The following is a 57,671-nucleotide window of genomic DNA, read 5'->3' on the forward strand; positions in this document are numbered from 1 at the left end:
CGTTGTCGTCCGTCGAGTAGATGTGCACGCCGTCACGCACCAGACGAACCACCGGAGTCGTCGCACGCTGCACCAGCAGATCCTGGGCGGCCTGCAGCTCCTTGAGGAGCGTGGCGGCCTCGTCGGAGGTCAGCTGGCCGTCGGAGCCACCCAGCTGCGCCTTGTGTGCGCCGTACGCCTTCAGGGCGGCGTTCGCCTTGGTCACGGAGTCCGCGGTCCACAGGGACGTGTCCTTCACCTCGTACGCGTCGGTCGTCGGGACGACGGACTCCTGCGGAGCGAGGGAATCGCTGTCGGCGACCTCCCAAGCCGCGTAGAACGTGTCGGTGACGTCCTCCCACGTTGCCGTGGTCTCGTACTTGCCCGGCGCCGTCTCGGTCACGGTCTTCTTCTGGTACTGCAGAAGTCCGGCCGGGGTGATGCGCAGGAGCGTGTCCTCCGGGAGCTTGTCGCCGTCATAGGCGGACACGGCGTGGGTCTTGGCGGCCGTGTAGTAGGTGGCCGTGCTCTCGCTGGCGGCGGGGTACTTCGCGGCGGTGGCCGCGTAGGTCTTGTCGACCTTCACCCACACGGTCTTGTCCTGCTTGAAGGCGTCGTGCTGGTTGAGGACGGAGTTGTCGTACACCTTGAGCCACTCGAAATCGGTCGGGACGGTGTTCTTCGTGTACCAGCCGACGAGCTTGAAGCCGTCGCGGGACACGTCGGTCGGCAGGCCGAACGTCTCGCCGGCGGCGTAGGACTTGGTGGTCTTCTTGCCGGCGTAGCGGTAGTCGAACGTGACCTTCGCCTTGTCGGTCTTCCACACGGCGTACAGATCGGTGTTCTTGTTGATCTTCAGCGAACCGAGGTCCACGACGTCCTGGGTGAACTCGTCAGAGGAGGTCGACCAGCCGGCGAACGTGTAGTCGCCATCACGAGACGGCGTGTACGCGCCCTTCGCGGTCTCGCCCGCCGCGACGTACTCCGTGGCCACGGTCTTGGCCACGCCGTTCACGTACACGTGGTACGTGACGGTGAAGGAGGACGTGGAGCCACCCGTGGCGAGCAGCTCGAGCGTGCCGCCGTACTGCTCGTTCGCGGTCGCGCCGTCAGCCAGCGGGGCCGGGAAACCGGTCTTGGAATCCACGTAGTACCACTTGCCGGCCAGCGTGCTGCCGTCACCCAGATCGATGTCCGTCGGGATCTTCTCGCCGTACTTCACATCAACCGTCTTCTTCGGAGCCGAGCTCTTGACGGTGTAGTACTTAACGGTGGTCGCGTTGGCGCCCGGGTCCTGCGCCTCGAGGGACACGTTGAACGGGCCGTTGCCGGCGAACTTCAGCTTGCCGTCGAAACCGGTCGTCAGATCCTCCAGCGTGACCGGGTCGGTCGCGCCCACCGGGTTGGACACGTTCGCCGCGCTCGGATCGGCCTTCCACTGCTCCACGACCCTCTGGTCGTCCGCCTTGTCCACCGGCAGCTCCCAGGCGGCGATCTTGCCGTCCTGCTTCGCCACCGTCAGACGGTACTGGTTACCGTCCTCGTTCTCGAACGGGGTCTTCGCCGCGTCGCCACCGGCGTACGGGGACGCCGGCGAGGCGAACAGGTCACCCGTCCTCTTCTGGAAGCGCAGGTTCACCTGATTGTCCGGATCCGCCCAATGCGCATACAGGTCGATGTGCTTGGTGACGACCGTGTTCTTGAAATCGAACTTCGCCGAACCATACTCGGCGCCCGTGTACCAGCCCGTGAACACCCAGTCCGCGGCGGTCAGGTTCGCGTCGTTGAGGATGTAGGAGGACGTGGAGTACAGCTCGTCGAGCTTGCTGTCGTTGTCGGTGTCGATGCTATTGAACTCAACGTCGGCGGTGGCGGCGAAGCCACCGGTCGTCCCCTTCACGTTGGCCGCGGGGGCGTCCTTCGGGGAATTCGCGTGCAACGTGATGCTGAAGTCGTACTTCGGCACCGACGCCGTGGCAGCGCTGGCCGTGCCGGCCGCCACGCCCATCGTGGCCAGCATGGCCACGGAGGCGAGGCCCGCGAGCGGCGCGCGCCAGACCTTAGTGTTTCCTGTCATGATTCAGGAACCTTTCTTCTAGGGACATCGGGTTTTTGTATGGAGACCTTCTCCATCCCGACTAAGTCACTTTCTACCCCTACCCCCCGGACATTGTCAACTTGGCTCTCGCAGAACGTCCCACGATCGTCCCAAGAACCGTATCAGCCTGCGTCATGCAAATTCTCAGGAAACGCTGTGTGTAGTAGGTGGACCGCATATGGGTTCAGCCCGCACCCTCCTACGTCTTTCCCTTGGAATCATGCGCGTCTACGTAGCTCTCTCATATCCTATGAACAGTCGCCACTCACCGGATTGACCTCGCCGACGTTTCCTATTTGTTACAGCCGCATATAAGCGAAAGGAATAACCCCGGCGTGTCGTGGCGATCCCCTGCATCCACCACTCACTCCTCGTATGGCGACACGCTGAACGCCCCCCCCCCGCTTAATTGACCCCTTCATGTCCATGAATAGCTTTATCGTTCGGAACTAGGCGCAGGATTTGTGTGCGAGCACGGGTTTTGTACCTGCAGTTGTAATGCGTGACGCAAACGCATTGCGCTTTTCGGGACATCGCGGTGTCGTCAGCCTCCACAGGCTTCGGTCTGTGGAGGCTGACGACATTCTGGAGGCTATTTGATCTCTCAGCAAAGTCTCACAGCTTTGAGAGGAATCCATCCTCTCGTTTGCGCAACACCACCATGACCACCAGCATGATGGCCCCAACTCCCGTGGCGGCAATGAACCAGCCTAATGAACTCGGCTGATACATGAAGCGGACAGTATGATCGCCCGCGGGCACTGTTACGGCGCGAAGAATTCCATTGCCTTTGTATACAGCTGTTCGCTGGCCGTCGATCGTTGCAACCCATCCGTCGGCCGCATATTCGTTGACCAACAGATACCTTGCCTTGTCGCCGGACACCGTAATCGTCATGTTTCCGTTGTCCGTCTCCTCCACGCTGCGAATTCCAGCCGTCGTATCGACGTTTTCGGCCTGAACAGCGGCACTGGTCTTTACACCTTCAGGAGCGCCGTATTCCCTGCTGAAGAACACGGTGTTCTCTTGGTATCGCTTGCTCATCGCGGCCAGCACCTCGTCGTTTGTCTCGAAGACCCGAACGTTATCCACCAGCTGAACTTCGGGAGCGGGATTGTCGAGCTCCTTGACGAGCAGACCGTCATCACCCACGGTCTTCATGCCCTCACCGCTGGAGTATTCAGGATCGTTCTCCTGGGTCTCACTGCTCACGATGAACTTGACGCCCAGATAGCGCAGCAGGTTCTCGTTGCTCACATTCTTGAACACCGTGTTCGTGGGACTCGCCTCATACGCGCTCTTGTCGATCGCCGTGTAGTACGCCTTGATGTCCGGATTGGTCATGCTCAGGCCATGACCACGAATGTCACGAAGACCGTAGAACATAGCTGAATCAACCGGCAGATCCACGTTCTTACCGACGATCTTCTCGCCGTTCCTCGTGTTGTCCTGCAGGTACTTGATCGTGGAGGTCACCTGAGGGACCGCCGAGGAGCCTTTCTGAGTGAGTGGCAGATACTCTATGGCGAAATAGCCCGTGTCGACCATCACAACACCGCACAGCGCCACCGTACACAATACGGACATCACCTTGGACGTCAACGTGACAGCGGCATCCCTTTCACGGTTTCGAACGGCAACGAAACGGAATAGTGCAGGCAGGCACGTACGACATAGCACAACCACTCCGAACACGGCCACTGTAATATACGCGATGCGTCGCTGAAGCGGACCGAATTCGACGTTATTCTCCGATACCAAAGGCGTGCCACGGGTCTTGAACGCGGCATACAGGTACACGACGAATGCCAACGCGCTGACACCCCACACCACGAGCCGCTCACGCATCGTGTCGATCACACGGGTGAGCAAATCATCCATGTTGATGCCGAGCAGCACCGCAAGCGAGAAATTCAGCAGAATGATAATGCGGAACTTAGGCGAAGTGTCGATCATCGGCAGATGCGTAAATACGATGTCAAAGGCCGGCGAGAAAAGCAGAACGGCCACAATCACGGCGGAGCAGGCGAAAAAGCCCGCGCGAGGCTTACTACGGAAACGCACGACGGTGAATGCCACGGTGATGATGGCCAGCACACCTGTATAGAGCATGCTTTCCAGATTGTTTATCGTGTTCTGGGTGGTCATGAACGGGAAGAACATGGTCTTGATCTGTTCCACAGACAGTCCGACAGAGCTCAAAGTTGAGCGCGAGTCGGAATATCCGTTCGATCCGACCGACGTAAGCAGCTCGCCGGTATACGGCAGAGACATGATCGCGCCAAACCCGACCGCACCGATACCAGCGGCCAATGTAGCAGCGAAACGACGCCAACGCCCCCAGTACATGCGGCATGTGTAGAACAGCGCATAGGCAAAGCCGAGGTAGAAGAAGTAGGCGGCGAACGTCGGCATGCCGGCCATCAGCATAAGGAAGGTGAGGATCGCCGTCCATACGATGTACTTGACGCGCAGCTCCTTGACGAGCTTGTCGAGCACGAGGAACAGCAATGGCGCCCACGCACCGACCTCGGTGTGAGGCCAGCCCCGCCATGCGACCATCGCGGCGGAGAGCGCGTACGTGGTGCCGGCGATGAATCCGCCTCGGGATGTGTATCCCAGCTGACGCAGGAAGAAATACATGCCAAGGAACGCAATGATGATCTTGGCGATAGCGATCAGCGGCATTGCGATGCCGAACGGCAAGAGGTACAGGTAGTTGAACGGCGAGAAGTAGAGGTTCACGGTCATCGGCGCGCCGATGCTGAACGTCGGCACCCACGCGGTGATCAGCCCCTGATGCAACGTGGTGTAGGCGATCGGCAGCACGTTGTCCGTGATGTCCGTATAACAGAAGCCCTTCGTGGCCACGTTCTCGGAGGCGAACGGCTTCCAACGGTACAGGCAGTTGGTGTACGAGTAGTTCCAGTTGCCGAAAATAACCGGGCTGTAGACGTACAGCAGAAGGATGATCAATCCGGCCGTGACTGCGAGCGCGGCAATCCTCGCGTTTCGATCTATTGGCAGGAAACAGAAACGGCGAGATCTCGATCGTTCTGATCGCGTTGGTTGAGCCGTGTTACATGCAGACATCTTCTCTACCCATTCTTGGACCTTGAATACCGTTAAGAATCGAGACCGATGGTACATGCGCGACTTAACAACTCGGAACCGGCTATTTAGCGGGGCGTTCATAAGCATTCAATGGGTGCTCCGCAAGTTCAACTCTGCAAGTTCAACCAGTTGAGTACGATGTGGCACTGTTGAGCCTGAACCGCCCTTACGCCTAAGAAGGAAGCCCATGCGCGTCTTCATACAGATACCCTGCCTGAACGAGGAACAGACCCTGCCGCTGGTGCTGGAGAAGATGCCGAAGACCATCCCCGGCGTCGACGAGGTGGAACTGCTCATCATCGACGACGGATGCTCGGATAACACCGTGGAGGTGGCCCGCTCGCTGGGGGTCCGTCACTTCGTCCATCACGCGAAGCCGATGGGCCTGGCGCGTGCGTTCCGCGACGGTGTGGACTACGCACTCAAACACGGCGCCGACATCGTGGTGAACACGGACGGCGACAACCAGTACCCGAGCGAGACGATCGGCGATCTCGTGCAGCCGATCATCCGGCACGAGGCGGATATCGTGGTCGGCGACCGCCAGACCGCGACCATCAAGGAGTTCAGCTGGTTCAAGCGCCGCATGCAAGCATTCGGCTCATGGGTGGTGAACCTCGCGGCCGGCACGCACATCCCGGACGCGGCCAGCGGCTTCCGCGCGTACTCGAAGAACTCCCTGCTGAAGCTCAACATCGTCACCGAGTTCAGCTACTGCATGGAGACGATCATCCAGGCAGGCAACAAGCGCATCGCGATCACCTCGTACGCGATCAAGACGAACCCGAAGACGCGCGAATCGCGACTGTTTTCGAACATCTTCGAGCACATGGCGAAGTCGGGCGGCGCGATCATCCGCAGCTTCCTCATGTTCAAGGCGAACGTGATCTTCAAGTGGGCGGCGATCGTCTTCGGCGTGCTCGGACTGATCCCGTTCGTGCGGTATCTCGTGTATTTCTTCTCTGGCTCCTCTGCGGGTCACCTGCAGTCGATGCTCGCGGGTGTGGCCCTGATCATGTTGTCCGCGTTCTGTGTGGCACTGCAGATCATCTCCGAGGTGCTGCGCATCCAGCGCAAGCTCGTCGAGGACGAGCTGGAGCGGACCAAGGAGCTCATGTACTGCCGCGAGAGCCAGCGCGTATGGGCGCAGCAGGACGAGTGGGGCGGCTACAGCGGGATCTCGATGGGGCTGACGGATTATGTGTCACAGCTGGGAGTGAAGAAGGCCTCCGATACCGCGGACGCCGCGGAAGTCGGAGCCATCGAAGACACTGAGTCCAACAATTCCGTGAATGAAGAAGGTGAGGGCGCCAAGGAGTGACGCAGCAGTCTGTTCGTAAGCCGCGTGTACTGGCGTTCGGCACGTACAACGTGCGCCGGCATCCCCGTGTGGGCATTTTGATCGATGGCCTGCGCGCCAACGGGTGCAAGGTGACCGAGATCAACCATCCGCTGGCTCTGTCGACCGCGCAACGGGTCGATATTCTGCGCAAGCCGTGGAAGCTGTTCGGCTTTGGGTGGGACCTGCTCGTTCTGTGGCATTCCTTGCGGCGTGACGCGCGCGCGTGGATGAGGCGACACGAACGCCCGGACGCAGTGCTCGTGGGCTATATGGGGCACTTCGACGTGCTCTTGGCGCATCACCTGTTCCGCGGGGTGCCGATCATCCTCGACCACATGATCTTCGCGGGCGATACGGCCAAGGATCGCGGTGCGCACGGGCTTAGGGTATGGCTGCTCAACCGGCTCGATCGCATGGCGATCAACGCGGCGACTCTGACCTTGCTGGACACGCAGGAGCATCAGCTCATGTGCCGGCCGAGCGACAGGACGATGGTCATTCCGGTGGGGGCGCCGGCGGAGTGGTATAAGGCCGGGGATGCCGAGGTGACGAGAGTCGCTTCGGGAGCTGTGAAACGGACCAACGACATCGTGTTCTACGGGCTGTACACGCCGTTGCAGGGCGTACCGGTCATCGCAAAGGCCGCTCGTGAGCTCGCTTCGCGCGGGCTGTTCCCGCATTTCACGCTTATCGGCAAGGGACAGGACTACGTCAAGGTCCGCGCGATCGCGAACGGACTGGATAACGTGGAGTTCCGCGAGTGGGTGGAGCCGGAGGATCTGCCCGCGCTGGTCGCCTCACACGCGATCTCGCTGGGCATCTTCTCAACGACGTCCAAGGGGCTGCATGTAGTGCCGAACAAGGTGTACCAGTCGATGGCGGCCGGGTGTGCGGTGATCACCTCGGATACGGCACCGCAGAGGCGTGTGCTCGGAGATGGAGTGGTTTATGTGAAGCCGGGAGATCCCACCGCACTTGCCGATGCCATTGAGGGGTTGCTTGGTGAGCCGGGATTGCTGGCGGAGGCTCAGCGTAGGGCACGTCGAGCTTCCGAGCGGTTTACGGCGGGAATTGTTACTCTGCCTCTGTATCAGTGGATTTTTGGTGTGATGCGGTGAGTATGGTATCGGCTTTGCCGATGCTGTATTTTTTGCAGCCTTTAGCTACTCGGTCTCTCCCCCAGTCAGCCTGCGGCTGACAGCCCCCTCTTCAGAGGGGGCCATAGCGCGCGCTCAACAGTGGTGCTTGTTTCGAGATAGGAGGCAGGAGAGGGACAAGGGCGTCACGTAGATCATGGGAATCAGGTATCGCATGCCTTCGATCGTGGCGCTTGTCGGGGAAACCCAGAGGAACAAGAAGGTGGCAAGCATCGGCAGGAGCCATGCGAAGCGGTCTTTGCGGCGGCGCAGACACTCGTAAACAAGGAATACTGGAAGCCATGTGGCCCAGAGTGCCCTAGAGAAGGGGAGCTGAGCGATGAATGAGCTGACGAACCAGTCCATGGTTTGCTGAACGAACTGGATAGCGGTCGTTCTCGTGACGGATACTCCTAATTGGCCCGCTTCCGCGAACGAGTGGGATGCACCTAACGCATACACATTGGAGACGTTCCGAACCTTCCCGTCCTTCATTGTCTCAGGAGCGCCGAGCCAGCCTTGTTCCAATGCGAGGTACGTCTCGATATACGAACCCGGATGTTCGACCAAACCCTTGACCCACACCCTCATGTAGTCGCCAAGGTACTGGTTCTTCTCGTCGTCCCAGTTGTAACCCTTGACGCTGTCCGTGGCCCACCACTCGTAGCGCTTGTCAACGTCGCGGCCGAGGACGTGGTAAATCACCTCCTTGTCCTGCGGGCTGACCTTGTCCGGATGATCGCGTAGAAGTCTCGCGGACTGCTGGAAGGCGATGCCGAGGACCTCCTGCTTGCCGCCCTCCTGAATGCCGGCGACCGGGAAGACGACCTTGGGGAGGGCGACCATCATCACCAGAGCGGTAATGAGGGCGGGAAGGAAGGCTCGAAGACGGATTCCCCTGCCTGTGCCGGATGCGGCATCGCCCTTCGTGCGGGTATCGCCGTCATTCGCGGCCTTCGTGGTTTTCATGCCCTTCGCCAGGAAGAACAGCAATCCCACGCACGCGACGATCACCACATACAGTCCCGTTTTCTTCGTCAGGGCCATAAGCACAGCGAACACGATGAACGCGGTCAGCGCCCACGGCTTGCGCAGGAAATCACCCTTCGTACGCGCGGTCTCGACGAAGCAGAGCGAGAACAGCAGGAAGTACGGGAGGAACACGGCGTCCTTGACCATCGCACTGGAATACATCGGGAAGATCGGGAACAGCGCGAAGAACAGCATCGCGGCCTTGCACAGCTGACGAGGCACGCCGATCCGCCGAAGATACAGCACGGTGAAGGCGAGCGTGGACGCGGTAATCAGCGACTGGACGATCGCGTACAGGAACACGCCCACGTTGCCGGAGCCGATCAGATTGCCGAACTTGACGAACGAACCGAAGATCAGGGTGTCGAACACCGGGTGGTGGTCGGACAGGTGACTGCCGTCGCCGAACACGTTCGGGATGCCGAAGAACTGCTGGAGCTGCTGCTGGGTGTCGTACCAGATCACGCCAGGGTAGGTGAGAATCAGATACGGGAGCCAGCACAGGTAGATGACGCCCAGGGAACCAAGGAAGCCACGGCGGGTGAAAGGGAACTCGAAGTGGTGCTGGCCTTTGAGTTCGATTCTGCTTTGTGTACTCTGTGCGTAAGGTGCGCGGGATGCGCGGGATGAGGTGTCACGGGAGTCGCGCTCGAAATGGCGGTTCATCCAGCCGACCAGCCAGTCGCCCGCCATGAACAGTGCGAACAGGAACAGGGAGTAGATCACGAATCGGAACGCGTACTGGAACGAGAATCGCAGGTGATCCGTGAGCAGCAGCATGTCGCAGGCGGCGGCGAGGAGGCCCAGGATCGCGGAGATGAGCATCAGGGGCCAGCGGTCGCGCAGGAAGGCGGCGAGGCCGCTTCCGGTGGCATTGTCGCGTCCGACGTGATCGCGCAGTTCAGTCTGTTCCATTGTTCCTTCTCGGGTCGTTTCCTCTACGAATCTATACCGTGAACAGGGTACGCACGCCGGGGATCCTCCTCAAGACCACCGAGACGGCGAGGCAAGCGGCAAAGAGGATCAGTACGCATGCGATGTTGAGGAGGGTGGTGATCGCGCCACTGTTCAGATGCGCTTCGAACACGGCGGCGAGCGCGGGATGCGCCTGTGACTTGGCGAACAGGACGATCGCGATCATGTGCAGCATGTAGATGCCGAACGTGTTCCTGCCGACGGTCTCGACGATCGCGCGGATCGGAGCGGCTTTGTCTCCTGTGCCCTTGACCGTCAGGCACAGCATCAGCGCGAGGAGAGTCGCGGCGAACGTGGGCAGCAGCCAGTAGCCGTAGTCGATGGTCAGGTTCGTTCCCTTCGTCGCGTGCTGGAAGCGCTGGATGCCGAACGAGACCGCGTAGCAGAGGACGACCAGCAGCGCGGCGACTGGACGGCTGATCGAACGCAACGGCCATCGGATGCCGTCGACGCCGCCCTTCAGTCCTTCGGGCATCATCGCGCGGGCGACGAGACCGCCGACCATGAAGTACAGGAGCACATAGCCGTAGGAGCCGAAGATGTAGAACTGGTCGAGAGCGCCGAGGATCGACGTGAACTCGTGGTGTGTGGCGGCGCCGAGCATGTCGAGCAGCACGACGAGCGTGTCCTTGCCGACCGTGAACGCGAACAGTACGGCGAGCACCGTGCGCAGGGCGATGCGGCCGGGATCATCGAACACCAGTTTGACGAGCGGATACACCAGATACACAGCGAGCAGCGCGTTCATGAACCAGAAATAGCCCACCGGATACTCGCCGAAGCCGCCGCCAAGCTGGAATCGGAGGAAATCCTTGACGAGGGTGCCGATCGGGGCGGGGTGCGAGCGGTCGACGAACACGCAGAACAGCGCGACGATCGTCTTCCACACGGCGAGCACGGCGACGATCGTCAGGGTCTTCTTGAAGTGCTTGCGGACGTCGAGCGGGCGGGGCAGGAGCAACGCGCCGTTCACCGCGAAGAACAGCGGCACGCACGCGACGCACAGGGTCGTCAGCAGCGTGCCCGCGACGCCGGACGAGTAGTAGCGCGTGTAGAACGAGTAGTGGAGGATCACCACGAACAGCATCGCAAGGCTTTTGGCGATGTCGTAGCCGATGATGCGCGGTTTCTTCCTGACATGGCTGGCGTGTGCGGGTGTCTGTTCTGGCATGCGATTCCCTTCCTGACTCCGGGATATGACCTTAGCAAGGTGGGCGAACGCTTTCCCCCGCGGCGGCTATAGTGGGGCTCATGCCTCAGCCTGAAGAACCGAAGAATCCGACCGTCGCCGTGTTGCTGCCCTGCTACAACGAGGAAGTGACGATCGGGAAGGTGGTGCGCGACTTCCGCGCCGCACTCCCCCACGCGGACATCTACGTGTACGACAACAACTCCACCGATAAGACCGCGTCGATCGCGGCCGCGGAGGGGGCGATCGTGCGGCGCGAGCCACGTCAGGGCAAGGGCAACGTGATTCGCGCGATGTTCGAGGACATCGACGCCGACGTGTACGTGATGGCCGACGGCGACGACACGTACCCGGCCGATGCCGCGCCGGACATGGTCGCCAAGGTCCTCGAGGGCTACGACATGGTGATCGGCGACCGCCTCTCCTCCACATATTTCCAGGAGAACAAGCGCCCCTTCCACAACTTCGGCAACCGGCTCGTGCGCGGCTCGATCAACGGACTGTTCGGCGCGCACGTCACCGACATCATGACCGGCTACCGCGCGTTCTCGTTCACGTTCGTCAAAACGTACCCCGTGCTCTCGCGCGGCTTCGAGGTCGAGACCGAGATGACGATCCACTCGCTCAACAACAACCTGCGCCTGTTCGAGATGCCGATCCAGTACCGCGATCGCCCGGCCGGCTCGGTGTCCAAGCTCAACACGGTGGGCGACGGCATCAAGGTGCTGTCGACGATCTTCCGCATGATCCGCGAGTACAAGCCGCTGCCGTTCTTCGGCGGGCTGGGCGTGATCCTCGGGCTGATCGGGGTCGCGCTGTGCGGCACGGTCACGATGGAGTTCGTGCACACGGGCATGGTCGCGCGGTTCCCCACGCTGATCGGCGCGGTGATGCTGGTGATCGCGGGGTTGCTGCTGATTATCGCGGGGATCATTCTGGATGTGATGGCGAAGAATGATCGGAAGGTGTTTATCGTGGATGCGAATCGGTTTGCGTATTTGAGGCGGGAGAGGCAGTAGAACGCGCCTATAGTTCGCATCGCTGGACTACCCCTCAGTCCCGCTTCGCGGGCCAGCTCCCCTGACAAGGGGAGCCGAGAGGTGATTGCTCGGCATACCGGTGTCGATCATCCAGCTCCCCTGACAAGGGGGCCGAGATACAGGAAAAGGGTCGGGAACCGAATGGTTTCCGACCCTTTTTCAGTTGGCGCTCAGCAGCGGACTTACTTCACTACTTACTTCACTACCCACTTTTGGGCGTTGGTGCCGTTGGAGGCGTAGACCTGCACGTTGGTGCCGTTGGCAGTGGCTCCGGCCCAGACGTCGATCACGCGCTGGCCGGTCACGGCGGACTGGAACGTGAGCGTGCCGTCGGAGTTCTTGACGGCGATCCACTTCTGCGCCCACGAGCCGTTGGACGAGTACTGCTGCACGTTCGCGCCGTTGTCGGCCGAACCGCCGTTCACGTCCAGCACCTTGCCGGAGCCGACGTTGGTGAAGGTTACGTAGCCCTTGGCGTCGTGCGTAACCTTCCAACGCTGGGCGGGCGTGCCGTTCGACGTGTAGATCTGCACGTTGCCGTAGTTGGCCTTCGAACCGCCGTTCACGTCCAGGACCATCGACTGCTTGGCGGCCGAGGCGATCGTGTACGTGCCGTCGGCGAGATCGCCCTTGTGCGACGCGGCCGCGGCGTCGAGCACGTCACGCAGCGACTTCTCCTTGTCGAGCTTCCACTGCTGCGCGGCGGAACCGTTGTACGTGTACACCCACAGCTGCACGCCGTTCGCGGCGTTGCCCGCGGGGATGTCGAGCGCCTTGTTGGACAGGCCGCTCAGCAGCGTCACGTTGCCGTTGCCCGCGGCGCGAACCTGCCAGTGCTGGCGGCGCGAACCGTCGCTCGTGCGCTGCTGGACGGGCGCCTCGTCCATGTACGAGCCGTTCGCGACCTCCAGCACCTTGTTGGAGTTCACGTTGACGATCTCGTACACGCCGTTGCCGATCTGCGCGAAGCGGAATCGCTGGGCCATCGAATCGTTGGAATCGTAGACCTGCAGGCGGGCGCCGTCGGCGGTGGACGCGCCGGGCACGTCGACGACCTTCTTGGAGTCGACGGCGGAGGTGATGGCGGTCATCACGTCCGAGCCGGGCACGGCCACGCCGGCGGACGGGGTGATGAAGGTCTGCGCGTCGGAGCCGTTCGGCGTCCACAGGCGCACCTGCGTGCCGTTCGCGGTGCTCGCGCCGGCGACGTCGAGCACGAAGTTGCCGAGCGCGGACTGGATATAGTAGCCGTTGCCGGCATCACGCAGAATCCAACGCTGGGCCTTGGAGCCGTTGGCGTCATACTGCTGGACGGTCGCACCGTTGCCCGCGGCTCCGGCTGCGACATCGAGCGCCTTGTTGGAGTTGGCGTTCCTGATCTCGTACGTGCCGTCGGACTGCTTGGTGAACGTGAACTGCTGGGCCTTGGTGCCGTTGTACCCGTACAGCTTCGTCGCCGCGCCGTTCGCGGTGCTCGCGCCCGGGATCTCGACGCTGGAGGAGTCCTTCAGGCCGCTGTTGATGTAGTACGTGCCGTTCGGGATGGTGACCTGATCGAGCTGAGTCACGCTGAAACCGCTGTTGCCATTGCCGCCTGCGGCCGGCGAGCCGTCGGTCGTGCCGAACGCGTTCAGGTCGATCCTGCCGCTCATGCCGGCGACCGAACCGCCGGACGTGTACTGCCAGCCGCGCACCTTGGTGGACCAGTTCTGGAAGCCCATGTAACCGCCGTACTGCGCCACCCAGTGGGTCTTCGCGTGGATATTGGCGTTGTTGAGCGGGCCGTTGAGGTAGCTCGTGTACGAGTACACGGACAGGTTGTTGTAGCCCGCGGACTGCAGCTGGCCGTACCACGCGTTGACGATCGCGTTGTACACGTTCGGATCGGTCGGATGCGCGTGACCGGCCCACGACCACGCCTCAAGGTCGTAGTACACCGGGTAGGCGAGATCGCTCGGGCTCACGCCGGCCTTCTTGAGGAGGTTGACGACGTTCGCGCCCTCCTTGGCGGCCGTATCAGTGTCGTACGCGTACGAGTACAGGTAGATGCCGAACGGGAGGCCGAGGCGCTTCAGCTCGCTGATGTTGCGCTGCGCCTGCTTGTCAAAGCCATTGCCCCAGCCGTAGCCGATGCGCACGATCGCGCCCTCGACGCCGGCGGCCTTCGCGGCCTGCCAGTCGATCGTGTTCTGCCACTCGGAGACGTCGACCACGCCCTTCGCGTTCTTCGCGAACACGTTGTTGCCGGCGTCGAAGAACGCCTGCATGCCGTTGTAGTTGCCCCAGTGGGCGCCGTACTCGTTGTTGCCGAGGGCGGCGGGGGTGACGGTGCCGTCGGTGGTCGACGCGGCGGTCGACGCGGCGGCGTTGTCGCCCTGCGCGCCGGACTCGCCGGACGCACCGGACTCACCCTTGGCGGCGTCCTTCACCGCGGTCTTCACGTCCTTGACGTCGACCGGGATGAACGACTCGCCGTCGGTCTTCGTCAGCGGATCGGGCTGCTTGCTCGCCGTGCCGACCAGCTTCGGGTCGGTCACGGTCTTGCCGGTCTCGATGTCCTTCAGCTTGCCGTCCGTGGTGACCGCGTGATCCTCCGACACGACGGTCGCGCTGTTCGGGATGCTGCTCGCGACCTTGTCCGGCAGTTCGACGCTCGGATTGCCGGGCATCGCCTCGTCCGCCGCGACATCGGCCGTGGCGGAGGTCTGCGCCTGAATGGTCGTCGGCTGAGACTGCGGGTTGACCGGATTAATCGGGTTGATCGCGGTGTCACGCAACGGCTGCGCGAACGCCGGCGCCGCGAACGACACGGCCATCACAGTCGCGGACACCGCCGCGACCAGCTTCAGCGCGCGCGTGCCGAAACGGCGGTCGGCGCCGGTTTTGTTGCCGTCGCCGGTCCTGCCGTCGCCGGTTGTACGAATGGGCATGATTCCTCTTCCCCTATGCCTTCCTCGCTATCGGTCCTTCGAATAGCGTTTTCCACAGTCCACTGTAGGTGATCGAGCAGGCTGTGCGAAGGGCCGTGTTCATTGTTCTGTGCAGAATGTGAACATTCTGTCTGATTGTCTGTCTCTCCCCCAGTCAGCCTACGGCTGACAGCCCGTCCTGTAATTGAGGACGCGCTGCGCGCGGCATCATGCTGGCTCGCCTGTCGGCTCGCACGTTGCCTACAAACAGCTCTGCTGTTTGCTTCACGGCAACGTCCCGTCAGAGGGGGCCGAGAACGTGGTCATGGCCGTCGCCGTCGTGGGCCAGCTCCACTGACAAGAGGGGGCCGAGTCATTGGATCACTCGCCACTGCTGGGCGGGGGTGTAGTTGCCGGCGTAGATCTGGACTCGGGTGCCGAATCGGCTGTCGGCGCCGGGCAGGTCGAAGCTCTTGCCGGAGGAGACGCCGTAGAACGAGACCAGGCCGTTCGCGCCCGACCCGTCGGCGGCGCGCACCATCCAGTGCTGCGCGGTCGACCCGTTGGCGTCGTACTGCTGCAGCTTCACGCCGTTCGCGGTGCCGTTGCCGGGCACGTCGATCACCTTGTTCGATCCGACGTTGCGGATCTCGACCACGTTGTTGCCGACCAGCTTCAGGCGATACCGCTGCGCGCCGGTGCCGTTCGCGCCGTACACCTGCAGCGCACCGCCGTTGGCCCGCGATCCGCCGGAGATGTCGAGCACCAGATTCGACTTGAGCGCCGACTCGATGCGCACATCCTTGTCAATCGGCAGGACCGCGTTCACCGACGCGAGACCGAACTTCTGCGCGGCGGAGCCGTTCGGGCTGTACAGGGCCGCGACCGACCCGTCGGCCGTGCGACCGTTGCTCAGGTCGAGCACGTAGTCGCCCAGCGCGGACTGGAGGTAGTAGCCGGAACCGGAATCGCGGATGAACCAATGCTGGGCGGCGGTGCCGTCGGGCGCCCACTGGCGGACCTCCGCGTTGTTCCACGCGCGGGCGTCGGCCACGTCGAGCGCCTTGCCGGTCGCGACGTTTGTGATCTCGTAGCTGCCGTCGGGCTGACGCGTGAACGTGAACTGCTGATTGGCCTTGCCGGTGGCGGAGTGGAGCTCGGTGCGCACGCCGTCGGCGGTCGCATCGGCCGGAATCTCGATGCTGGACGAATCCTTCGCGACCGAGTTGATGTAGTACGCGCCGTTCGGTACGTTGACCGCCGGCATGCCGGACGGACGGATCATGTAGCCGAGGACGCGCGCGCGGATGATCTCCATGCGATCCCACACCTGCTGGCCGGGGCAGAGCGTGTGATTGAGGTCGCCGCCGATGTAGTGACTCGGGTCGCCGTGACCGGTCACGCGCTGCTGCGTGCCCTGGAACTGGAACGTGCCGAACGGGCTGGGGATGCCGAGCGCCTTGAACTCCCACGCGATCGCGGCGGCCGTCGACTCGATCTGCGCGTCGGTCGGGGCGACATCGAGGTGATAGCTGCCGAGCATCGCCACGCCGAACGTGTCACGGTTGAAACCGACCGCCTGCGCGCCCTCGACCTGGCTGGCGGGCACGACCTGGTTCGCCGCGCCCTCATCGCGGCCCTCCCAGATGCCGCCGAAACGGTCGACGATGAGCTGGTAGCCGACGTCGCCCCAGCCGCGCTGCGTGTTGTGGAACAGGTAGATGCCGTTGATCATCGCGGGCACCTCGGCCTGCGTGTAATCATTGCGATCGACGGTGTGATGCACGATCGCGCCCTTCCAATGGCTGTCGCGCTTCGGCCTCCACGTCATCGCCGGATTGCCGGGCACCCACCACTCCTCGCGCGTGTGGATGCGCCCGGTCGCGGTGACGGCCGTGGCCGTGCGGACGGTAGGGGTTGCGGTGGTAGAGGCGGAAATGGCGGACCGAACCGCACCGGCCTCCTCGACAGGGTACGTGTCATCGACACTCGCCTTATCTGTCGTATCCGCCTTGCTCTCACTGCTCTCACTGCGGTAGGCGCTGGTCTGCGCGTCGCCCACTGCGGAATAGCCGGAGTCGATGGTGACGAGCTTCGCCTCGGTGAGGGTCTGACCGGCGGCCGGGGTGAGCTGCGCCTCGACCTTGGTCGCGTCGCCGACGTAGTAGGAGGGGCTGACGCCCATCTTGCCGAAGTCGTCATCGACCGAGGGGATGGTCTGCCAGTCGCTCCACGCGTTGTCGCGGAAGTAGCGCAGCTGGTAGGTGGGCGCCTTGTCCGCGTCCTTCATGTCCTGCTGCTTCCACGTCACGCCGACCGTGGCGAGGCCGGAGAGCTCGGCGGACACGGTCACCGGCTGAGGCTGAGGTGCGGACGGGGATGCCGGGGCAGCCGACGAACCGGAACCCTGCTGGGGTTCGGCCGAGCGAGATCGCGGCTCGGCGGACAGCGAGTAAGGATCAACGGCGTTGTCGCCGGACTCGCCACCGCTGCTGGAACCGTGCTCACCCGCATCGCCCGAGACATCTCCCCCGTTCGGCGCCACGGCGGCCGGCGCGCTGAACGACTGCTGTTCGACTTGGGGCTCGTGGGTTTTGGCGACGCGCTGCACGCCGTCGGCGGATGTGTCTGCGATCGGAGCAGCGGAAACCGCCGAACCGGCTGCGGCACTCGCAACCGCATTCGCGTCCGCGATCTGCGGGGCGGCCTGCGCCGACGCCATCGGCATCATCATCGCGATGGCGGCGAGCGCACCCACCGCAGCGGAAATCACGCCATGCCTTGATCGCCCCGGCAATCGACCCGACGAACCCGACATATGAGGACCTGACACATAATGCTGATTCGACCGGCTACGATCCGGTCGACCGTTACCCGACTTGCCCAACCAATCACGACGCATACGCCGCCTTCTTTCTCCCGGTTCCGTCCGATCGCCCCGCTCTCGTTCGCCTGTGAAACCGCGGTTCGTGAGGGCACCGGCGCGATCAGACCACTACCCCGCACAGTAGCACCAACGCTGCCACTTCCCCACCGCCCCGGTATGGCACAACTCATTTTCCACGGTCCGCCGCGGCATGTGAACCTCCGGACCAGCGCCTTGGCCCCGAGACCCCGGCACATCAGGACCGAGGCAGCCTTCCTGGAAGCATCGTCATAACGACGCCTGTGATTCCCGCACATGAGAAACCGCGCTTTCCGATCATCGAATCCGAATTACTTCAGTCCGATAATCAGGGTGCGGTTCAACCGAACACCGTCTCAGAGCACACGCTCAGGCCTTTGTACACGCTTATCTCGCTTGTAAAGGGTACTTTTCGCTGTTTGCAGACATCTATCTGCGTTACGAGGGGTACCTGCGCTGGGTATACAGGCCGAAAAATGGCTTGGTCGCAACGGGGTCAAGCCGTTTTCAGGCTCGGATACTTCACATAGGTACCCCTCGTAAGCGAGATAGATGTACACAAGAGCCGAAAAGTACCCCTCGTAAGCGAGATACCCTTCCCAGCTCCCCTTCTAGCTGCCTCCAACAGCGCAATCCGGGTGGCGCCAGCCCACTGCTCACCGGAACCGCCCCAGCAAGGCGTCCATCTCTGAACTCACCCCATCCATGTCCATTCACGATCCCACTATGTCCGACCGCCCAGATGCGCCCGTGCCCGCCCACGCCGTATCCGCTTCCAAATTCATTGATCGCTATGCGGCCGACGGCCAAAGTGCGACCGGTGGCCGTATGTCGACATACCCCAATGGCCATGGTCAGGTTTTTGCGACGGCAGGGTCACATCGTGAACGATGTAGTTACGTTCCTCGCCACGCGTCCTACGGTGGAAAGCGTTCGGCGGGGCGGACATTTATCATACGGAAACAGCGATATTGGCACCCAAGATAACGAAGGAGTTCGTGGGCTGATCGCTTATTCGGATTGCGTGTTGTCGATCTGATCGGGGTCATGGCATGTGATCTCCGCCAGATGCACAACATGGAACACAATTTCATACGCATGCATGCGCATTGCCGTCGCAATGACGCTGCATACACTCCGATTCTCGGCGCATCATGCTTCAGACCGCTCCCCACAAGGGAATCAGCGAAGTTCGCCGCCGAATCGTCAACCAATCAGGGTCTGTGATCGAAGCACAGCCAGGGCGCCGAAACCCGGCAGAGTGCACGGTCGGCGCATATTCCCCGATACACGCCGATCGTCGTCGATCAATGCATCGCCCTGCCCTCCGCTGAATCACTCCGCCAACATCGGACGCCATCCGAACCGTTCGCGCCCCGCGCAGACTGAGAACCTGCGCCTGACGAACACGTTTCGGGGAACGCTACGTGCCGCCAACCCCCGGCAACATCAATAGCAACATCAATGACAAGAAGAGCAGAGATAGAAAGGATTAATCATGGGAAAAGTGAAGAAGCGGCTCAAGCCGCGACCTCCATCGCTGCGAAAACCGACGATGGACGATCTGCCGGCGCTGTTCGACATCTTCTCCGACCCGCGCGTCTGGTGGAACCAGACCGGGTCCGCGCACGATGACATCGACGTCACCCGCGCGATGCTGGAACAGTGGATCGCCGACTGGGTCTACGACGCGCTCGGCATCTGGGTCGCGTGCACCCGCAACGGTGAGATCGTCGGCGCGGGAGGCGTGCGACGCTGCGGCAACGCCTGGCATCTGCGCTATTGCGTCGCGCCGCGGCACTGGCACAAGGGATACGGCTCGTATCTGGCGGCCGCGGGCGCGACTGCCGCGACCTATTTTGACAAGGAGATGCCGGTGTTCCTGACCACGTTGCGCGACAATTTCACATCGTGCCTGATCGCCGACAAGCTTGATTTCATGCGGGTCCGCAACGATTTCGATTCGATTTCGGGGTCGTCCGCGCGCCGCATCTACGCGAACCGGCTGGTCAGCGCGGAGGTGATCAACGAGTACCTCAACGCGCGGTTGAAGCTGCTGGAGTAGTCGGGACTTGAGCCGAACTAACAAACACCTGAACAGGAGGGAAGAGATGGCGAAGCCCCGCGGGGTGCCGAGCGGATTGGTATCGCTCGGTACGCCTCGCGGGGCTTCATTTTATGGCGTTATCGCCGTTATCGGCCGGGGGTAACCAGACCAGCCGGACCAACCGGACCAGCCGGACCAACCGGACCAGCCGGGGCCGGGTATTGGCCAGAGTCCGGCGCGGGATCACCAGCCGAAGGGGAAGCCGAAGCTGTCGCTGCCACCGTCGCTGTTGCCGTCACTGCCGCTGCCGCCGTTGTTCTGGCTGTTGCCGCCGTTGCCGTTGCTGCCGCTGTTGCCGCTGCCGTTGCTCGACTCGGAGCGGTTGGAGCCGTTGACAGCCTCCTCCTGCTGGTCGAGCGTCACGTCGACGTCCATCGTCTTGCCGTCGCGCACGATGGTGAGCGTCGCCTTGTCGCCGAGGGCGGCGGCGCGCACGTAGCCGAGCAGGGAGGCGTTACTGCTCACCGCGTTGCCGTTGAACGCGACGATCGTGTCGCCCTCCTTCAGACCCGCCTTCTCGGCCGGGGAGCCGGAGACGACCGCGGAGCCGGACGAGCCCTTGGTGATCTTCGCGCCGGCGCGGGTCACGCCGTCGGCCTCAACCGTGTCGGACGTGATCGTGATGCCGAGCGCGACGTGCTTGACCGAGCCGTTCTGGATGATCTCGTTGGCGACGCGCTTGACGAGGTTCGACGGGATCGCGAAACCGATGCCGATCGATCCGGCGGAGCTGGACGAGGACGAGCTGGACGTGGAGGCGATCGACGAGTTGATGCCGATCACCTGGCCGGCCGCGTTGAAGGTCGGGCCGCCGGAGTTGCCGGGGTTGATGGCCGCATCGATCTGCACGGCGTTGGTGACGATGTCGTTGTTCTCGTCATCCATCACGGTCACCGGGCGATTGAGCGCGGAGACGATGCCGGTGGTGGCGGTGTCGTCGTAGCCGAGCGGGTTGCCGACGGCCATGATGTTCTCGCCGACCGCGAGCTTGTCGGAATCGGCGAACGTGACGGCCTTGAGGTCGCTCGGCGGGTTGTCGAGCTTGATGACCGCCAGATCGGTGGTGGTGTCGGTGCCGACGACCTGCGCCGAATACATCTGGCCGTTGGAGAGGGTCACCTGGATCTGCTGCGCGCCGGAGATCACGTGGTTGTTGGTCACGATGTGACCGTCCTTGTCGAGGATCGCGCCGGAGCCCTTGGCAGTGCCGTTCGACAGCTGGGTCTGGATGGAGACCACGGAGCCGGAGACCTGCTTGGCGACGGCCTGCCAGTCGGGCGCCTCGCCGGACTTGGCGGTGGCCGTGCCGGAACCGGAGGTGCTGGAGTCGACGTTCGTCAGCGAGCTGGTGGTCGGCACGCGGACGGCGCCCGAGGTAATGGCGGCGTATCCGACGCCGAGGCACAGCGCGGCGGAGACGAGCGCGGCGACCACGCCGGTCAGGATCAGTCGGCCGGTGCCGGTGGAGGACTTGGCGCCGGGCTGGGAGCCTGGCTGCGGGCCGAACTGGCCGTTTTCGGGCTGGTTCGGCTGGCCGTTCTGGCCGTTCTGGCCGCCGAACGGGTTGAAGCCGCCGAACGGGCCACCGTTGTTGTTGCCGTTGCCGCCGTTGCCCGCGCCGCTGTTCGAGCCGTTGGCACCATTCGCACCATTCGGCGCGGCGAACGGGTTGCCGGAGGTGTTGGTGTTGGACGCGCCGGGGACACCGAACGGGTTGCCGCCGAAGCCGGCGTTCTGGCCGTACTGCGGCTGCTGGCCCGGCTGACCCGGCTGACCGTTGTTCGCGAACGGGCCGGGCTGGCCGACGGGCTGGTTGCTCTGGCCGTTCTGAGCCGGGGTCGGCGTCGGGACCGGGCCGTAGGCACCGTATTCCGGCGCCGGACGGTACTGGCCGTACGCCGGCTGGGACTGGGTGGGCTGCTCGGACGAGGCCGAGGCCGAAGCAGTCGAAGCGACCGGCTTCGAGGAGACCACAGTCTGTTCGCCCGCGGCGGAAGCGTAATCGGGCTTCACCTCGTCGGCGGAGGTCTGGGCGGTCGCGATCGGCACAGTGCGATCCGTGTGATCCGTGCGGTCCGTGCCGTCACCGGCACCTGCGGCGACCGGGGAGATCGTCTCGGTGGGCTGCTCGCCCGCGTTGCCTGCGGTTCCCGCGTTCGTCGGGGACGGGATGTGCTGCGTTTCCTGCGCGTCGTGCTGCGGCTGCGCGTTCTGGCCACCCTGCGGGGCCCAGTTGTTCTGCTCATCAGCCATAATCGTTTGCTCCTTCATATGACCGGCGGATCGGGTTTCTCTACAGCAATCGCATCGCCGGTTCGTATTGCTACCTAAGAGTAAAAGCGCCGCCTCTGGAAGTTTCCTGAACGTTAGTTGGAAGTGATGAGTGAGTTTTCTTCCGACTTTCCGCATATCTGCGTTACGAGGGGTACTTTTCCGTTGTTCCGGACCTCTATCTTGCTTACGAGGGGTACCCACGCCGGATATACAGCGTCCAAAACGCCCTAACCGCAACGAGGTAAAGCCATTTTGGGCCTCTGATACTTCACCTCGGTACCCCTCACAAGCGAGATAGAGCTCCGCAAATACGGAAAAGTACCCCTCATAAGAGAGATATGCTCCGACAGCACCGCTCGAATGATCAGATCGGCTCTACCGCACGCGGATCCGCTGGCCCCGACTCCGCGCTACCCCGCCGCCCGGCGAAGAAGGATGACAGGATGCGCGCGCACTCCCCCTCGCGGATGCCGCCGATCACCTCGGGGGTGTGGCCGATATGCGGGTCGCGCGGAATGTCCCACACCGATCCGCAAGCGCCGAGCTTGGCGTCCCACGCGCCGAACACGATGCGCCCGATGTGCGTCTGCAGGCACGCGCCGGCGCACATCGGGCACGGTTCCAGTGTGACGACCAGCGTGTAGTCGGCAAGATTCCAGTCTCCCCCGCGGGCCTCGGCGGCCGCGCGCATCGCGATGACCTCGGCGTGGGCCAGCGGGTCGCCGCCGGCTTCGCGCGTGTTGTATCCCCGGCCGATGATTGCTCCGGATGCATCGAGCACCAGCGCGCCGACCGGCACATCGCCGGCCCCGGCCGCGAGCGCGGCCAGCGCGAGGGCCTCGCCCATCACATCGTTCAGTTCATCGAGCAGCATGGAACTCATGAGCCCCAAGTCTACGGGCCATTCCCTCCCCTCCCGCTCCGCCACACGCTTAACGTTTTCCTAACGCCTTTTCTATAATCTGTGCAGCGCTTCCCTGCGCCGGCGAGCGCGCGAGCGCGGGGTGCACAAGCGAGAGGGAGAGCCGCGCGAGGAACGACGCGAAACATCGCGAATCGATGCGGAACGGCACACAAACGGCGCAAAACGGCGCACAAACGTCAAGAAGCAGTCAAGAGGCGGTCGAGGAACGTAGGGGATTATGGGTGTTGTCCAACTGATACTGTGCATTATCGCGGCCGTCGTGCTGTCCTCGTTCCTGAGCCGCTTCATTCCGAAGGTCTCGACCCCGCTCGTGCAGATCGCGCTTGGCGCGGTCGCCTCGCAATTGCCGTTCTTCCCCAACGTGCAGCTCAACCCTGAGCTGTTCATGGTGCTGTTCATCGCCCCGCTGCTGTATCTCGAGGCGCATGAAATCGACAAGTCGGCGCTGCTGAAATCGTTGAAACTGAGCCTGTCTCTGGCGATCGGACTCGCGATCGCGACGATGGTGGCGGTCGGTTTCGTCCTGCACGCGCTCTGGCCGCTGATCCCGCTGGCGGCGGCCCTCGCCCTGGGTGCGGCGCTTGGCCCGACCGACGCGGTCGCGGTCTCCTCGCTCGGCAAGGAGGCGTCGCTGACGCTGCGTCAACGCGGCGTCTTGAAGGGAGAATCGCTGTTCAACGACGCTTCCGGCATCGTCGGCTTCCAGTTCGCGATCGCCGCCGCGGTGACCGGCGAGTTCGCGGTGGGCGAGGCCACGGTCCGCTTCGTCCTGTCGTTCATCGGCGGCGCGCTGTTCGGCCTCGTGGTGGGGCTCGCCGCGAACTGGCTGTTCGAGTCGATCCGTTCCCTCGGCTGGGAGACGACGACCACGCGCATCCTGATGGAGCTGTTCCTGCCGTTCCTCCTCTATCTGGGCGCGGAGGAGGTGCACGTCTCCGGCATCCTGTCGGTGGTCGCGGCGGGCCTGCTGGTGCGCTTCGACCGCACCGGCGTCGGCCCGAACGTGGCGCGTACGAACATCGTGGCGTCCAGCGTGTGGGGCGTGCTGTCGTTCACGCTCAACGGCACGGTGTTCATCCTGCTGGGGATGCTGCTGCCCGGCGCGATGCGCACGAGCTGGTCCGACCCGTGGGTGAGCAACCGGATGCTCGTCACGGCGATTCTGCTGGTCACGGCCGTGTCGGTCGGATTGCGATTCCTCTGGATCGTGGCGATGCTGTGCATCGCGCGCGACGTGAACACCGGACTGCGCCGCCCGATGACCGCCGAGCGTTGGCGATCGGCCGCGGTGATGACGTTCGGCGGCCCGAAGGGCACGATCACCCTGTCGCTGATGTTCACGATCCCCTACGCGCTGTCCGGCGGCACGGCGTTCCCGATGCGCGACGAACTGATTTTCATCGCCTCGGGCGTGATCATCCTGACGCTGCTGCTCGCGAACTTCCTGCTGCCGTTGCTCGCGCCGTATCGCGCGAAGGATGATGACGGGGAGTTGACGGAGATCACGATCGAGGTGCTGCGACGCACGGTCGAGGAGCTGACGGGGCGTATCACGCCGGAGAACCGTCGCGCGGTGCTTATGGTGATCGACTCGTACACGAAGCGGATCAGCCGTCTGAAGCATCGCATCGGCGCGCTCGATCCGGCCGGATACAGTCGCCTGCAGATCCAGGCGCTCAACTGGGAGAAGGAGTTCGTGCACGACCGGCTGCGCGGCGCGAAGGCGCATCCCGATCCGGACAAGGCCGTGCAGGAGCTCAACGTCGAGGCGTGCGAGCGCATGCTCGACCAGATCATGAACGCGCTGCGTCACACGAACGAGGGGCCTCAGATCGGCAGGGGGCGGATCGGCTGGCAACTCGGCTGGCAGATCGGCGGACGCATGCGCGGGCTGCGGCATCGGACGATGAACCTCGTCAAACGCACGATCAACCGCATCCGCCGCACCGCGCCACTGGTGAGCGAGGATCAGATCTTCGCGCGCACGCGCCGGCTGCAGGTGGAGGCGATCGAGCATGTGATCGCGATGCTCGAGGACGAGATGAGCCGCGACCGGTACAACACCGAGTTCTGCTCGGCGCTGATCCTCGACTACCGTCGCGCGGAGGCGTCGCTGAGGTCCCGGCCGAACGTGGAGGGTTCGGCCGCCGCGGTCGGCAAGGCCGAGGAGGTCAAGCGCGACAGCTACGGCATCGAGCTCGGCATCGTGCAGGACATGCTCGAGGCCGGCGACATCTCCCGCTCCCAGGCCAGGGCGCTGAGACGGAACGTCTATGTCATGCAGGTCGATGCCGATTCCGGCATCTGATCTGCATCATCTGCCCCGCGGCCCGTTGGCCGTTCTTCTCTCCCCCAGTCAGCTTCGCTGACAGCCCCCTCATCAGAGGGGGCCGAGGATAGGACTAACGCCGCGTCGCTTTGATGGCGACGAAGAGGGAACGCACGAGGAGGACCGACAGGTAGACGGTGAACAGGATCGCGCCGGTGCGCGGCGTGACCGCGCCGGCGATCCATGTGCCGAGCGGCGCGGTGATCGCGGCGACGACGCCGATGATCACCGCCGCTTTGACATGCACCATGTGGCGTCGCACGTTGGCGACGGACGTGGTGATCGAATTGGGGAACATCGCCAGCAGCGACGTGCCGCGCGCGATCAGGTCGCTCGCGCCGAAGATGATCGACAGCGCGGGCACGCAGATCGCCCCGCCGCCGATGCCGAGCAGCCCGGCGAGCACGCCCGCGATCACGCCGAACGCGATCAGCCCGACCACCATGATCGGGTGCATTTCGATATGCGAGTCGCGCGACGGGTTCGACATGGCCTGGTTCGCGATCACGAACACGAGGAACGCGACGAACGCCCACCTCAAAGCGATTTCGGGCAGTTTCGAAAGCAGCCACGAGCCGATCTGCCCGCCGACGAACATGCCGGCGAACACGAGCGCGGCCGCGATCCAGTCGACGTCGCCCTCGACGGCGTAGGAGATGACGCCGGAGATGGCGGTGGGCACGATCGCCATCATCGAGGTGGCGGCCGCGTGGCGCTGGGTCAGTCCCAGCCACACCAGCGCGGGCACGATGATCGTGCCGCCGCCGATGCCGAACATGCCGGACAGGATGCCGACGAACACGCCCACGACGGCCATGATCGTCAGGCCGCGCGGGGATTCGTCCAGATGGTTCTCATCGATCGCTGCGTTCACGGGGCCCAGTCTAGGTCCGTCGAGCGCAAGTGGGTCGTTTGGCTTCCATTTGTTGCGATCCCCTGCGACGCCAACACCACCGTCGCCGCCCATACCGCTCGCGCCCACTCGCGCCACTCGCGCCCCCCCCCCGCGCACCCGCGCGTTCGCGCGCTCGCATCGCGGAATCGCTACAGGATTCCCGACGTGATGTCGTGGTCGAGCAGCCACTGGCGCAGGTCGGTCAGCTCCTCGAGGCTCACGTTGTGATCGAGCCCGTGATAGCTCTTCGTCGTCAGCCACGTGTGCTCGCCCAGCCACGCCTGCGCGGCGAACAGCTCGTACTTCGGCAGGACATCGTCGTTCTTGCCGTACGTGTAGAACACCGGCACGTTGTAGTTCTCGAGGATGCCGTCGGCCGGCGCGGTGCCCCTGACGCTGCCCGGCGCGAGATACCCGGACAGCGAGACGACCGCCCGATACCGCTTCGGGTTGACGCGCAGCAGGTGCACGGCGAGCAGTCCGCCCTGCGAGAAGCCGAGAGGCACGATCTCGCGCTCGTCGGGCAGGTTGTTCGTCACCCACCGGTCGATCGACACCGCGAGATCGTAGGCCGCGCGGTCGAGGTCCTCCCCCACCGGGACGCGCTCGCCGAACCACGCGTACGCGCCGGGCGAGAACGCGTCGCCGCCGGCCAGTCGCACCGGTCCGCGCAACGATGCGTAATCGTTGTACGGCGCGATCTGGCGCATGAGATCGGCCATCTCCATCTCGTTCGACCCCCAGCCGTGCAGGCAGAGGAACATCGGATGCGTGGGATGCGTCGCTCCCCCGCCACGCGAGTACTGTGCCTCGGTCAGGTCAATGATCATGTCTTCCTCGCCTCTTCGCTTTCATCGTGAGTCCGGTCCGCGGCCGCGGTCCGCCTCGTCGCCGGACGCCTCCGTCGCGTTCCATTGTGCATCATCCGCGCGTGGGAGCGACGCCGTTCGCGTGGTGCGTCGTGACGAATCGCTGTGACTCTCGACACGAAATCGTCGCCGCATCGTTATCGCATCATCACTGCACCGTCACTGCGCGGTGTCGCCTGCGCCTGACGCCGCCTCGCCCGACCCCGCGACTGCGGTGAGCGTGCCGCCCCAATCCTGTTCCAGCGTCGTCATCTTGTCGGCCGGGCCGAACGCGATCCACTGGTTGCCGGAGAGCAGCCGCCAATCGCCCTGCGCGTTCGGGTCATCGGCGTTCTGCGTGAGGAGTTCGGAGAGCTTCGACTGCACCACGTTGTCGTACAGTCGCAGCGTCGTGTTCGAGTCGAACGTGACGTACGCGACGCGCGTCGAGGCGCACAGCGACGCCGTTTCGACGCCCGGGTACGCGTGCACGTCGATGCCGGTCCAGCCGGCCTCGCACGCGCCGGTCGCGCGCTCGACGTCGTAGCGCATGCCCTCCGCGCTGGAGATCGGCGCCTCGTCGCGGACGTTCGGTTTGAACAGTCCGTCGGGGAACAGCACACCGCACACCACGCCGAACGCGAGCAGCAGCCCCGCGATGAGCAGGGTGACGATGCCGCCCGACCCGACGCGATGGCGGCGGCTGTTGCGCGGCAGGTTCGTCTTCGCGACGATCACCGCGACGAACGAGACCGCGATGAAGATAGCGCAGGTCAGGGCGATGTAGCGGCCCGGCACCTTGCCGTCCGGGTCGACGATCGCGGGCGCGGACTCGTGCGCGGCGGAGGCGGCGCCGAACGCGATGGCGACCAGTCCCGCGAGCAGGGCGACGATCGCGGCGATCCGGCTGCGGCGGGCCGGTTCGGACGCGAACCCGGCGCGGTAGGTCGTGGTGCGGCCGGAGGAGAGGCGGGGTTGCGCGGCCGGGGACGGGGGCTGTCCGGTCGGGATCGCGGCTTGCACGGCCGGGGCCGAAGCCGGTCCGGTCGGAGCCTGGCCGGTCGTAGCATGGGCCACGGCTTGCACGGCTGGAGCCGAAGCCTGGCCGGTCGTAGCCGGTCCGGTCGAAGCCTGGCCCGACACGGGATGGCCGGCGTTCCGGTCGGTTTCCGGCTGGCCGGTCTGACCTGTCGCGCCCTGACCAACGTCCCAGTCGGGCTGACCTGACTGAACAGGCCATTCCGATTGTCCGGACTGGCCGGACTGACCCGGATGACCGGACTGATTGAGATGACCTAGCTGATGGTTGGCCCGCCCGGTCTGACCGGCATGCGGGCGACGTCTGCGAGCGCCGTCATCGCCGTCGTATTCGTTGAATGCCCCACTGTTGCCGTTCGTCCCATCGCCTTGCGCGAAGAAGTCGTATTCGTCGTCGGCCATGACCGTTCCCCTTCATCAGGCTCCGGCGTTGTGTGCCTTCGCCTTCACGTCCGTACCCGTACCGCTTGCGTTCCACGCGATGCCGCGGTCGCGGCTTGCGTTGCGGATCCCGGAGCCGCCAACATCACCGGCCCCGTTGTGCCCGTACTTGCTTTTAGTCTACCGCCGAGAATGCGGCCGTCCGTCGGTCTCAGGGATGAATCAGGGGCCCATGTCGTCCTTCGGACGACAACTCGCCGGCAGGGGCCTCTACCGCTCCGCGCACCGCCTGCCTGACGAGAGCCCGCCGCCACCCAGTGACAGAAACCTCTCGCAAGCACCGCCCCAGCGAGACACCATCATCACCCGGTGACAGAAACCTCTCACGAGCAACGCCCCCAGCGAGACACCGCCGCCACCCGGCAACAGAAACCTCTCACAAGCACCACCCCAGCGAGACACCGCCACCACCAAGTGACAAGAACCTCTCGCGAGCACATCCCTCAGCGAGAGCCCGCCGCCACCCAGTGACAAGAACCTCTCGCAAGCACATCCCCCAGCGAGAGATAACCGTCACACTTCGACAGGCGACTCTCGCCAAAGAGCGATTCGCGAGACTCTCCCGACAGAAGCCAGCAACAATGTCTCACAAATGGCCAAGTACACGAGAAGGTTCGGTATGAGCCGACGGAAATGTCTCGCGAACATTCGTTCGGTGAGAGGACGGCGCCGCCCCATGACGGTTATCTCTCACGGCAGCCCTTCCCAGCGAGAGATACCCGTCATGGGCCGGCAGACAGCTCTCGGCACCGATGACACGAAAGATCGCCGCCGCCCGGTGACGGGCAAAAGAAAACCCCGGTGAGGTTCCACCGGGGTCAGAGAAAGGAGAGAAGAAGAAAGGTTCAGTTGTCGGGGGCTCACGCTCCGGGTCGGCTCTTGCTGACATCTCATAGATAAGCACGTTTTTCTGAGACACACGCCGTGTTTCGCTGTGAGTTTCCTGAAAATTGTCGTTTTTTGACCGTTTGTCCACGACTCGACCATCTATTAGCCGCCTATTAGCCACAAGCGGGTACGAGCACTGCACGCCGGAATCGGCAACCGCCGTGACTGTGTCGCACGAGAGTCGCCCGAAAGTTGTCCACAAATGTGGAAAAGCGGTTTCGCATCCGACGGCGAGCGCGGCGGACGGAATGGACCCGACCGTCGAATCATGGGCCCCGTCATCAGGCCGTCATCGTACCATCGCCAAACCATCGTCAGGCCGTCAGTGGACCGCCATCAGACCATCATCGGACCACCGTCAGACCACCGTCAGACCACCGTCAGACCGTCATCACGCATAATCGCGGCAATGTACTGGCGAACCAAGCGTGCAGCACTTTCGACGCAGGAGACTAGGCACTAGACTTATGGGCAGTATTTCGATTATCCGTCTGTGAGGAGCTTCCCATGCTGCTGTCCGACCACGATATTCTGGCCGCGCAGGCCGAAGGGCATATCTCGCTCGACCCGTGGACCCCGGAGATGGTCCAGCCCGCGTCGATCGACGTCAGACTCGACCGTTTCTTCCGACTGTTCAACAACCATGCATACACCTACGTCGATCCGGCGGAGAATCAGGGCGCGCTGACCGAGCAGTTCGCAGTCGCCCCGGACGAGCCGTGGATCCTGCATCCGGGCGAGTTCGCGCTCGGTTCGACGTGGGAGTACGTCAAGCTCGACGCGACGATCGCCGCCCGGCTCGAGGGCAAGAGCTCGCTTGGCCGCCTCGGCATCCTGACCCATTCGACCGCGGGATTCATCGACCCCGGCTTCGAAGGGCATATCACGCTGGAGCTGTCGAACGTGTCGACGTTGCCGGTCAAGCTGTGGCCCGGCATGAAGATCGGCCAGATGTGCTTCTTCCAGCTGAGCTCGCCGGCCGAGCATCCGTACGGTTCGAAGGGTGTCGGATCGCATTATCAGGGTCAGCGCGGCCCGACGCCGAGCCGCTCCTACGAGCACTTCTACCGCGCGCACATCGACGACTGACGTCGGAAGCCAGGCGGCCGGGGACGGCGGTCTGGCTTCATCGTTATTGACGGGCGACGCTATTGACGACGGCGATACTGGCGACGACATTGCTTACAGGCGACCAGACACACGACAATCAGGGGGACAGGACATGACCGATCCGAGTGGCGAATTCCACTTCGACTTCCAGAACAAACCCAAGCAGGCGGCACCGGGCGGGTATGCAGGCGCGACGCAGACGCCGTACGGGCAGGCCGGACAGGCGCCGCAACAACAGCCTTACGGGCAGTCCGTCACCGGCCAAGCCGCCGCCGGGCAGTTCGGTCGGTCTGCGGCCGTGGAGCCGCCGACCGAGATGGAGACCACGCAGGCATTCGACCCGCTGGCCGACGAGGATCTTCCGCCGCTGCCCACACCTGCGGTCAACCAACCGCAACAGGTCGCGCAGCCCACGCAGGGGTATGCCGCAGAGTCGACCGGCCAGCCCGCGTTCCCCTCCCCCGTCACCGATCAGGCCACACAGGCATTCGCACAGCCGTATGGGCAAAGCCCGGTGACTTCCCAATCCGATCAGGCGACGCAGGCGTATAGTCCGACTGCACAGCCGACACAGTTCCCGACGACAGGCACGACGGTGCCGTCGGCCCAGGCGACGCAGGTATTCACACAGCCATATGGACAAAGCCAGTCGTATGGACAGCCGACTCAGGTGTTCGGGCAGCCACAGCAACCGCAGGCCACTCAGGCGTACGGACAGTTCGAGCAGCCGGCACAGCCCCAGCCGGTTCAGCCGCAGTCGATCCAGCCGCAGGCCGCGCAGCCGGTCACGGATCCACGCGAGGAGCGAACGCAGGTGTTCAACCCGAGCACGCTGAATCAAGGCACGCTGAATCAGGGGGCCACTAGCCAGCCCGCTGCCCAGTTCCCGCCGGCACAGCCGTTTGCGCAGTCCGCCGGACAGGCGACGCAGGTGTTCGGCGCGGCCGCGGTCACCGGCCAATCGACCGGACAATCGACCGGTCAGTTCCCGCCGGCGCAACCATTCGGTCAGACGCAGGCGTTCGGTCAGGCGCAACCAGCCGCGGGCGCCCAGCCGCCGGTCATGCCGCCGTCGATCGCTCCGAACGACGGCAACGACGAAGACGACTATCCCGACGGTCGCAACTCGGCCGACGGCAACGGCCGCGACGATGATCGCGATGACGAGGGCCGCGGTGCACGCCGGCGCGATCGCAGGAAGAAGGGCCTGTCCGGCGGTGCGATCGCAGGCATCGTCGTGGGCGTGATCGCGGTGATCGCACTGATCGCGGGCGGCATCTGGTTCTTCACTGCGAGCAGCGGCAAAATCACGTACGCGGCGTGCACGGCCGCGAAGAACGAGTACACCGACGCGCAGAACGATCTCAAGCAGGAGGTCGCGAAGGGGCAGCAGACGGTCTCTTCGACGACCGCCGACCAGCTGTCCGACGCGACCACGCTGGACACGCTCAATCAGGCGATCGCCGACGCGGGCAACATCTCGACGAACGCGACCTGCGCGGCGGACATGTCGAAGGACGATCTCAAGTCGAACATCCAGCAGTTCGCGATCGCCGAGCAGAACGCGGATTCGCAGGAGGAGAAGATCGACGACGCGATCGACGCGGTGGAGGCCGCCAAGAAGTCGAAGACCTCCGATTCGCTCAAGTCGTCGCTGAACACGTCGATCTCGTCCGCGCAGTCGCTGCTCGCCGGATCGGCCGGCAAGGTGGCCGACGACAGCACGCGCACGGCTTTGCAGGACGCGATCAGCAGCGCGAACAGCGTCGCGGCGAAGTCGAACCCGTCGCAGTCCGAGGTGAACAGCGCGAACACCAAGCTGCAGCAGGCGATGTCCGACGTGAACGCGTCGATGAGCGCGAAGACGCAGGCCGATCAGAAGGCGCAGGCCGAAGCGCAGAAGAAGGCGCAGGAGGAGCAGCAGAAACTCCAGCAACAGCAGGAGCAGCAGCGTCAGGATCTCGAGGACCAACAGACCGAGGAGCCCGAGCAGAACAGCGGGTCGGGATCGACGGGCTCGGGATCGACCGGTTCCGGCTCGACGGGCTCGGGCACCGCCGACGACCCCAGCACCTACTCCTCCGAATCCGCCATCAACTGATCCCGGGCGATCACGCGACGGTCACAAGACAGCACCGTCATCGCCGGAGAGTCATCGCCGGAGAGGCGGCGAATGTCACAACGCGTTCAGACCCGCCCGTTTGACGCGTTGTGACAATTTCCGCTGTCACAACGTGCTCAAATCAGCGAAAATCACACGTTGTGACAAGAACGACGGCCCAGCGGCGGAAGACGACGGAGACCGGGACGGCGAAAAGCTTGGAATTCCGCCATTCAGCCGATCCCCTTCGCCGTGCAGTCGCACGAGCCGTCGCCGATCCTTGTCACAACTTGAGAAAATCGACGGAAACAACGCGTTGTGACAGCTTTTCTTGTCACAACGTACCCGGGACCGATGCGAATCGCGCGTTGTGACAACTCTCCGCGGAATGGATTCCCCGCAATCCCCGACGGCCTCTGGCAACTGCCCCGCACCGCAATGTGCATTGGGTGATAGCCCCCTCATCAGAGGGGCCAGGGGGGCAGCAGCTGAACGCATTGCACGCATAATGGCACGGGCCGGCTCCCTGATAGGGGAAGCCGGCCCGGCGGAGTGGGGAACTAGGAGAAAACCCCTCAGCGCTTCGAGCGCTCCATCGCGCGCAGGACGCACTTGCGCAGTTCGGAGGCGACGAGGACGAACGCGGCGAGGCCGATGCACTCGGCCCACGCCAGCGCCGACAGCGGGGTCGTGCCGAACGCGGAGTTGAGGAACGGCACGTAGATCACGACGAGCTGCAGCACGATGGACAGGCCGATCGCGCCCCACAGCCACTTGTTCGAGAACAGGCCGACGAACGCCGACTGCGCGTGGGAGCGCGAGGCAATCGCGTTGAACAGCTGCGCGAACACGAGGATCGTGAAGCCCATCGTACGGGCCTCGACCATCTGCGCGTCGTGGCCGAGCGCGTCGACCGAGCGGTCGGTGAACAGGCCGCCGGCGAGGTGCATGTCCATGCCGATCAGGGTGACGATGGCCATGATCACGCCGATGTAGATGATGTCGCCCCACATCGAGGCGTCGATCACACGGTCGGTGACCTTGCGCGGACGACGGTTCATCACGTCCTCGGTCTGCGGGTCGACGCCCATCGCGAGCGCCGGCGCGGCGTCGGTCAGGAGGTTGATCCACAGCAGCTGGGTGGCGAGCAACGGCACGGTCACGCCCTGCGTGCCGGGCTGGGTGATGCCGAGGAATCCGGCGAACACGACGCCGAAGAACACGGTGAACACCTCGCCCACGTTGCTGGAAAGCAGGTAACGCAGGAACTTGCGGATGTTGTCGAAGATCACGCGGCCCTCGCGCACGGCGGCCACGATCGTGGAGAAGTTGTCGTCGGCGAGGATCATCTTCGCGCTCTGCTTGGTGACCTCGGTGCCGGTGATGCCCATCGCCACGCCGATGTCGGCGGTCTTGACGGCCGGGGCGTCGTTGACGCCGTCGCCGGTCATCGCGACGATGTTGCCCTGTCGCTGCAGCGATTCGACGATCTTGAGCTTGTGCTCCGGGGCGACGCGCGCGTACACGGACACCTCGGAGGTGGCCTTGTCGAACGCGGCCTGATCGGTGAGCGCGTCGAGCTGGTCGCCGGTCAGGGCCTTGCCGCCCTTGTCGATGATGCCGAGGTCGGAGGCGATGCGGGCCGCGGTCAGCGGGTGGTCGCCGGTGATCATGACGGCGCGGATGCCGGCGCGGTGCGCCTCGGCCACGGAGTCGCGGACCTCGGTGCGCGGCGGGTCGATGATGCCGACCATGCCGTTCCAGATGAGGTCGGTCTCGATCGCCTCGGACTGGTCGGCGATGTCGGTGACCTGTCCGGCGGCGTTGGCGCGCACGCCGGGCACCTCGGACAGGTTCGCGGTGCCGAGCGGACGGTACGCCTGACCGAGCGTGCGGTACGCCTCGGAGGAGAGTCTCTCGACGGTCGCGAGGATCGTCTGGCGATCCCCCTCGGTGAGCGGACGGACCTGCCCGCCCACGGCGATGCGCGAGCAGAAGCCGAGCAGCACGTCCGGCGCGCCCTTGGCGAAGACGGTGAGCTTGCCGCCCTCGGTGGAGTCCTTCGCGATGACCGACATGCGCTTGCGCTCGGAGGTGAACGGCACCTCGGCCACGCGGCTGAACTGCTCGTAGCCCTTCATCGCGCCGGTCTTGCGCGCGGCGACGATCAGGGAGACCTCGGTCGGATCGCCGACGATCTCCCACTTGCCGTTCTCTTCACGCAGGTCGCCGTCGTTCGCGAGCGTGCCGGCGGCGAGGGTCGCGATGACCTCGGCGCGCAGGGCCGGCGCGTCGGCGAGCGAGGAACCGTCGGCGGCGACCATCTTGCCTTCCGGCGCGTAGCCGGTGCCGGTGATCTGCACCTCGCCGGACGGGGTGACGACGCGCTCGACGGTCATCTCGTTGCGCGTCAGCGTACCGGTCTTGTCCGAGCAGATCACGGACGCGGAACCGAGCGTCTCGACGGAGTGGAGCTTCTTGACGATCGCGTTGTGCATCGCCATGCGCTGCACGCCGAGCGCGAGGACGACGGTGAGGATCGCTGCCAGGCCCTCGGGCACGGCGGCCACGGCGAGCGAGACGGCGAGCAGCAGGGAGTCGATGACGTCCTGCGTCGAGTGGAAGCCCTCGAGCAGCGCGAGCGCGGCGAGCACGATGGCCGCGATGATGCACACCGCGATGCCGAGAATTTTGGAGACGTAGTCCATCTCCTTCTGCAACGGCGTCTGCTCGTCCTCGGTGGCGGACAGGAGGTCGGCGATCTTGCCGACCTGCGTGTTCATGCCGGTGCCAGTGACGATCGCGCGGCCGGTGCCCTGCGTGACGGACGTGCCGTTGAAGATCATGTTGGCGCGGTCGCCCAGCGCCTTGGCCTCGGCCAGCGTGTCCGGCTTCTTGCCGACCGGCACGGATTCGCCGGTGAGCGACGCCTCGGCGATGCGCAGGCTCGCGGCGGAGAAGAGTCGGCCGTCGGCGGAGACGGAATCGCCCTCCGCGAGGACGATCACGTCGCCGGGGACGACTTCGGCGGTGTTGATGCGCACGACCTTGCCGTCGCGCAGCACGGACGTCTGCGGCGCGGTCATCTGGGCGAGCGCCTCGACCGCGGCCTCGGCCTTCGCCTCCTGGATGTAGCCGAGCACGGCGTTGACGATCAGGATGAGGACGATGACGATCGCGTCGAACGGCAACGGTTCGCCGCCTTCCGCGCCGGGGGCCGCATGGCCGCGTTCGATGAACCACGCGATCACGGAGATGACGGTGGCGGCGAGCAGCAGGTAGACGAGCGGGTCCTGGAACTGCTGCAGGAACTTCTTCCATTTCGGCACGGGCGGCGCGCTGGCCAGCTCGTTCGGGCCGAACTTCTCGAGTCGACGCCTGGCCTCGTCGCCGCTCAGGCCGCGGGCGGGGTCGACGTTCAATGCTTTGGCGACCTCGGCCGCGTCGGTCAGGCTGGGATCGGCGTCCTTGAGTCCGGCGAGCAACGCTTGCTGGGCGCGGACCTCCTCTGATACTGCGGGCGCGGTGGATTGACCTTTCTGATCAACCATGTGATTCTCCTTGGTATAGCCGCGGAGTAGTCAGCCGGTGCGGCGGCCGGGTTGTCTCCCCCGGCGCGCGCCGTGCTGCGCGGTTATGGGCACCGGCACAACTGTCGCCGATGCATACGATTGCCATTATTCCATATGGGTGTGAAGGGGTCATCGCACGGCATAAGGGGGTGTTGTCTATTAGATGCTTGCAGCGAATCGTTCTCAATAAGAAACGTGTGAGGGTTGACAGGTCGTCAATCGCACGCGAAATCGCCAGAAACGTTGTAATTCCAGCGATTCCGGCGATGTGCGGTTTGTGTGATTGTGTGCGATCGGCTCACACGTTTCTTATTGGGAATCGTTCGCTGTAAGGCTGCCGATACAACGCTTGTGAGACAATGGCCCTTATGGTTATCAAGAAAGGACCGACCAAGGGGTCGGGTGGAAAGCATCGCAACGCGCTTCGCGGCAAGGGCCCGACGCCCAAGGCCGAGGATCGCGTCTATCACAAGGCGTACAGGGCGAAGAAGGTCGCCGATCGCCGCAAACTGGCCGATCCGCGACTGGCCGCACGCCGTCGCGCCGACAAGTTCTCGTCGGCGGACACCACAGATCTGGTGTTCGGCCGCAACTCGGTGCTCGAGGCGCTGCGCGTGGGCGTGCCCAGCTCCACGCTGTACATCGCCTCGCGCATCGAACACGACGACCGCACGCGCGAGATCGTCAAGCTCGCGGGCACGCAGGGACTGCACATGCTCGAGGCCGACCGTCTCGAAATGGACCGCATCGCGCGATCCGGCAACCATCAGGGCGTGATCCTCAAGGTCGATCCGTACCAGTACTCGTCGCTCGCCGAGCTCGCCGACCGCGCGGACAAGAAGGCGCGCGCGATGGAGGCCGCGAACTCGCAGACCGCGCGCATCGCCGCCCGACCGCTGTTCATCGCGCTCGACGGCGTGACCGACCCGCAGAACCTCGGCGCGGTCATCCGCTCCGCCGCCGCGTTCGGCGCGAACGGCGTGATCCTGCCGGAACGCCGCTCCGCATCGGTGAACGCGGCCGCGTGGAAGGTGTCGGCCGGCGCCGCCGCGCACATGCCGGTGTGCCGCGTCGTCAACCTGACCAAGGCGATCGAGAGCCTCAAGGAGCGCGGCTACTACGCCGTCGCGCTGGACGGCGGCGGCGACAAGCTCGTCGGCGCCACCGGCTTCGAGACCGATCCGCTGGTCGTCGTCCTCGGATCGGAAGGCAAGGGCGTGAGCCGACTCGTGCGCGAGGCGTGCGACGCGGTCGCCGGCATCCCGATCTCCAGCCAGGTCGAATCGCTCAACGCCTCCGTCGCAGCGGGCATCAGCCTGTACGCGGTGGCCGAAGCGCGACGCAAGGCCGGGGAAGTGGCCGGAGTGCAGGCCTGAGCCGAATAAGCACACAGAAGTCGAACAGTCGAGCATAAGAGGGTAAGGCAAAGATGCAATCAACCACGAATCTGTCGCAACTGGACCCGCGCGCCGCGAAGGCGACCAGCGTGAGCGCCGAGGACGAATCGGCCGTCACCGCCGAACCGCAGGCGCTCAAGATCACCGCGGCCAGCTCGAACCCGAAGATGTTCACGCTGCCATGGGAGAAGCCGCTGGCGACCTGGCCCGCCGAACTGCTCGCCAACCTGCCGCGCGGCATCTCCCGCCACGTCGTGCGATTCGTGCACGTCGGCGACGAGGTGTACGCGATGAAGGAGATCACTCGCCAGATGGCCGAGCGCGAGTACGAGATCCTGCGTCGCCTGCAGAAGCTGGAACTGCCGGCCGTCCGCCCGATCGCGGTCGTCACCGGACGCCACAACCGCGAAGGCGAGCCGCTCGAGGCGATCCTCGTGACCAAGCACCTCAAGTTCTCGCTGCCGTACCGCGCGCTCTTCGCCCGCAACCTGCAGCACGACACCGCCGAGCGCCTGATCGACGCGCTCGCCGTGCTGCTCGTGCGCTTGCATCTGGCCGGCTTCTACTGGGGCGACGTCTCCCTGTCGAACGTCCTGTTCCTGCGCGACGCCGACGCGTTCTCCGCGTTCCTCGTCGACGCCGAGACCGGTGACCTGCAGGTCAACCTGACCAACGGCCAGCGCGAATACGACATCGACCTGGCGCGTACGAACATCATCGGCGAACTCATGGATCTGAGCTCCGGCAAGCTGCTGCCGGACGACGTCGACGAGATCGAGGTCGGCAACCGTCTGGTCGACCGCTACCACTCGCTGTGGAGCGCGCTGACCGACACCGACAAGTTCGGCCCGGACGAGATGTGGAAGATCGAAAAGCGCGTCAACAAGCTCAACGAGCTCGGCTTCGACGTGGACGAGCTCGAGATGAAGACCGAGGAGGGCGGCAAGCGCGTGCTCGTGCGCCCGCGCGTCGTCGACGCCGGCTACGCGAACCGCAAGCTGCTGCGCCTGACCGGCCTCGACGTGCAGGAGAACCAGGCCCGCCGACTGCTCAACGACCTCGACGCCTACCGCGCCTCCACCTGGCGCGACGGCGAGGACCTCGAGATCGTCGCGACCGACTGGATGCGCGAGGTGTTCGAGCCGACCGTGCGATCGATCCCGGCCAAGTACCGCTCCCAGATCGAGCCGGCGCAGTTCTTCCACGAGGTGCTCGACCACCGCTGGTTCCTCGCGGAGAAGGCCGGACACGACGTGCCGATGACCGAAGCGGTCACCAGCTACATCGAGAACGTGCTGCCCAAGCAGGTGCTCAACAAGAAGGACATCGACACGCTGCTCGAGGAGGCCGACGCCGGCGTCATCGACGACGAGTCGACGTACTACGAGAACAACTCCGGGGACGGGGATGACGGGGACGATGACTACAACCCGGACTTCGACCCGGATGCGGCGGTGTGGAGCCACTGACGCCCGATTGACAGCGGTTTCTCGCTGGAGCGGGGCCGCTGTCTGCTGTGCGCGACACACTCAAGGCACCCGACTTCGTCGGGCCGTCGCAGCACAGCTGCTCCCCTCGCCTATGGGCAGTCCACTGGACTGCCCATTTCACGGCTCAGCAGCCAAGCCTACGGTCGCGCACAGCAGACAGCGGCCCCTTTACGTTTTCGCAATGGATCGTCAGTGCGGGCTATTGAGGGGCAGGGACAGGGACGCGGCTACAGCGTGACGACCCACCAGCCGGCGGCTACGCATAGTAGGGGGACGATGATCGTGGCGGCGATGTAGGCGGCGGCGACGGGCCACTTGCGGGCGTGCAGGAGCGAGACCATTTCGTTGATGGCGGTCGAGAACGTCGAGAAGCCGCCGAGGAAGCCGGTGACGAACAGCAGGTACGTGTTGTGTTCGACGCCGTGCTGGGCGAGGGCGCCCGCGGCGATGCCGGCGCAGAACGTGGCGATCACGTTGATCACGAACGTGGACAGCGGGAACGCGCGGTTCCACCATCGTTGCACCGACGTGTTGACGACGAAGCGGGTCATCGCGCCGAGGCCGCCGCACAGGCAGACAAGCAGGAAGGTCATCGACGCCGCCTTTCCCCGGCGTGGGCGCCATGCGCTTCACGGGGCGACGGCTCATGCGCGTCGCCGGTGGAGGGATCGCCCACCATCGGGATCTCGTCGGTGATCGGCGCGGGTTCGAACGACGGGGCGATCATGGGGTCGGACGGGTCGGACGGGTCGGACGAACCGGATGAACCGGCCGGACCGGATGAAGTCGCGGCGGAAGCGGCGGCGCCCAAACCGGACCCCGCCCCGACTCCGGCCCCGGCGGACGAGCCCGGCGCGACGGGCTGGCCGTAGTCGCCGGACGGGGGCGACGACGGCGCTACGTCGTCGAACGCGCCGGCGCCGGCCGCGCGGGAGGCGATGCTCGCGGCGCGGCGTGAGGCGAGCGACGTGGCGAGCCACGAGCCGGCGGCCGCGACGAGCATGCCGAGCGCGAAACTGACGAACATGTAGAACAGGAAGCCGCCGATCTGGCTGCCGTGGATCGAGGTCAGCTCCTCGATGACCATCGCCGACAGTGTCGAGAATCCGCCGCACATGCCCATGCCCACACCGCGCGACGTGAGCTGGCGGACGCGCTTGCGGATCCACGAGGCCTGCGACATGTACGCGGTGAGGGCCGCGAACACGAAGCAGGCGGCCATGTTCGCGATGAACGTGGCGGTGTGGAACGCGCTGAAGAAACCGGTTTCAGCCGCCGGGGCCGGCATCGCCAGCGACAACCCGTACCGCATCGCCGTGCCGACCATGCCGCCGAGGAACACGACCAGATAGACCATGCCGTCGGCGAGCGGGTTGAACTGCGCCTGCACGCGCTTGACCGGCGCGAGCGGAATCTGCGGCGGACGCTCGGCCGCGGCGGCGCCCGTCGGATGCGGGGCCGCCAGCGCGTACGAACGGGCGTGCGCGGCGGTCATCTCCTGCGTCGTGGGATCGGGTTCGGCGAAATACTCGGGCATGTGACTCACGTCCAGTCTCTGGCGTTCTCGCGCTGCTGTTCGCGCTGTCGCTGACGGCGGGCTCGGCGGGCGGGAACCGGAACGGCTCGGTCCGGCCCGCCGAATCGGCTCAGTTCGGCTCAGTTCGATTCAGTGCGACTCAGTCGATGAGCGAGTGGACGGAGATGATGTGATCGCGCTGCGGGCCGGTGCCGATCGCGGAGATACGGCAGTTCGACAGCTCCTCGAGGCGCTTGACGTACGCCTGGCAGGTGGCCGGCAGCTCATCGAAGGAATGGCAGTTGGAGATGTCCTCGGTCCAGCCCGGCATCGTCTCATAGATCGGCTTGGCGGCGGCGAACGCGGCCTGATCGGTCGGCATGTCGTCGTGACGCTCGCCGTCCACGTCGTACGCGACGCAGATCGGGATCTCCTTCAGGCCCGTGAGCACGTCCAGCTTGGTCAGGACGAGGTCGGTCAGGCCGTTGACCTGGCTCGCGTAGCGGTTGACGACCGCGTCGAACCAGCCGCAGCGACGCGGACGGCCGGTGGTCACACCGAACTCATGGCCCTGCTGACGCAGCCACTCGCCGGACTCGTCGAACAGCTCGGTCGGGAACGGGCCCTCGCCCACGCGCGTGACGTACGCCTTGGAGACGCCGATGACGCGGGTGATCTTGGTCGGGCCGACGCCGGTGCCGGTGCAGGCGCCGCCGGCGGTCGGGTTGGAGGAGGTGACGAACGGGTAGGTGCCGTGGTCGACGTCCAGCATCGTGGCCTGCGCGCCCTCGAACAGGACGGTCTTGCCCTCGTCGAGGGCCTTGTTGAGGATCAGGCCTGTGTTGGCGACGTACGGCTTGAGACGCTCGCCGAGCTTCAGGAGCTCGTCGGTGGTCTGGTCGACGTCGATCGCGCGGCGGTTGTACAGCTTGACGAGGATCTGGTTCTTCTGGTGCAGGCTCGCCTCGACCTTATCGTGCAGGTGCTCGGCGTTGAACAGGTCGTGCACGCGGATGCCGACGCGGTTGATCTTGTCCGCGTAGGCCGGGCCGATGCCGCGGCCGGTGGTGCCGATCTTGTGCTTGCCGAGGAATCGCTCGGTGACCTTGTCGAGCGTGCGATGATACGGCGCGATGATGTGCGCCGCCTCGGAGACGAGCAGATGCGAGCAGTCGATGCCGCGGGCCTCGAGCCCGTCGATCTCCTGGAACAGGACCTCCGGATCGACGACGACGCCGTTGCCGATCACCGGGGTGAGGTTCGGGTTGATGATGCCGGAGGGCAGCAGGTGCAGCGCGTAGGATTCATCGCCCACGACCACGCTGTGGCCGGCGTTGTTGCCGCCGTTGAAACGCGCGACATAGTCGACCTTCGTGCCGATCAGATCGGTCGCCTTACCCTTGCCTTCGTCTCCCCACTGGGCACCGATCAACACAATTCCAGGCATAACGCACCTCCGCATACGCTCGATTCCGCCGCGAAACAGCCTACCGTACGCCCTATACCCGCCCCAGGCGCGGCCTCACCCCTGTGCGCTAAGGCGCTACTTGAGGGCGCGGCCGGCGGAGCCGAGCTCCTGGCACGCCTCGACGACGCGCTGGGCCATCGACGCCTCGGCCTTCTTGCCCCACGAGCGCGGGTCGTAGAACTTCTTCTTGCCGACCTCGCCATCGACCTTGAGCACCGAATCGTAATGCTCGAACATGTGCCCGGCGATCGCGCGCGTGAAGGCGTACTGCGTGTCCGTGTCGATGTTCATCTTGACCACGCCGTACGAGACGGCGGCGGCGATCTCTTCGGGCGTCGAACCGGAGCCGCCGTGGAAGACGAGCTCGAACGGCTTGTCGGCCGGGAAGTCGACGGCGCCCGCGGCGGACGCCACGCGCCCGTCGAGCACCGCGTTTGCGACCTCGTTCTGGATCTCGCCCAGCAGCGCCGGACGCAGCTTGACCATACCCGGCTTGTACGAGCCGTGCACATTGCCGAACGTGAACGCGGCCATGTAGCGTCCGCGCTCGCCCAGTCCCAGACGCTGCGCGACCGCGACGCCGTCGTCGGGCGTCGAGTACAGCTTCTCGTCGATCGCGGCGGACTGGCCGTCCTCCTCGCCGCCAACCGCGCCGATCTCGATCTCGAGGATCGTGTGCGCGGCCTGCGACTTGTCGAGCAGCTCCTCGGCGATGTCGAGGTTGCGGTCGAGTGGGACCGTCGAACCGTCCCACATGTGCGACTGGAAGGTCGGCTCCTTGCCGTGCGCGACCTCGTCCGCCTCGTACGCGAGCAGCGGGCGCACCCACTCGTCGAGGTACTGCTCGGCGCAGTGGTCGGTGTGCAGCGCGACGGTGATGTTCGGGTACTGCTTCGCCACCTCGTGCGCGAACGCGGCGAACGCGAGGGAACCGGTGACGCGGTTCTTCACGGCCTGCCCGGAGAAGTAGGCGGAACCGCCGACCGACACCTGGATGATGCCGTCGGATTCGGCCTCGGCGAAGCCCTGCAGGGCCGCGTTGAGCGTCTGCGTGCTCGTCACATTGATCGCGGGGTAGGCGTAGCCGCCACGGCGGGCGGCATCCAGCATTTCGGCATAGCGTTCTGGCGTTGCGATAGTCATGGTTTCATTATCCCGCGCGTGGATGACGCCGGTGCGGGTTTCGATCACATGTCACATGTGCGTTGCCTCACAGACACCTTCGGGGGGTGCCCCCTCGCCTCCCCTCGCTTCCCGCGCCCGCGAATCTGAGACGATGCGGGATCGACCAGTGAACTCCCGTTGCATTCCTAGCGTCATCCTAGTGAACGCTCACACCCGTGCCAGCGCTCGATTCCGGCGGTATTCCGCCGTTTCTCGCGACATGAATCATTGGTGAATCTCCCCGAAAGCGTTACTTTCGGATTACCCCCTTGCGTCGTTCGTCCATACAATGGCGTCGGTAAGCGGTAATAAAAGGAGAGACGACATGCATGACGATCGCGAAAAGCGCCCGGCCGACCAGGCGGCGAACCCGGTGAACGCCCCCGTCTCACCCGAGGAGCTGTCGTTCGGCGCGGCGGTGAAACCGCGCCGCAGGATGCCGTTCTGGATGCGCACGATGATCGTCATCGTCGTCATCGGACTGGCCGCGGGACTCGCGTCCGGATTCGCGTGGATGTGGGACGACCACTGGCGTCCGATCGACGTGACCGTCAACAACCGCGTCGTGCGCACGCGCGTCGACACCACGCTCGACAAGCTGCTGAAGAAGAACGACGACTTCGGCGCCAAGCGCGGACGCCTGCTCGCGATTGACGGATCGGTGCTCGACGAGCACGGCGGCAAGGCGATCGTGCCGGCCGTCGGCGGTCAGGCGATCCCGGAATCGGACTGGTCGAAGATGGTCGTGCCGGACCACGCCGACGTGACCGTCGAATCGGGCGAGGACGTGACCGAGGAGCACAGCGTCATCAAACGCGACGAACCGTACGGCTACGACATCGACCTGAAGGGCGGCACGATCCAGGTGTGCACGCGCCGCGGCAAGGTCGGCGTCGCCGAAACGTGGGTCGGCAAGCGCTCCGGCAAGAAGGTCGACAAGGGCGTGACGACGAAGCCGACCGACATGGTCGTGCGCTCGTACAGCCCGCGGCCCGAAGGCAAGAAGGTGATCGCGCTGACGTTCGACGACGGTCCGAGCCAGTACAGCGCGCCGATGCTCGACATCCTCAAGGCGAAGGGCGTCAAGGCGACGTTCTTCGATCTCGGGCAGCAGTCGAAGGAGTTCGCGTCGGCCGAGAAGCGCATGGTCGCCGAAGGGCATGAGGTGGCGAGTCACAGCTACGATCACCCGAACATGCCGAAGCTGAACCGCGACCAGCTGCGCGAGAACATCACGAACGGATTCGCCGCGATGAAGGAGGCGTCGGGCGTCGACACCAAGGTGTTCCGCTCCCCCTACGGCGCGTTCGGCGCGCAGCAGTGGCAGGACGCCGACGGCCTGATCGACATGAACGTGCTGTGGGACATCGACACGCTCGACTGGAAGCGTCCGGGCGCGAACGAGATCCACGACAACGTGATGCAGCATGCGCACAACGGCGCGATCGTGCTCATGCACGACGGCGGCGGCGACCGCACGCAGGACATCGAGGCGTTGCCGCGCATCATCGACGACCTGCGCGGGCAGGGCTACGAGTTCGTGACGGTCAAGCAGCTGATCGAGATGAGCCCGAAGATTGAGGGGTGACGAGCGGGCCCGCGAAGCGGGTCTGAAGGGTATTCAAGTGAGAATGGATAAGCTTGTCGACGAATGTCTCTCCCCCAGTCAGCTTCGCTGACAGCCCCCTCGTCAGAGGGGGCCAGTGTCCGCTGTGTGTCCATACTGTGTCCACAAGAGGCGTCTAGACGCCTTACATATGACGAAGATCGGCGGAATCCCGCCGGTTTTGAGTGGAGCGAATGACGGGAGTCGAACCCGCCTCTACAGCTTGGGAAGCTGTCGTTCTACCGATGAACTACATTCGCAAGGGTGCGTCTTTTGGACGCGAGCCACCAGTGTACCACGGCGTTGGGCCGCGGTGCCGGCCGTCTCAGTAAGCGGAACGAGTAAGCGGAACGGACTGGAACAGCCGGACAGCCTGAGCTCCGACTTAGTTAGCGACTCAGCACCCGTCGATACCGTCAGTACCGCACCTGCGGGGCGCCCATGCCGCCGTAGACCTGACCGGCCTGGGCGGCGCGCATCTCCTGCGCCATCTGCATGAGGCGCGCGATGCGGTCCTCGGTCGGCGGGTGGGTCGAGAACAGCTTGGAGAATCCGGCGACGGAGAACGGGTTCGCGATCATCATCGCGGACACCGACTGCGTGCCGGCGGTCTTGCGCATCGGCGTGGTCTGCGCGCCGTACGAGATCTTGTTGAGCGCGGAGGCGAGCGCCTCGGGATCGCCGGTGAGCATGCTGCCGTCCTCGTCAGCGTCGTATTCGCGCGTGCGGGAAATCGCCATCTGGATGAGCGATGCGGCGATCGGGGCGAGGATCATGCTCAGCAGTGCGCCGATCAGGCCGAGGCCGCCGGAGGAGTTGTCTCGATCGTTGCGTGAGGTGCCGCCGCCGAAGTACATGAGCGAGTAGCCGAGATACGTGATGACGGTGGCCATCGCCGAAGCGATCGCGGAGGTGAGGATGTCGTGGTTGTACACGTGCATCAGCTCGTGGCCGAGCACGCCGCGAATCTCACGCTCGTTGAGGATCCTGAGGATGCCCTGCGTGCAGCAGACCGCCGCGTGACGCTCGTTGCGGCCTGTGGCGAACGCGTTCGGGCTCATCGTCGGCGCGACGTAGATGCGCGGCATCGGCTTGCCGGCCTTCGCAGACAGTTCGCGCACGATCCGGTACAGGGTGGGCGCCTCCGCCTCGCTGACCTCGCGCGCGCCCATCGAGGCGATCGCGAGCTTGTCGGAGAACCAATAGGAGCCGAACGTGGTGACCAGTCCGATGACGATATAGATGCCGAGGGTGCCCCGTGAGCCACCGGTGGCCCACCAGATGAGCATGATGACGCCCCACATCAACCCGAACAGGAGGGTCGTCTTCAGGCCATTGAAATGGCCGTGCACTCGCAATTTGCCGTCCATAAGGCACACACTAAATTCACGAGCTGAATTTTTGCTGGACGTACGCCGGATGCGAAACGACGAAACTACGCCGCGGTAATGGCCGGAGTGCTCGCCGTTCCCGCCCACGTCAGGCAATGCTCCAACACAGGTCTCAGAGGTCCCGTTCGCGTCCGATACCGCAGGATCGGACGCAAACGAGAGCTTCCTCGGGGCCGGGGTCTCCGGAGCCAAGGGACCGGACCGGATCACCGGCCCGAGGAGAGCGGGTCAGGCGTGGGCGAGCTCGCGCATCTGGGCGGGCTCGATGACCTTCTTGTGCTCGCGGCCCTCCTTGGCGCCCTCGGCGCGTTCGAAGGCGTCGACCTTCTTCCAGCCGGCGAAGTCGATCGGCTTGACGCCGCGCTCGGCGAGCAGTCGGTCGATCGACTCGGGATCGCGGTCGACGGCCACGCGGCCACCCTCCGCGGCCTTGGCGAGATCCTCGAGCATGTTCGTGACGATCGCGAGCGCGTCGGACTTGGTCGAACCGATCAGGCCGACCGGGCCGCGCTTGGCCCAACCGGTGGCGTACAGGCGCTCGCGCACCTCTCCCCCATCGGCCGACGTGGTGATGCGGCCGTCGCCGTTCGCGTTGGCGAGGTGCGCGCCATGCTCGTCGTAGGCGATGCCGGGCGCCTCGGCCGGCTTGTAGCCGATCGCGTGGTACACGGCCTCGACCGGGTAGTCGGTGAACTCGCCGGTGCGGTGCATCTTGCCGTCGGCGCCGGTTTCGGTGCGCTCGACGCGGATCGCCGTGACCTTGCCGTCAGCCCCAAGGATCTCGGTGGGGGCGGAGTTGAAGTGGACGTAGTACTTGCGATCGGCCGGGTTGCCTTCGAAGTCGACGTCGCCGTCGTCCTCCATGTCCTCGGCCATCTCGCGGATGGCGAACAGCTCCTCGACCATCTGGCGGGTGAGCTTGTCCTGGCCGGCGACCTCGATGGTCTCGTCGTCCAGTTCGAAGTCGTCCTCGTTGATGATGAGCTGCACGCCGGGCAGCTTCTCCATCTCACGCAGCTCCTGCACGCTGAACTTGGCCTGGGCGACGCCGCGGCGGATGAACAGGTGCAGCACCTTGGCCTTGTTGTTCTGGATGCCCTCGTAGACGTTGTCCGGGATGTCGGTCTTGGCCTTGAGGTCGTCGGCGTTGCGCATGAGCTCGCGCGCGACGTCCATCGCGACGTTGCCGCCACCGATCACGGCGACGTTCTCGGCGGTGAGCGGCCATTCGCGGGCGCCCGTGGGGTAGCCGTCGTACCATTCGACGAACTTGGCCGCGCCGTACACGCCGTCGAGGTCGGCGCCGGGGATCGTGAGCGGCTTGTCCTTGACCGCGCCGGTGGCGAAGAGCACGGCGTCATAGCGCGCGAGCAGGTCGTCGAGCGTCACGTCCTTGCCGAATTCTACGTCGCAGTACAGGTGGATGTCCGGGTTGTCGAGAGTCTTCTCGAGTGCGGACGCGATGAACTTGATGGACGGGTGGTCGGGGGCCACGCCGTAGCGGACCAGACCGAACGGCACCGGCAGCTTCTCGAACAGATCGATGCGGGCCCTGGTGCCGACGCCCAGCTCATCGCCCAGCTTCTTGAGCTGGCGCAGGAAGATGTCGGAAGAGTAGACGCCGGCGGGGCCGGCACCGATCACGGCGATGCGGAGTTCGTTCGCAGTGTTCGCGGTGTTTTCAGCAGTATTCGAAGATTCAGTCACGCCTTACAGGGTATCGCAGGCCGGCGAATCGGGAAAGACCCGTCTTCCTCACATTTCTTAGGCACTTTCTGCATTTCTTAGGCAGGTGGGTGGCGAGCCAGCGAACCGAAATCCCTTATTTTCAAGGGCATGTTTGCCCGATTCGCCCTGTGACCTGCCTAAGAAATGCAAAATGTGCCTAAGAAATGAATCGCGGACGCCATCCAGACCCGCCATCCGGGCGAGATGCGATCGATGGAGGCCGGTGGAGGCTCGCTGTCGGCCACTCACTCACGGTCGAGGACGGCGGTCAGTGCCCAGAGGATGCTCACCACGTCAATGCCCTCCTGCAGGAAGGCACCGACGACGACCGGGATCAGGTCGAACGCGGCCGCGACCATGCCGATGACGGCGAGCGCGAGTCCGAGGATCACGGCCTGAAGCATCACGCACTTGGTGCGCCGGGCGATCGCGATCGCGCGCGGCACGGCGGCGATGTCGTCGTTCATGATGACGACCTGCGCCGATTCGGATGCGGCGGTGGACGTGCCGTCGGTCATCGCGACGCCGATACCGGCGGCCGCGAGCACGGGCGCGTCGTTCACGCCGTCGCCGACCATCATCGTGACCGGTGAGTGGGCGTCACGCACCGCGGCGACTTTATCCTCCGGAAACAGTTCGGCGTGGACCTCGTCAATGCCGACCTCGCGGGCGATGATCTCGGCGGAGGCGCGCTTGTCGCCGGTGAGCATCGTCAGCTTTTCGACCCCCAGCGCGTGCAGGCCGTCAAGCACCTTGCGCGCGTTGGCGCGCGGCACGTCTCGCAGCACGATGCGTCCGATGAGCGATCCGTCGACCGACACGTACGAGGCCATCTCGTCCGCCGCGAGCGCGCCGAAGCGGGTGCGCCGCAGGCCGGCTTGGGCATCGGCCGGGACGGCGGACAGGCCGGCCGCGGCGAATGCTGACGGCTGCTGCATCCCCGAACCAAGACCGGAACCAAGACCGGAACCAGACCCGGTGGCCAGGAATCCGTCGTCGCCGGCGGCCGCGAAGGAGAGTCGTCCGACGCGCACCGCATGGCCGTTGACCTCGGCGGCGATGCCCTTGCCCGCGATCTCCTCGACGTGTTTGACGACCGGGTAGTCGCGACCGTGCCCGGACCAGCTCGCCTCCGGTTCCGGGCAGGCGCGCTGCCCGGCGGCGTAACGGGCGTGGAGGCGTTCGATCGCGTCGCGCCCGGCAACCGCGATGCCCTTGGCGAGCACGTGCACCGAGTAGCTTTCGACCACGCCGGCGAACATCAGGACATGGTCCTCGTCAAGTCGCGGGCGGCGGGGCGAAGCGACGTCATCGTCCGGCGGATTCAGCAGTTCGACGCGGACGACCTGCGGCTGTTTGACGGTCAGCGTGCCGGTTTTGTCGAAGAACACCTGTGTGACGCGTCCCAGCGATTCGAGCACATCCTGCGTTTTGATGAGGATGCCGGCGGCGGCGAGTCGCCCTGTTCCCGCGATGTATGCGACCGGCGCGGCGATGAGCAGCGGGCACGGCGTGGCGAGCACGAGCACCTGCGCGAATCGCGTCGGCGTGCCAGATACGGCCCAAGCTACGCCCGCGATGACGAGCGAGATCACGGTGAACGGCACGGCGAGCCGGTCGGCGGCGCGCACGACCGCGGGGCGCGACTCCTGCGCCTCGGAAACGAGCGCGAGGATGCGCTGGTACTGCGAGTCGGCGGCGACCTGCGTGGCGCGCATCGCGAGGGTGGTCGCGCCGTTCACCGCACCGGACATGACGCGCGCGCCGGCGTACACCTCGCGCGGCACCGGCTCGCCGTTGATCGCGCTCAGGTCGAGCGTGGCGGAGCCGGAGAGCAGTTCGCCGTCGACCGGCACGGTCTCCCCCGGCAGCACGATGATCACGTCGCCGAGCTTCACCCGGTCGACCGGCACGGTCTCGAACCAGGAGTCGCCGGTTCCCTCGCCGATGCCGGGCATGTTCGAGATGTGCGCGGTGCGCGGTGCGGCCTGAAGCAACGTAGTCAGGCTGTGTTCGGCCTTCGATTGCGCGTATTCCTCGATCGCCTCGCCGGAGGTGATCATCAGAACGACGGCCCAGCTGGCCCAGTATTCGCCGACCGCGAGGGTGGAGAGCAGCGCCATCACGGCGAGCAGGTCGACGCCGACCTGTCCGTGGCGGATGTCGTCGATCATGCCGCGCACGGTGTCGACGACCGTGTAGGCGACGAGCGCGACGACGATCCACTGACCGATCGACGGGTCGGGCGGAAACGACACCGCGTTGGATGAGGCCACGTCGCCCGCATGGGACACTGCAGCCACTGCCCATGGCGCGCTCCCCCACAGCTTTGCGTCCCACAGCAACGCGATCGGGATCGCGGACAGGATCACGACCGGCAGCATCGGCACGCGTCGGCAGAGGCGCACGACGGCAGTGAACAGGCTACCGATGCGGTCGGGAATGGGCTTGGAATCGGGGGAATCAGGTGCTGAGTGATTGCCGGAACCGGGCTTGTCGGGGCGGTCGGGTCGGTTTCGAGAGGGAACATTGACGGTTGGCTCGGAGCCTGTCGCGTTGGCGCCCGTTACGTTGCCATCTGTTGTGTTTGTTACGTTTGTTGCGTTGCCGTTGAGTCGGCTCATTGGTATTCCTTACGTTGGTCAGGGCCCTGCGGCTACGTTGCTGGCGGAGTCCTTCCCGGTATCGGTTCGGTGGTTCGCAAACGTGCCGCACGGCGGTGCGGTCACGCCTTGTTAACCCATCGACGCATGCAACACGTCGGTTCCCGTACCACGGAAAGCCAAGTGCGTGTGATGCGTTCGATACACGGCGTAAAGATTCGTTATTCAGTTTTCGAGGGTTATGGTAACAACTCACAGTGACACCGCACACGGCGGCACCGCCCCTCCCACGAGATACCACCCTCCCCCACGGTGGCATACGCACCCTTTACGAGGTTCCGATTGCCCCTCCATCGCGCGGTCTGCACGCACATGGCGCGGTGATTGTCCCATGAAGTAGTGAAATCCCCATGGCGCGGTGACGCAAAACGGCGGAATCATGCGGTTTTAGGAAAACGGCTCACCGCTTCATGGGAAAGTCACCGCGCGATGGCACCGGGAACTGCACCATGGGAAACCGTGCCAAGGGCACCCCTTGGGAGACAGGGGCACCCCATGGGAACCGGTGACACCCCATGGGAGACAGGGACAACCCACGGGAACCATGGATGCCGCTCCAAGCTGGAGGGCAATGGCGCGCAGGTCGTCGTGGAAGCCTAGGCGCCATGGATGCCACACCACACCGCAACACAACACAACACAACACACCCGCAACGCGCTATGACACACCAACATCGCACACAAAAAAGAAGCCCCGCAACATAGCGGGGCTTCTTCCACGAGACGAAATAGAGAGGAAGAGAGACGTCTCGTGTAATGGTTGACCGAACCAACAACTGTTCGGTCAAGTCTTATCAGCCAATCGCCAACCCGGCGGGCAGGGCCGCCGACCGGCCGGTCACAGGGACCACGCCGGCGGCAGTCAGCTACCGGAAGCGATTGGGCGGAATCGGGCTCAGTTGATGCGCAGCTCGGTCGACGGAGCGAACAGGTGCATCTTGGCCGGGTCGATCTTGATCTTGACGGTCTCGCCGACCTTCGGCAGCGCACGCGGGTTCACACGAACCGTGGTGAGCTTGTTCTGGTCGGACATCACCTGGGCCTCCTCGGCGGCGGAGCCATCGGTGATGATGTTGCCGTAGATGTAGCCGTCGGAGCCGAGATCCTCGACGTTGACGACCTTCAGCGAGAAGGCGTTCGGGTCGTCGGCCGGAGCCAGGGATGCGTCCTCCGGACGGAAGCCGACGACGATCTTGCCGCCGTCCTCCGGGGTGAGCTTGTTGACGGCGTCGGCCGGCAGGTCGACGGTGTCCTCACCGATCTGGGCCTTGCCGTTGACGACCGGGTGCACGTTGATGTTCATCGACGGGGAGCCGATGAAGCCGGCGACGAAGACGTTGGCCGGGCGATCGTACAGCTCGGTCGGGGCGCCGACCTGCTGCAGGATGCCGAGCTTGATGACGGCGATGCGGTCGCCCATCGTCAGGGCCTCGGTCTGGTCGTGGGTGACGTACAGGGTGGTGACGCCCAGCTGACGCTGCAGAGCGGCGATCTGGGTACGGGTCTGGACACGGAGCTTCGCATCGAGGTTGGAGAGCGGCTCATCCATGAGGAAGACCTTCGGCTTACGCACGATGGCGCGGCCCATGGCGACACGCTGACGCTGACCACCGGAGAGGGCCTTCGGCTTGCGGTCGAGGTACTCGGTCAGATCGAGGATCTTGGCGGCCTCTTCGACGCGCTTGCGGATCTCCTCCTTCGGGGTGCCGGCGATCTTCAGGGCGAAGCCCATGTTGTCGGCGACGGTCATGTGCGGGTACAGCGCGTAGTTCTGGAACACCATGGCGATGTCGCGGTCCTTCGGCTGCATGGTGGTGACATCCTTATCACCGATGAGGATGCGGCCCTTATTGACCTCCTCAAGGCCGGCCAGCATGCGCAGGGTGGTGGACTTACCACAGCCGGAGGGGCCGACCAGGACGAGGAACTCGCCGTCCTTAATGTCGAGGTTGAGATCATCCACGGAGGGCTTGTCGTTGCCCGGGTAGATACGAGTGACGTGGTCGAAGATGACTTCTGCCATGATGTTCATCCTTTCAGAGGCAGGTACGTGCCTCACGATCCGTTGTAAAGGGATTACTGCTGTTTGTTACTGTCTGTGCTTTGATCCGTTCGTCACCTTCCGCCGCATCGCTGCAACATCCGGTAAACCGCAAACCTCGGCGTTTACTTGTGCGGACCCTCCGGACTCCTCCGTCGAGCCTGCGCTTCACTATACACGGTCTGACGGCCAAATCAAGGAAAGCGCTTTCGCAGGCGTTTCATGAACAGCTTCGGCGTGTCGCGAATGGGGGTCGGCTACACGCGCGATCAGTGCGATTCGAAGATGACGCCGTTGCGTTCGGCGAGACGCTCCTCGCGACGCAGCTGCTCCCCGTCGATGCGATTCCCCTCGCGCTCGTGATGCTCCTCGGCGGCCTCCTGCATCGAATCCGCCCATTGGATGCGCATCTGGCGCCAGTCCTCGCGCATGTCGTGGAACAGGTCGGCCAGCGACGGCTTGTCATCCGACTCGTCCTTCCCCGCCACCGGAATCGACGCGCCCTCGACCAGCCCGTTCACGCCGTTGGCGAGCGCGAGCCTCAGGATGCCGAGCAGTTCGCGCAGCGCGTCCGGAATCGTCTCGCTGTCGTCCTTCTCGACGTCGCTGCGCAATCCGTCGATGCGCCGGCGCAGCACGTCCGCGTCCTCGGGGTCGATCTTGAGGCCGGCGATCAGCGACTGTCGCATCGTCTCGTAGTCGAGGTTGGCGAAGAAGTTGAGCTGCTGGAGCTTCATGAATCCCTTGAGTTCGGGGAAGCGCTCGTCGATGTACTCCTCGCGGTCGTCGGCGGCCTTCATCCAGTCGCGCATGAGCCTAGGGTCGGCCGTAGCGGTGATCGACCCGCCGCGCATGCGGTAGTGGTAGAGCACCTCGGGGATGCGCACGACGCGCGTCGCGGCGCCGATCACGTTGCAGATGCGCGACAGATCCTCGATCTTGCGGCCCACGGGGAACGCGAACCCGGTGCCCTGATAGGTGGACGCGGGCGCGAGGAACGCCCAGAAATAGCCGTCGATCTCGGCCTTGACCTGCATCTTGACCGCCTCGACCGGGGCGAGCACCTGCACCTGGTCGAAATCGTTGTGCCGGTAGTCGGACAGCAGCGTCCTGCCGGATTCGGAGATCGTGTCGAACTTGAACATCACGAGGTCGGCGTCGTACTTGCGCATCGCACCGAGGCAGTCCTCGACGAGGTTCGGCGCGACGGTGTCGTCCGAATCGGCGAAGTAGATGTAGTCGCCGGTGGCGTGCGCGATGCCGGCGTTGCGCGCGTCGGACAGGCCGCCGTTGGGTTTGTGGACGACGCGCACTCGGGGGTCGCGCGCGGCCCATGCGTCGCACATCGCGGGACATTCGTCGGGCGATCCGTCGTCGACGAGCAGGATCTCGAGGTTCCGGTACGTCTGCGCGACGACTGATTCCACGCACGCGTCGAGGAACCGCGCGACCTTGTAGACCGGGATGATGACGCTGACCAACGGCTCTTGTTCCATGCGCACCAGAGTAACGCCTTGAAACGAACAAACGGTGAAGCCCCACCCCCGAAACCCGGACGGCTGTGGGACGGCTGGGACCACTGCGGGACGACTACACCGCGGCCGGCCCCGACACCCGCTCATAGATCAGCACGATCTGATCGTCGTGGATCACCGTGTCACGGGTCTCGCCGTCCAATGGCTGCGGACCCTGCGAGGCCGTGATGTCGATAACGCCCGGCAGCCGCGATCCGGAATGAGGCACCGGACTCGCCACATGGTACCGGAGTCACGGCATGCCCCGGACTCGCCACATGACGCCAATCCGTTTCCGGTCTCGCTCGCAACCGATCGCACTCCCCCGAACTGCGGCATTTTGCACAAAAACGCCATTTTGAACTGCGGCATTTTGCACAAAAACGCCGATTTGAACTGCGGCATTTTGCACATACGGCACCCTGAGCACTACTCTTATAAGGGAAATCGCCACACCATCACCATCTGCAAGGAGAACAAGGATGCTACGGCGTAAAATCACTGACGAACTGCGGGCATGGAAGCAAGCGGGCACCGGCAAAGCGCTTTTTCTCACCGGCGCCCGTCAGATTGGAAAAAGCACCGCAATACGCGAGTTCGCCCGCGCAGAATACCCTATCCTTGCGGAAATCAACCTCTACGAGGACAAAGCCGCCGCAAGGGCCCTTGCCGCGGCATCCGACACGCAGGATTTCATCAGCAGGATAGCCCTGTTCTCCCATCAGACACTCATTCCGGGCAAAACCGTGGTGTTCCTGGACGAAGTGCAGGAACAGCCCGATGTGATGACCATGGTCAAATTCCTCGTGGAAGACGGGCAGTTCGATTACATCCTGTCAGGCTCCATGCTGGGGACGGAACTCAAAGGCGTGCGCTCCTACCCGGTCGGTTCGGTCATCGAGAAAACCATGAGACCGATGGACTTCGAAGAATTCTGCTGGGCCATCGGCGTGCAGCATTCCACATTGGACATGATTCTCGATTGCTGCGCCACAGGAAAGCCCGTAGACCCGCACATTCATCAGGCCATGCTGACGAACTACCGCTCATATCTGCTGGTCGGCGGCATGCCGGAGGCGGTGCAGCTGTTCATCACCACCAACGGGAATCTCTCCGCGGTGCGCTCATTGCAGAATGAGCTGAATCGCCAATACCGGCTGGACATCTCCAAGTACGCCGGGAACCGATCATTGCAGGTGCAGGAGATCTTCGACCGGATGCCGACCCAACTCATTGAAGGCAACGGTCGATTCGCGGTATCGTCCATCGGCCGGGGAGCACGCTACGAACGCAACCAACAGGATTTCCTATGGCTGGTCGACGCCGGGGTCGCATTGAAGACGAATTGCGTGACAGAACCGAAATCACCGCTCATGCGCACATCGCAATCGCCGAAATTCAAACTCTACCAGTCCGATACCGGCATGCTGATGGCACGCTATCCAATCACCACGTCCCGCGCCGCATATCTCGCAGATCCCTCCCCGAATCTCGGGGCGTTGTACGAGAACGTCATCGCGCAAGAACTTGCCGCGCAAGGCGTGGCCTTGTATTACTACATGGCCAAGAAACACGGGGAGGTCGATTTCATCGCAGACGCCCAGGACGGCACAACCATACCGTTCGAAGTCAAATCAGGCCGCAGCTACCGCACCCATGCGGCCATCGACGCGGCGATGGCGAATCCGGACTATCGGATCGCACGCGGCGTGGTACTGTCCCGTTCCAACGTGGAACAGGACGGCGACGTCACCTACCTGCCGCTGTATGCGTCGTGGTGTCTGGCGGAGCTGTATGGCCTCATCTCCACCAACGATGATGCACGCAGTAGGGCCGATCCGTTCATCATCTCCACGATTGCGGTATAGGCTGAGGCAAGGCGTTCCTCCTGTTGCTGTTGCGGCGGGGCCGCCGCGGCCTCTCACCCTCACCGATACAATCGAACCGTAGGGATGCGAGGTTGCGCGAGGGAGGTTCGCATGCGCGAGATCCGTGTCGGGGTGGTCGAGGACGACGCCGCCGCATGCCAGCAGGTGCTGGACTATCTCAATCGCTATCAGGCGGAAAGCCAGGAAGGCGGACAGCCCGGCCAAAACAGCCAGAACGGCCAGCCCGGAAACGGCGTGCGATTCACCGTGTCCGTGTTCGACGACGGCGAGAAGATCGTAGAGCAATACCGGCCGGTGTACGACATCCTGCTGCTCGACATCGAGATGAAGCGCATGGACGGCATGGAGGCGGCGCGGCGCATCCGCGAGCGCGACGACTCGGTCGTGATCGTGTTCATCACCGCGGCGCCGCAGTACGCGATCAACGGCTATCAGGTGGGCGCGCTGTCGTACCTGCTGAAGCCGGTGCCGTGGTTCGCGTTCAAGCAGGAGATGAAGCGGTCGATCGACATGGTGCGCCGGCGCGCGGACGATGCGATGCTCATCGAGGCGGGCGGACGCCAGCAGCGTCTGGAGCTGGCCGACGTGCTGTATGTGGAGTCGATCCGGCACACGATCATCATCCACACGCTGAGCGGGAAGCTGTCGGTGACGGGCACGCTGAAGTCGTTCGAGGAGCGGCTCGCGGCGCGTGATTTCTTCCGTTCGAACTCGTGCTATCTGGTGAACCTGCGGCATGTGCGCGGCATGGAGGATCAGGACTGCGTGATGTCGAACGGCGAGCGCCTGCGCGTGAGTCGCCCGCGCAAGAAGGCGTTCATGACCGCGCTGGCCGAGTACATGGGCGGCGCCGGCGGGACCGGCCTCGCGTGATGGGCGATCCAATGAACACGATCACGAACGCCCTGCCGGACATCCCGCGCCTGTATACGGCCATATGCGAGTGGCTGGCGTGCGTCATGTACATCGCGGTGATCCACCGCCGCGTGCCGATGCGCCGCGCGGTCGCGGTCGCGGCGATCGGCCTGCCGGCGATGGTCGCGACCCAGTATGTCGACGGCATGATGCCGATCTGGTTCTGGATCATCGGCATGCTGCTCGCGTTCGGCGGCATGTTCGCGATCGTCCTGCTGGGGGCCGGGACCGGCAAGCGCGAGGGCCTGTACATCGGGGCCCGCGCGTTCGTGCTCGCGGAGCTGGTGGCGTCGCTGCACTGGCAGTTGGCGACGTTCCTGCGTGCGGCCGCCGGATCAGGCGACCCGCCGCAGTGGGTGTCGATATCGATCTCCCTCGTGACGCTGATCGTCGTGTACGCGGTGTGCTTCGGCGTCGCGTGGCTCGTGGAACGCGGTAATTTCAGCCGTGACGAGCCGACTACCGTGACGCCGCAGCTGGCGGTGGGCACGGTGGCGATCACGCTGGTCACGTTCGCGATGAGCAATCTGAGTTTCGTTTCGACGAATACGCCGTTCTCCGGACGCATCGGCCAGGAGGTGTTCTACATCCGCACGCTGGTCGATTTCTGCGGTTTCGCGATCCTGTACGCGCAGCAGGAGC

At 64.4% G+C, this 57,671-nt stretch carries 35 protein-coding genes and 1 tRNA gene (1 of these 36 running past the window's edge); 13 read left to right on the forward strand and 23 right to left on the reverse strand.

Going from position 1 to position 57,671, the window contains the following annotated elements; genetic code table 11:
- Window positions 1-2,056: InlB B-repeat-containing protein (locus CSQ85_RS06520; RefSeq protein WP_150383390.1), on the reverse strand; the 2,056-nt coding region annotated here is incomplete at its 3' end.
- Window positions 2,057-2,692: 636 nt separating this feature from the next.
- Window positions 2,693-5,053, reverse strand: coding sequence for a YfhO family protein (locus CSQ85_RS06525; protein ID WP_190972928.1), 2,361 nt, complete (start codon window positions 5,051-5,053; stop codon window positions 2,693-2,695).
- A 325-nt stretch (window positions 5,054-5,378) separates the two neighbouring features.
- Here CSQ85_RS06525 and CSQ85_RS06530 point away from each other — a divergent pair, with 325 nt between their 5' ends.
- Both CSQ85_RS06530 and CSQ85_RS06535 read left to right on the forward strand, forming a co-directional pair.
- Window positions 5,379-6,512 (forward strand): glycosyltransferase family 2 protein, encoded by a 1,134-nt coding sequence (locus tag CSQ85_RS06530; protein WP_150383392.1) that lies wholly within the window; start codon window positions 5,379-5,381, stop codon window positions 6,510-6,512.
- The gene (locus CSQ85_RS06535; protein WP_150383393.1) at window positions 6,509-7,651 is read left to right on the forward strand and encodes a glycosyltransferase; all 1,143 of its coding nucleotides are present in this window, start codon (window positions 6,509-6,511) and stop codon (window positions 7,649-7,651) included. Before CSQ85_RS06530 ends, CSQ85_RS06535 begins: the two co-directional genes overlap by 4 nt.
- 114 nt (window positions 7,652-7,765) lie before the next feature.
- Here the strand turns inward: CSQ85_RS06535 and CSQ85_RS06540 are convergent, their stop codons facing one another.
- The gene (locus CSQ85_RS06540; protein ID WP_150383394.1) at window positions 7,766-9,616 is read right to left on the reverse strand and encodes a DUF6020 family protein; all 1,851 of its coding nucleotides are present in this window, start codon (window positions 9,614-9,616) and stop codon (window positions 7,766-7,768) included.
- 31 nt (window positions 9,617-9,647) lie between these two features.
- Complete coding sequence (locus CSQ85_RS06545; protein ID WP_150383395.1) at window positions 9,648-10,847, reverse strand: acyltransferase; 1,200 nt, start codon at window positions 10,845-10,847, stop codon at window positions 9,648-9,650.
- Window positions 10,848-10,927: 80 nt separating this feature from the next.
- Here CSQ85_RS06545 and CSQ85_RS06550 point away from each other — a divergent pair, with 80 nt between their 5' ends.
- On the forward strand, window positions 10,928-11,884 hold the full coding sequence (locus CSQ85_RS06550; RefSeq protein ID WP_150383396.1) for a glycosyltransferase family 2 protein: 957 nt from the start codon (window positions 10,928-10,930) through the stop codon (window positions 11,882-11,884).
- Window positions 11,885-12,099: 215 nt separating this feature from the next.
- On the opposite strand, the gene CSQ85_RS06555 is transcribed toward CSQ85_RS06550, so the two are convergent.
- Together CSQ85_RS06555 and CSQ85_RS06560 are read right to left on the reverse strand one after the other, a co-directional pair.
- Entirely contained in the window at window positions 12,100-14,721 is a 2,622-nt protein-coding gene (locus tag CSQ85_RS06555) for an RICIN domain-containing protein (RefSeq protein WP_449495014.1), read from the reverse strand.
- 466 nt (window positions 14,722-15,187) lie between these two features.
- Window positions 15,188-17,587 (reverse strand): RICIN domain-containing protein, encoded by a 2,400-nt coding sequence (locus CSQ85_RS06560; RefSeq protein ID WP_190972929.1) that lies wholly within the window; start codon window positions 17,585-17,587, stop codon window positions 15,188-15,190.
- Window positions 17,588-19,217: 1,630 nt separating this feature from the next.
- Here CSQ85_RS06560 and CSQ85_RS06565 point away from each other — a divergent pair.
- On the forward strand, window positions 19,218-19,784 hold the full coding sequence (locus tag CSQ85_RS06565; protein ID WP_150383399.1) for a GNAT family N-acetyltransferase: 567 nt from the start codon (window positions 19,218-19,220) through the stop codon (window positions 19,782-19,784).
- Window positions 19,785-20,009: 225 nt separating this feature from the next.
- Here the strand turns inward: CSQ85_RS06565 and CSQ85_RS06570 are convergent, their stop codons facing one another.
- Together CSQ85_RS06570 and CSQ85_RS06575 are read right to left on the reverse strand one after the other, a co-directional pair.
- Entirely contained in the window at window positions 20,010-22,079 is a 2,070-nt protein-coding gene (locus CSQ85_RS06570; RefSeq protein WP_150383400.1) for a S1C family serine protease, read from the reverse strand.
- Between the two features lie 385 nt (window positions 22,080-22,464).
- Window positions 22,465-22,983 carry a nucleoside deaminase gene (locus CSQ85_RS06575; protein ID WP_395956480.1) on the reverse strand — a complete coding sequence of 173 codons (519 nt, stop codon included), beginning with the start codon at window positions 22,981-22,983 and terminating at the stop codon, window positions 22,465-22,467.
- 259 nt (window positions 22,984-23,242) lie between these two features.
- Here CSQ85_RS06575 and CSQ85_RS06580 point away from each other — a divergent pair, with 259 nt between their 5' ends.
- Entirely contained in the window at window positions 23,243-25,333 is a 2,091-nt protein-coding gene (locus CSQ85_RS06580) for a Na+/H+ antiporter (RefSeq protein WP_150383401.1), read from the forward strand.
- A gap of 94 nt (window positions 25,334-25,427) precedes the next feature.
- On the opposite strand, the gene CSQ85_RS06585 is transcribed toward CSQ85_RS06580, so the two are convergent.
- The 3 genes from CSQ85_RS06585 to CSQ85_RS06595 form a co-directional block, all read right to left on the reverse strand.
- Window positions 25,428-26,171 carry a sulfite exporter TauE/SafE family protein gene (locus tag CSQ85_RS06585; RefSeq protein ID WP_395956529.1) on the reverse strand — a complete coding sequence of 248 codons (744 nt, stop codon included), beginning with the start codon at window positions 26,169-26,171 and terminating at the stop codon, window positions 25,428-25,430.
- Window positions 26,172-26,398: 227 nt separating this feature from the next.
- A complete protein-coding gene (locus tag CSQ85_RS06590; RefSeq protein ID WP_150383402.1) occupies window positions 26,399-27,079 on the reverse strand; it encodes an alpha/beta hydrolase in 681 nt (226 codons plus the stop codon).
- Window positions 27,080-27,277: 198 nt separating this feature from the next.
- Window positions 27,278-28,537: a hypothetical protein gene (locus CSQ85_RS06595; RefSeq protein ID WP_150383403.1), complete on the reverse strand. Its 1,260-nt coding sequence runs from the start codon at window positions 28,535-28,537 to the stop codon at window positions 27,278-27,280.
- A 1,434-nt stretch (window positions 28,538-29,971) separates the two neighbouring features.
- Here CSQ85_RS06595 and dcd point away from each other — a divergent pair.
- Together dcd and CSQ85_RS06605 are read left to right on the forward strand one after the other, a co-directional pair.
- Window positions 29,972-30,553 carry a dCTP deaminase gene (gene dcd, locus CSQ85_RS06600; RefSeq protein ID WP_107041815.1) on the forward strand — a complete coding sequence of 194 codons (582 nt, stop codon included), beginning with the start codon at window positions 29,972-29,974 and terminating at the stop codon, window positions 30,551-30,553.
- A 133-nt stretch (window positions 30,554-30,686) separates the two neighbouring features.
- Window positions 30,687-32,675: an FIVAR domain-containing protein gene (locus tag CSQ85_RS06605; protein WP_150383404.1), complete on the forward strand. Its 1,989-nt coding sequence runs from the start codon at window positions 30,687-30,689 to the stop codon at window positions 32,673-32,675.
- A 575-nt stretch (window positions 32,676-33,250) separates the two neighbouring features.
- Here the strand turns inward: CSQ85_RS06605 and CSQ85_RS06610 are convergent.
- On the reverse strand, window positions 33,251-36,226 hold the full coding sequence (locus CSQ85_RS06610; RefSeq protein ID WP_150383405.1) for a cation-translocating P-type ATPase: 2,976 nt from the start codon (window positions 36,224-36,226) through the stop codon (window positions 33,251-33,253).
- Window positions 36,227-36,615: 389 nt separating this feature from the next.
- Here CSQ85_RS06610 and rlmB point away from each other — a divergent pair, with 389 nt between their 5' ends.
- Complete coding sequence (gene rlmB, locus CSQ85_RS06615) at window positions 36,616-37,623, forward strand: 23S rRNA (guanosine(2251)-2'-O)-methyltransferase RlmB (protein ID WP_150383406.1); 1,008 nt, start codon at window positions 36,616-36,618, stop codon at window positions 37,621-37,623.
- Window positions 37,624-37,676: 53 nt separating this feature from the next.
- Entirely contained in the window at window positions 37,677-39,113 is a 1,437-nt protein-coding gene (locus tag CSQ85_RS06620; protein ID WP_107041819.1) for a DUF4032 domain-containing protein, read from the forward strand.
- Between the two features lie 248 nt (window positions 39,114-39,361).
- Here the strand turns inward: CSQ85_RS06620 and CSQ85_RS06625 are convergent, their stop codons facing one another.
- From CSQ85_RS06625 to fbaA, 4 genes are all read right to left on the reverse strand, one after another.
- A complete protein-coding gene (locus tag CSQ85_RS06625; protein ID WP_150383407.1) occupies window positions 39,362-39,727 on the reverse strand; it encodes a fluoride efflux transporter FluC in 366 nt (121 codons plus the stop codon).
- Window positions 39,724-40,671: a fluoride efflux transporter FluC gene (locus CSQ85_RS06630; protein WP_150383408.1), complete on the reverse strand. Its 948-nt coding sequence runs from the start codon at window positions 40,669-40,671 to the stop codon at window positions 39,724-39,726. The genes CSQ85_RS06625 and CSQ85_RS06630 overlap by 4 nt, the downstream gene beginning before the upstream one ends.
- A 139-nt stretch (window positions 40,672-40,810) precedes the next feature.
- Window positions 40,811-42,097, reverse strand: coding sequence for an adenylosuccinate synthase (locus tag CSQ85_RS06635; protein ID WP_107041822.1), 1,287 nt, complete (start codon window positions 42,095-42,097; stop codon window positions 40,811-40,813).
- A gap of 96 nt (window positions 42,098-42,193) precedes the next feature.
- Entirely contained in the window at window positions 42,194-43,261 is a 1,068-nt protein-coding gene (gene fbaA, locus CSQ85_RS06640; RefSeq protein ID WP_150383409.1) for a class II fructose-bisphosphate aldolase, read from the reverse strand.
- A 346-nt stretch (window positions 43,262-43,607) separates the two neighbouring features.
- On the opposite strand from fbaA, the gene CSQ85_RS06645 reads away from it, so the two are divergent.
- The gene (locus tag CSQ85_RS06645) at window positions 43,608-44,870 is read left to right on the forward strand and encodes a polysaccharide deacetylase family protein (RefSeq protein WP_150383410.1); all 1,263 of its coding nucleotides are present in this window, start codon (window positions 43,608-43,610) and stop codon (window positions 44,868-44,870) included.
- A gap of 204 nt (window positions 44,871-45,074) precedes the next feature.
- Here CSQ85_RS06645 and CSQ85_RS06650 read toward each other — a convergent pair.
- The 7 genes from CSQ85_RS06650 to CSQ85_RS13045 all read right to left on the reverse strand — a co-directional run bounded on the left by CSQ85_RS06650 (window position 45,075) and on the right by CSQ85_RS13045 (window position 54,454).
- Window positions 45,075-45,148, reverse strand: a tRNA-Gly gene (locus CSQ85_RS06650).
- Between the two features lie 156 nt (window positions 45,149-45,304).
- Window positions 45,305-46,258: a zinc metalloprotease HtpX gene (gene htpX / locus CSQ85_RS06655; protein ID WP_107041825.1), complete on the reverse strand. Its 954-nt coding sequence runs from the start codon at window positions 46,256-46,258 to the stop codon at window positions 45,305-45,307.
- Window positions 46,259-46,507: 249 nt separating this feature from the next.
- Window positions 46,508-47,986 (reverse strand): FAD-dependent oxidoreductase, encoded by a 1,479-nt coding sequence (locus CSQ85_RS06660; RefSeq protein ID WP_190972930.1) that lies wholly within the window; start codon window positions 47,984-47,986, stop codon window positions 46,508-46,510.
- A gap of 266 nt (window positions 47,987-48,252) precedes the next feature.
- On the reverse strand, window positions 48,253-50,391 hold the full coding sequence (locus CSQ85_RS06665) for a heavy metal translocating P-type ATPase (protein WP_150383480.1): 2,139 nt from the start codon (window positions 50,389-50,391) through the stop codon (window positions 48,253-48,255).
- Window positions 50,392-51,565: 1,174 nt separating this feature from the next.
- Window positions 51,566-52,693: an ABC transporter ATP-binding protein gene (locus tag CSQ85_RS06670; RefSeq protein WP_107041828.1), complete on the reverse strand. Its 1,128-nt coding sequence runs from the start codon at window positions 52,691-52,693 to the stop codon at window positions 51,566-51,568.
- A gap of 287 nt (window positions 52,694-52,980) precedes the next feature.
- The gene (locus CSQ85_RS06675) at window positions 52,981-54,207 is read right to left on the reverse strand and encodes a glycosyltransferase family 2 protein (RefSeq protein ID WP_190972941.1); all 1,227 of its coding nucleotides are present in this window, start codon (window positions 54,205-54,207) and stop codon (window positions 52,981-52,983) included.
- Window positions 54,208-54,301: 94 nt separating this feature from the next.
- Window positions 54,302-54,454, reverse strand: a complete 153-nt coding sequence (locus tag CSQ85_RS13045) for a hypothetical protein (RefSeq protein ID WP_190972931.1) — start codon at window positions 54,452-54,454, stop codon at window positions 54,302-54,304.
- Window positions 54,455-54,707: 253 nt separating this feature from the next.
- Between CSQ85_RS13045 and CSQ85_RS06680 the strand changes: the two genes are divergently transcribed.
- The 3 genes from CSQ85_RS06680 to CSQ85_RS06690 form a co-directional block, all read left to right on the forward strand.
- A complete protein-coding gene (locus CSQ85_RS06680; RefSeq protein WP_150383411.1) occupies window positions 54,708-56,093 on the forward strand; it encodes an ATP-binding protein in 1,386 nt (461 codons plus the stop codon).
- 111 nt (window positions 56,094-56,204) lie between these two features.
- Window positions 56,205-56,987 (forward strand): LytR/AlgR family response regulator transcription factor, encoded by a 783-nt coding sequence (locus CSQ85_RS06685; RefSeq protein ID WP_150383412.1) that lies wholly within the window; start codon window positions 56,205-56,207, stop codon window positions 56,985-56,987.
- Window positions 56,988-56,998: 11 nt separating this feature from the next.
- Window positions 56,999-57,671, forward strand: partial view of a GHKL domain-containing protein gene (locus tag CSQ85_RS06690; RefSeq protein WP_395956490.1) — the 5' portion only. Its footprint extends 671 nt past the window's final position; the window shows 673 of its 1,344 coding nt (coding positions 1-673); it begins with the start codon at window positions 56,999-57,001; its stop codon lies beyond the right edge, outside the window.

The organism is Bifidobacterium rousetti (assembly GCF_008698235.1).
GTDB lineage: Bacteria > Actinomycetota > Actinomycetes > Actinomycetales > Bifidobacteriaceae > Bifidobacterium > Bifidobacterium rousetti.

Excerpts from the sequence above, each read along its gene's own strand:
- CSQ85_RS06530 (WP_150383392.1), top strand. The coding sequence starts at position 5,379 with ATGCGCGTCTTCATACAGATACCCTGCCTGAACGAGGAACAGACCCTG.
- CSQ85_RS06540 (WP_150383394.1), bottom strand. The coding sequence starts at position 9,616 with ATGGAACAGACTGAACTGCGCGATCACGTCGGACGCGACAATGCCACC.
- CSQ85_RS06545 (WP_150383395.1), bottom strand. The coding sequence starts at position 10,847 with ATGCCAGAACAGACACCCGCACACGCCAGCCATGTCAGGAAGAAACCG.
- CSQ85_RS06550 (WP_150383396.1), top strand. The coding sequence starts at position 10,928 with ATGCCTCAGCCTGAAGAACCGAAGAATCCGACCGTCGCCGTGTTGCTG.
- CSQ85_RS06555 (WP_449495014.1), bottom strand. The coding sequence starts at position 14,721 with ATGGCCGTGTCGTTCGCGGCGCCGGCGTTCGCGCAGCCGTTGCGTGAC.
- CSQ85_RS06565 (WP_150383399.1), top strand. The coding sequence starts at position 19,218 with ATGGGAAAAGTGAAGAAGCGGCTCAAGCCGCGACCTCCATCGCTGCGA.
- CSQ85_RS06570 (WP_150383400.1), bottom strand. The coding sequence starts at position 22,079 with ATGGCTGATGAGCAGAACAACTGGGCCCCGCAGGGTGGCCAGAACGCG.
- CSQ85_RS06575 (WP_395956480.1), bottom strand. The coding sequence starts at position 22,983 with ATGAGTTCCATGCTGCTCGATGAACTGAACGATGTGATGGGCGAGGCC.
- CSQ85_RS06580 (WP_150383401.1), top strand. The coding sequence starts at position 23,243 with ATGGGTGTTGTCCAACTGATACTGTGCATTATCGCGGCCGTCGTGCTG.
- CSQ85_RS06585 (WP_395956529.1), bottom strand. The coding sequence starts at position 26,171 with ATGGCCGTCGTGGGCGTGTTCGTCGGCATCCTGTCCGGCATGTTCGGC.
- CSQ85_RS06590 (WP_150383402.1), bottom strand. The coding sequence starts at position 27,079 with ATGATCATTGACCTGACCGAGGCACAGTACTCGCGTGGCGGGGGAGCG.
- CSQ85_RS06595 (WP_150383403.1), bottom strand. The coding sequence starts at position 28,537 with ATGGCCGACGACGAATACGACTTCTTCGCGCAAGGCGATGGGACGAAC.
- dcd (WP_107041815.1), top strand. The coding sequence starts at position 29,972 with ATGCTGCTGTCCGACCACGATATTCTGGCCGCGCAGGCCGAAGGGCAT.
- CSQ85_RS06605 (WP_150383404.1), top strand. The coding sequence starts at position 30,687 with ATGACCGATCCGAGTGGCGAATTCCACTTCGACTTCCAGAACAAACCC.
- CSQ85_RS06610 (WP_150383405.1), bottom strand. The coding sequence starts at position 36,226 with ATGGTTGATCAGAAAGGTCAATCCACCGCGCCCGCAGTATCAGAGGAG.
- rlmB (WP_150383406.1), top strand. The coding sequence starts at position 36,616 with ATGGTTATCAAGAAAGGACCGACCAAGGGGTCGGGTGGAAAGCATCGC.
- CSQ85_RS06620 (WP_107041819.1), top strand. The coding sequence starts at position 37,677 with ATGCAATCAACCACGAATCTGTCGCAACTGGACCCGCGCGCCGCGAAG.
- CSQ85_RS06625 (WP_150383407.1), bottom strand. The coding sequence starts at position 39,727 with ATGACCTTCCTGCTTGTCTGCCTGTGCGGCGGCCTCGGCGCGATGACC.
- CSQ85_RS06630 (WP_150383408.1), bottom strand. The coding sequence starts at position 40,671 with ATGCCCGAGTATTTCGCCGAACCCGATCCCACGACGCAGGAGATGACC.
- CSQ85_RS06635 (WP_107041822.1), bottom strand. The coding sequence starts at position 42,097 with ATGCCTGGAATTGTGTTGATCGGTGCCCAGTGGGGAGACGAAGGCAAG.
- fbaA (WP_150383409.1), bottom strand. The coding sequence starts at position 43,261 with ATGACTATCGCAACGCCAGAACGCTATGCCGAAATGCTGGATGCCGCC.
- CSQ85_RS06645 (WP_150383410.1), top strand. The coding sequence starts at position 43,608 with ATGCATGACGATCGCGAAAAGCGCCCGGCCGACCAGGCGGCGAACCCG.
- htpX (WP_107041825.1), bottom strand. The coding sequence starts at position 46,258 with ATGGACGGCAAATTGCGAGTGCACGGCCATTTCAATGGCCTGAAGACG.
- CSQ85_RS06665 (WP_150383480.1), bottom strand. The coding sequence starts at position 50,391 with ATGCTGCCGGTCGTGATCCTGTCCGCGATCCCGATCGCGTTGCTGTGG.
- CSQ85_RS06670 (WP_107041828.1), bottom strand. The coding sequence starts at position 52,693 with ATGGCAGAAGTCATCTTCGACCACGTCACTCGTATCTACCCGGGCAAC.
- CSQ85_RS06675 (WP_190972941.1), bottom strand. The coding sequence starts at position 54,207 with ATGGAACAAGAGCCGTTGGTCAGCGTCATCATCCCGGTCTACAAGGTC.
- CSQ85_RS06680 (WP_150383411.1), top strand. The coding sequence starts at position 54,708 with ATGCTACGGCGTAAAATCACTGACGAACTGCGGGCATGGAAGCAAGCG.
- CSQ85_RS06685 (WP_150383412.1), top strand. The coding sequence starts at position 56,205 with ATGCGCGAGATCCGTGTCGGGGTGGTCGAGGACGACGCCGCCGCATGC.